51 protein-coding genes, 1 tRNA gene and 1 riboswitch are annotated in these 52,715 nt (G+C 68.8%); of the genes, 31 read left to right on the top strand and 21 right to left on the bottom strand.

Annotation, left to right across the window (positions count from 1 at the left end; genetic code table 11):
• A partial coding sequence (locus tag KBY86_RS13555) for a KdsC family phosphatase (protein WP_399221585.1) occupies positions 1-354 on the bottom strand: 354 nt, incomplete at its 3' end.
• Entirely contained in the window at positions 351-1,199 is an 849-nt protein-coding gene (gene kdsA / locus KBY86_RS13560) for a 3-deoxy-8-phosphooctulonate synthase (protein ID WP_255100603.1), read from the bottom strand. The genes kdsA and KBY86_RS13555, both read right to left, overlap by 4 nt.
• Positions 1,200-1,225: 26 nt before the next feature.
• Between kdsA and KBY86_RS13565 the strand changes: the two genes are divergently transcribed.
• The 3 genes from KBY86_RS13565 to kdsB are packed head-to-tail and all read left to right on the top strand — an operon-like array spanning position 1,226 to position 3,289.
• Entirely contained in the window at positions 1,226-1,936 is a 711-nt protein-coding gene (locus KBY86_RS13565) for a glycosyltransferase (protein WP_255141510.1), read from the top strand.
• A complete protein-coding gene (locus KBY86_RS13570) occupies positions 1,927-2,397 on the top strand; it encodes a diadenosine tetraphosphate hydrolase (RefSeq protein WP_399221587.1) in 471 nt (156 codons plus the stop codon). Before KBY86_RS13565 ends, KBY86_RS13570 begins: the two co-directional genes overlap by 10 nt.
• Before the next feature lie 28 nt (positions 2,398-2,425).
• On the top strand, positions 2,426-3,289 hold the full coding sequence (kdsB, locus tag KBY86_RS13575) for a 3-deoxy-manno-octulosonate cytidylyltransferase (protein ID WP_255141512.1): 864 nt from the start codon (positions 2,426-2,428) through the stop codon (positions 3,287-3,289).
• A 42-nt stretch (positions 3,290-3,331) separates the two neighbouring features.
• Here kdsB and KBY86_RS13580 read toward each other — a convergent pair whose 3' ends face one another.
• Complete coding sequence (locus tag KBY86_RS13580) at positions 3,332-4,330, bottom strand: SIS domain-containing protein (protein WP_255141514.1); 999 nt, start codon at positions 4,328-4,330, stop codon at positions 3,332-3,334.
• Positions 4,331-4,397: 67 nt separating this feature from the next.
• Complete coding sequence (gene smpB / locus KBY86_RS13585) at positions 4,398-4,895, bottom strand: SsrA-binding protein SmpB (RefSeq protein WP_094513691.1); 498 nt, start codon at positions 4,893-4,895, stop codon at positions 4,398-4,400.
• A 59-nt stretch (positions 4,896-4,954) separates the two neighbouring features.
• On the opposite strand from smpB, the gene ruvB reads away from it, so the two are divergent.
• The 12 genes from ruvB (at position 4,955) to KBY86_RS13645 (ending at position 16,667) form a co-directional block, all read left to right on the top strand.
• Complete coding sequence (gene ruvB / locus KBY86_RS13590) at positions 4,955-6,115, top strand: Holliday junction branch migration DNA helicase RuvB (protein ID WP_255141516.1); 1,161 nt, start codon at positions 4,955-4,957, stop codon at positions 6,113-6,115.
• Positions 6,115-6,861 carry a tetratricopeptide repeat protein gene (locus KBY86_RS13595; protein ID WP_255141517.1) on the top strand — a complete coding sequence of 249 codons (747 nt, stop codon included), beginning with the start codon at positions 6,115-6,117 and terminating at the stop codon, positions 6,859-6,861. The genes ruvB and KBY86_RS13595 overlap by 1 nt, the downstream gene beginning before the upstream one ends.
• 98 nt (positions 6,862-6,959) lie before the next feature.
• On the top strand, positions 6,960-8,096 hold the full coding sequence (locus KBY86_RS13600; RefSeq protein WP_255141544.1) for an amidohydrolase: 1,137 nt from the start codon (positions 6,960-6,962) through the stop codon (positions 8,094-8,096).
• On the top strand, positions 8,093-8,326 hold the full coding sequence (locus KBY86_RS13605) for a DUF3188 domain-containing protein (protein WP_255100608.1): 234 nt from the start codon (positions 8,093-8,095) through the stop codon (positions 8,324-8,326). The genes KBY86_RS13600 and KBY86_RS13605 overlap by 4 nt, the downstream gene beginning before the upstream one ends.
• A 12-nt stretch (positions 8,327-8,338) precedes the next feature.
• Positions 8,339-8,959 (top strand): HEAT repeat domain-containing protein, encoded by a 621-nt coding sequence (locus KBY86_RS13610; RefSeq protein WP_255141519.1) that lies wholly within the window; start codon positions 8,339-8,341, stop codon positions 8,957-8,959.
• Positions 8,960-9,009: 50 nt separating this feature from the next.
• A riboswitch (TPP riboswitch) is annotated at positions 9,010-9,135 on the top strand.
• A gap of 93 nt (positions 9,136-9,228) precedes the next feature.
• Entirely contained in the window at positions 9,229-10,614 is a 1,386-nt protein-coding gene (gene thiC, locus KBY86_RS13615) for a phosphomethylpyrimidine synthase ThiC (RefSeq protein WP_094513674.1), read from the top strand.
• A 2-nt stretch (positions 10,615-10,616) separates the two neighbouring features.
• Positions 10,617-11,111: a cupin domain-containing protein gene (locus tag KBY86_RS13620; RefSeq protein WP_255141520.1), complete on the top strand. Its 495-nt coding sequence runs from the start codon at positions 10,617-10,619 to the stop codon at positions 11,109-11,111.
• A gap of 463 nt (positions 11,112-11,574) precedes the next feature.
• Positions 11,575-12,597, top strand: coding sequence for an acetylserotonin O-methyltransferase (locus tag KBY86_RS13625; protein WP_255141522.1), 1,023 nt, complete (start codon positions 11,575-11,577; stop codon positions 12,595-12,597).
• A 162-nt stretch (positions 12,598-12,759) separates the two neighbouring features.
• Positions 12,760-13,809 (top strand): ABC transporter ATP-binding protein, encoded by a 1,050-nt coding sequence (locus tag KBY86_RS13630; protein ID WP_255141523.1) that lies wholly within the window; start codon positions 12,760-12,762, stop codon positions 13,807-13,809.
• Positions 13,806-15,017 carry a PotD/PotF family extracellular solute-binding protein gene (locus tag KBY86_RS13635; protein ID WP_255141524.1) on the top strand — a complete coding sequence of 404 codons (1,212 nt, stop codon included), beginning with the start codon at positions 13,806-13,808 and terminating at the stop codon, positions 15,015-15,017. The genes KBY86_RS13630 and KBY86_RS13635 overlap by 4 nt, the downstream gene beginning before the upstream one ends.
• Complete coding sequence (locus KBY86_RS13640; protein ID WP_255141525.1) at positions 14,995-15,891, top strand: ABC transporter permease; 897 nt, start codon at positions 14,995-14,997, stop codon at positions 15,889-15,891. The genes KBY86_RS13635 and KBY86_RS13640 overlap by 23 nt, the downstream gene beginning before the upstream one ends.
• Positions 15,888-16,667 carry an ABC transporter permease gene (locus KBY86_RS13645; RefSeq protein ID WP_255141527.1) on the top strand — a complete coding sequence of 260 codons (780 nt, stop codon included), beginning with the start codon at positions 15,888-15,890 and terminating at the stop codon, positions 16,665-16,667. Before KBY86_RS13640 ends, KBY86_RS13645 begins: the two co-directional genes overlap by 4 nt.
• 60 nt (positions 16,668-16,727) lie before the next feature.
• On the opposite strand, the gene KBY86_RS13650 is transcribed toward KBY86_RS13645, so the two are convergent.
• The 4 genes from KBY86_RS13650 to acpP are packed head-to-tail and all read right to left on the bottom strand — an operon-like array spanning position 16,728 to position 21,078.
• The gene (locus tag KBY86_RS13650; protein WP_255141546.1) at positions 16,728-17,489 is read right to left on the bottom strand and encodes a putative 2OG-Fe(II) oxygenase; all 762 of its coding nucleotides are present in this window, start codon (positions 17,487-17,489) and stop codon (positions 16,728-16,730) included.
• A gap of 17 nt (positions 17,490-17,506) precedes the next feature.
• Positions 17,507-19,522, bottom strand: a complete 2,016-nt coding sequence (gene tkt, locus KBY86_RS13655; protein ID WP_255100615.1) for a transketolase — start codon at positions 19,520-19,522, stop codon at positions 17,507-17,509.
• A 57-nt stretch (positions 19,523-19,579) separates the two neighbouring features.
• A complete protein-coding gene (fabF, locus tag KBY86_RS13660; RefSeq protein WP_255141528.1) occupies positions 19,580-20,827 on the bottom strand; it encodes a beta-ketoacyl-ACP synthase II in 1,248 nt (415 codons plus the stop codon).
• An 8-nt stretch (positions 20,828-20,835) separates the two neighbouring features.
• Positions 20,836-21,078, bottom strand: coding sequence for an acyl carrier protein (acpP, locus tag KBY86_RS13665; RefSeq protein ID WP_094513653.1), 243 nt, complete (start codon positions 21,076-21,078; stop codon positions 20,836-20,838).
• Positions 21,079-21,225: 147 nt separating this feature from the next.
• Between acpP and psaC the strand changes: the two genes are divergently transcribed.
• From psaC to KBY86_RS13685, 4 genes are all read left to right on the top strand, one after another.
• The gene (gene psaC, locus KBY86_RS13670; RefSeq protein ID WP_094513650.1) at positions 21,226-21,471 is read left to right on the top strand and encodes a photosystem I iron-sulfur center protein PsaC; all 246 of its coding nucleotides are present in this window, start codon (positions 21,226-21,228) and stop codon (positions 21,469-21,471) included.
• A gap of 215 nt (positions 21,472-21,686) precedes the next feature.
• Entirely contained in the window at positions 21,687-23,624 is a 1,938-nt protein-coding gene (glmS, locus tag KBY86_RS13675) for a glutamine--fructose-6-phosphate transaminase (isomerizing) (protein ID WP_255141529.1), read from the top strand.
• Between the two features lie 38 nt (positions 23,625-23,662).
• Positions 23,663-24,955 carry a hemolysin family protein gene (locus KBY86_RS13680; RefSeq protein WP_255100722.1) on the top strand — a complete coding sequence of 431 codons (1,293 nt, stop codon included), beginning with the start codon at positions 23,663-23,665 and terminating at the stop codon, positions 24,953-24,955.
• Between the two features lie 54 nt (positions 24,956-25,009).
• Positions 25,010-26,017: a Gfo/Idh/MocA family protein gene (locus tag KBY86_RS13685; protein WP_094513644.1), complete on the top strand. Its 1,008-nt coding sequence runs from the start codon at positions 25,010-25,012 to the stop codon at positions 26,015-26,017.
• On the opposite strand, the gene KBY86_RS13690 is transcribed toward KBY86_RS13685, so the two are convergent.
• On the bottom strand, positions 25,978-29,217 hold the full coding sequence (locus KBY86_RS13690) for a glycoside hydrolase family 15 protein (RefSeq protein ID WP_255141547.1): 3,240 nt from the start codon (positions 29,215-29,217) through the stop codon (positions 25,978-25,980). The two genes, KBY86_RS13685 and KBY86_RS13690, sit on opposite strands and share 40 nt — an antisense overlap.
• Positions 29,218-29,390: 173 nt before the next feature.
• Between KBY86_RS13690 and KBY86_RS13695 the strand changes: the two genes are divergently transcribed.
• Positions 29,391-30,125 (top strand): WecB/TagA/CpsF family glycosyltransferase, encoded by a 735-nt coding sequence (locus tag KBY86_RS13695; protein ID WP_255141530.1) that lies wholly within the window; start codon positions 29,391-29,393, stop codon positions 30,123-30,125.
• A 111-nt stretch (positions 30,126-30,236) separates the two neighbouring features.
• Here KBY86_RS13695 and KBY86_RS13700 read toward each other — a convergent pair whose 3' ends face one another.
• Positions 30,237-30,401 carry a photosystem II reaction center protein K gene (locus tag KBY86_RS13700; RefSeq protein ID WP_094513972.1) on the bottom strand — a complete coding sequence of 55 codons (165 nt, stop codon included), beginning with the start codon at positions 30,399-30,401 and terminating at the stop codon, positions 30,237-30,239.
• Between the two features lie 44 nt (positions 30,402-30,445).
• The gene (gene tgt, locus KBY86_RS13705) at positions 30,446-31,549 is read right to left on the bottom strand and encodes a tRNA guanosine(34) transglycosylase Tgt (protein ID WP_399221597.1); all 1,104 of its coding nucleotides are present in this window, start codon (positions 31,547-31,549) and stop codon (positions 30,446-30,448) included.
• Between the two features lie 119 nt (positions 31,550-31,668).
• On the opposite strand from tgt, the gene KBY86_RS13710 reads away from it, so the two are divergent.
• The gene (locus KBY86_RS13710; RefSeq protein WP_255141532.1) at positions 31,669-32,460 is read left to right on the top strand and encodes an adenosylcobinamide-GDP ribazoletransferase; all 792 of its coding nucleotides are present in this window, start codon (positions 31,669-31,671) and stop codon (positions 32,458-32,460) included.
• Here KBY86_RS13710 and KBY86_RS13715 read toward each other — a convergent pair.
• Positions 32,432-33,598, bottom strand: coding sequence for a sensor histidine kinase KdpD (locus KBY86_RS13715; protein ID WP_094513963.1), 1,167 nt, complete (start codon positions 33,596-33,598; stop codon positions 32,432-32,434). The genes KBY86_RS13710 and KBY86_RS13715 overlap by 29 nt on opposite strands.
• A 395-nt stretch (positions 33,599-33,993) precedes the next feature.
• Between KBY86_RS13715 and KBY86_RS13720 the strand changes: the two genes are divergently transcribed.
• Positions 33,994-34,365 carry a DUF3155 domain-containing protein gene (locus KBY86_RS13720; protein ID WP_094513636.1) on the top strand — a complete coding sequence of 124 codons (372 nt, stop codon included), beginning with the start codon at positions 33,994-33,996 and terminating at the stop codon, positions 34,363-34,365.
• A gap of 81 nt (positions 34,366-34,446) precedes the next feature.
• Here KBY86_RS13720 and KBY86_RS13725 read toward each other — a convergent pair whose 3' ends face one another.
• Positions 34,447-35,055: an alpha/beta hydrolase gene (locus tag KBY86_RS13725; protein WP_255100620.1), complete on the bottom strand. Its 609-nt coding sequence runs from the start codon at positions 35,053-35,055 to the stop codon at positions 34,447-34,449.
• A gap of 68 nt (positions 35,056-35,123) precedes the next feature.
• Here KBY86_RS13725 and purH point away from each other — a divergent pair, with 68 nt between their 5' ends.
• Both purH and KBY86_RS13735 read left to right on the top strand, forming a co-directional pair.
• Positions 35,124-36,689, top strand: a complete 1,566-nt coding sequence (gene purH / locus KBY86_RS13730) for a bifunctional phosphoribosylaminoimidazolecarboxamide formyltransferase/IMP cyclohydrolase (RefSeq protein ID WP_255141533.1) — start codon at positions 35,124-35,126, stop codon at positions 36,687-36,689.
• A gap of 55 nt (positions 36,690-36,744) precedes the next feature.
• Positions 36,745-37,203 (top strand): DUF4079 domain-containing protein, encoded by a 459-nt coding sequence (locus KBY86_RS13735; protein ID WP_094513628.1) that lies wholly within the window; start codon positions 36,745-36,747, stop codon positions 37,201-37,203.
• Positions 37,204-37,273: 70 nt separating this feature from the next.
• Here the strand turns inward: KBY86_RS13735 and KBY86_RS13740 are convergent, their stop codons facing one another.
• From KBY86_RS13740 to sfsA, 4 genes are all read right to left on the bottom strand, one after another.
• A complete protein-coding gene (locus KBY86_RS13740) occupies positions 37,274-37,891 on the bottom strand; it encodes a DUF1997 domain-containing protein (protein WP_255100724.1) in 618 nt (205 codons plus the stop codon).
• Positions 37,892-38,141: 250 nt separating this feature from the next.
• On the bottom strand, positions 38,142-39,338 hold the full coding sequence (locus tag KBY86_RS13745; RefSeq protein ID WP_255100623.1) for a 4-hydroxy-3-methylbut-2-enyl diphosphate reductase: 1,197 nt from the start codon (positions 39,336-39,338) through the stop codon (positions 38,142-38,144).
• A gap of 123 nt (positions 39,339-39,461) precedes the next feature.
• Positions 39,462-40,922: an ammonium transporter gene (locus tag KBY86_RS13750; RefSeq protein WP_255141536.1), complete on the bottom strand. Its 1,461-nt coding sequence runs from the start codon at positions 40,920-40,922 to the stop codon at positions 39,462-39,464.
• Positions 40,923-41,035: 113 nt separating this feature from the next.
• Positions 41,036-41,851: a DNA/RNA nuclease SfsA gene (sfsA, locus tag KBY86_RS13755; protein WP_255141537.1), complete on the bottom strand. Its 816-nt coding sequence runs from the start codon at positions 41,849-41,851 to the stop codon at positions 41,036-41,038.
• Between the two features lie 58 nt (positions 41,852-41,909).
• Here sfsA and murJ point away from each other — a divergent pair, with 58 nt between their 5' ends.
• Positions 41,910-43,523 (top strand): murein biosynthesis integral membrane protein MurJ, encoded by a 1,614-nt coding sequence (gene murJ, locus KBY86_RS13760; protein WP_255141548.1) that lies wholly within the window; start codon positions 41,910-41,912, stop codon positions 43,521-43,523.
• Here the strand turns inward: murJ and KBY86_RS13765 are convergent.
• The 3 genes from KBY86_RS13765 to KBY86_RS13775 form a co-directional block, all read right to left on the bottom strand.
• Positions 43,507-43,773, bottom strand: a complete 267-nt coding sequence (locus KBY86_RS13765) for a cytochrome-c oxidase (protein WP_255100627.1) — start codon at positions 43,771-43,773, stop codon at positions 43,507-43,509. The two genes, murJ and KBY86_RS13765, sit on opposite strands and share 17 nt — an antisense overlap.
• A gap of 66 nt (positions 43,774-43,839) precedes the next feature.
• The gene (locus KBY86_RS13770; protein WP_255141539.1) at positions 43,840-44,130 is read right to left on the bottom strand and encodes a DUF3181 family protein; all 291 of its coding nucleotides are present in this window, start codon (positions 44,128-44,130) and stop codon (positions 43,840-43,842) included.
• A 25-nt stretch (positions 44,131-44,155) separates the two neighbouring features.
• The gene (locus tag KBY86_RS13775; protein ID WP_094513610.1) at positions 44,156-44,407 is read right to left on the bottom strand and encodes a hypothetical protein; all 252 of its coding nucleotides are present in this window, start codon (positions 44,405-44,407) and stop codon (positions 44,156-44,158) included.
• A gap of 104 nt (positions 44,408-44,511) precedes the next feature.
• Here KBY86_RS13775 and KBY86_RS13780 point away from each other — a divergent pair.
• From KBY86_RS13780 to KBY86_RS13805, 6 genes are all read left to right on the top strand, one after another.
• A tRNA-Arg gene (locus tag KBY86_RS13780) sits at positions 44,512-44,585 on the top strand.
• 129 nt (positions 44,586-44,714) lie between these two features.
• The gene (gene glyA / locus KBY86_RS13785; RefSeq protein ID WP_094513607.1) at positions 44,715-46,004 is read left to right on the top strand and encodes a serine hydroxymethyltransferase; all 1,290 of its coding nucleotides are present in this window, start codon (positions 44,715-44,717) and stop codon (positions 46,002-46,004) included.
• Between the two features lie 147 nt (positions 46,005-46,151).
• Positions 46,152-47,273 (top strand): MraY family glycosyltransferase, encoded by a 1,122-nt coding sequence (locus KBY86_RS13790; protein WP_255100628.1) that lies wholly within the window; start codon positions 46,152-46,154, stop codon positions 47,271-47,273.
• Between the two features lie 45 nt (positions 47,274-47,318).
• Positions 47,319-48,647 carry a competence/damage-inducible protein A gene (locus tag KBY86_RS13795; protein WP_255141541.1) on the top strand — a complete coding sequence of 443 codons (1,329 nt, stop codon included), beginning with the start codon at positions 47,319-47,321 and terminating at the stop codon, positions 48,645-48,647.
• Between the two features lie 57 nt (positions 48,648-48,704).
• Complete coding sequence (gene leuC / locus KBY86_RS13800) at positions 48,705-50,162, top strand: 3-isopropylmalate dehydratase large subunit (RefSeq protein ID WP_255141549.1); 1,458 nt, start codon at positions 48,705-48,707, stop codon at positions 50,160-50,162.
• Positions 50,163-50,166: 4 nt separating this feature from the next.
• Positions 50,167-50,817, top strand: coding sequence for a 3-isopropylmalate dehydratase small subunit 2 (locus KBY86_RS13805; protein WP_255100631.1), 651 nt, complete (start codon positions 50,167-50,169; stop codon positions 50,815-50,817).
• A 21-nt stretch (positions 50,818-50,838) separates the two neighbouring features.
• On the opposite strand, the gene KBY86_RS13810 is transcribed toward KBY86_RS13805, so the two are convergent.
• The coding region (locus tag KBY86_RS13810; RefSeq protein WP_255141542.1) for a DUF3769 domain-containing protein at positions 50,839-52,715 on the bottom strand (1,877 nt) is incomplete at its 5' end.

Consider the following 52,715-nt stretch of genomic DNA (forward strand, 5'->3'; position numbering starts at 1 on the left):
GGCGCCGGGGGTCATCCACCGCTGCCGCTGCAGTGCCGCCAGGGCGGCCGGTTTGTCCTTCACGCCGGTGAGGCAGTGCTGCACGCCCAGGTAGCGGGCCCGCTGCTCGGTGGCCCCGCTCTTGCCGCCGCTGAGCAGGGCCACCTCCAGCCCGGCCTGCTGCAGCAGGCGGATGCCCAGCCCGTCGCGCACATCGAAGCGTTTGATCACCTCACCGCTCTCGGTGGTCCAGAGGCCGCCATCGGTGAGCACCCCGTCCACATCCAGCACCAGCAGCTTCAGCTGCCGCAGCCGATCGCGGCAGCGCCGCGCCGCCAGCCGGCTGCGGCCGCAGGCCAGCCAGCCGCCATTCACAGCGTGCTGACCGCTTCAGGGCGCTGCTGCAGCGGGGCGCGGATCGCCAGCAACTGCTCCAGCAGGGGTTCGAGCCGATGCAGCGGCACCATGTTGGGCCCGTCGCTGAGGGCGTTCTCCGGGTCGGGATGCACCTCCATGAACAGGCCGTCCACCCCCACGGCCACGGCGGCGCGCGCCAGCGGCGCCACGTATTCACGCTGGCCACCGCTGCTGCTGCCACGACCACCGGGCTGCTGCACCGAGTGGGTGGCATCGAAGATCACCGGGCAGCCGAGCGCCCGCAGCTGGGGCAGGCCGCGGTAGTCCACCACCAGGGTGTTGTATCCGAAGCTGGAGCCCCGCTCGGTGAGCCAAAGCTTCTCCACGCCGGCCTCGCGCAGTTTGGTCACCACCTGCGCCATGTCCCAGGGGGCGAGGAACTGGCCTTTCTTCACGTTGATCGTCTTGCCGGTGCCGCGAACGGCATCAGCGGCGGCCAGCAGCAGATCGGTCTGACGGCAGAGGAAGGCGGGAATCTGCAGCACGTCCACCACGGCGGCCACTGGAGCAGCCTGCTGGCTTTCGTGAATGTCGGTGAGCAGAGGCAGCCCGGTGCGGCGCTTCACCTCCGCCAGCACCTCCAGGCCCTCGGCCACGCCGGGGCCGCGGAAGGAGCCGCCGGAGCTGCGGTTGGCCTTGTCGAAGCTGGCCTTGAACACATAGGTGATGCCGAGCCGCTCGGTGATGGCCTTGACCCGCTCGGCCACCTCGAACACAAGTTCCGGGCTTTCGATCACACAGGGGCCGGCGATCAGGATGAAACTCACGGTCCACCGCGTGCAGGTGCCCTCAGCATGGCTCACGGGAGCCGGGACATATGCTCACCCCAATGAGTAGGCCCATCCCCATTTTCATCGGTGTCGATCCGCGCGAGCGGGCGGCCACCAATGTGTTGATCGACAGTCTGTATCAGACCAGCACACAAACGCTGGCGATCACACCACTCGAGACGCCGCAGCTGGAGTGCCAGGGGTTGTACTGGCGCCAGCGGGATCCCAGGCAAAGCACGGCCTTTTCGTTCACCCGCTTCCTCGTGCCGCAGCTGTGCGGCTATCAGGGCTGGGCGATTTTCATGGACTGCGACATGTTGTGTCTCAGTGACATCACTGAACTCTGGGCCCTGCGGGATGATCGCTTCGCGGTGATGTGCGTGCAGCACGATCACGTTCCTGGCGAAACCGTGAAGTTTCTCGGTGAGCGGCAATCGGCCTATCCGAAGAAAAACTGGAGTTCGTTGATGCTGTTCAACACCAGCCGCTGCACCGCGCTCACCCCCGAGTACGTCAACACCGCCTCCGGCCTCGATCTGCACCGCTTCCACTGGTTGGCGGGGGATCACGAGATCGGCGCCCTGCCCGACCGCTGGAACCATCTCGTCGATGTGCAGGCGCCGCCGCCGCTGGCACCGGAGGCGGGCGGTGCCGCCCTGCTGCACTGGACGCTGGGCGGCCCCTGGTTCCGTGAATGCCGCACGATGGGCGGGCCCCTGGCCGCCCGCTGGTATGCCGCCCGCGACGACGCCATGCGTCTGTGGGATTGAGCGAAGCGGCCGCCGGTTGTGGCGTCTGCCGTCTGCACGCCGAGCCCGAGGCGATCGCCCGGTACGAGATCCTGCGCCAGCCCCTGTGGCTGCTGCGGCATCACCCCACACCGGCGCCGCTGCCGGGCTGGCTGCTGCTCGATGCGGTCCGCCACCTCGATGGCCCGGCCGCCTTCACCGCCGCGGAGGCGGCGGGCTTCGGGCCGATGTTGCAGCGCTGCAGTGCCCTGGTGCGCCAGCTCACCGGCTGCGAGCGCGTCTATGTGATCGCTTTCGGGGAGGGGGCCCGGCACCTGCACGCGCACCTGATCCCCCGCCATGCCGCCGACCCCGACACCGCCGCCTGGCGGGTGGCGGATGTGTACCGGCAGATGGAGGCCGGCGCCCGGCCAGCGGCGGCGCCCGAGCGGGTGGAAGCGCTGGTGCGGCAGGCCCGCAGCCTCACGGCGCTGTGGGAATAGGCTCCCGCCACCAGGGTCTTGGCAGCAGATGACGGGCAGTGGCTTGAGCGATCGGCAGCACGGTGGTGGCGCCTCGGCGCCTGAGCCTGCCGCCCTCGCCAGCCCACCGGCGCTGGCCTGCGTGGTGGCCGTGCCGGCGCGGCTGGAGTCGTCCCGCCTGCCCAACAAGGTGATGGCCGACATCGGCGGCCAGCCGATGCTGCAGCGGGTGCTGCTGCGTTGCCGCCTGGCGCAGCGGCCTGCTGCGGTGGTGCTCTGCACCGACAGCGAGGTGCTGCGGGCGGCGGCCGAGGGCTGGGGATTTCCGGTGCTGATGACCAGCGCCAGCTGCAGCTCCGGCAGCGAGCGGCTCGCCTCGGTGGTGGAGGCCCTGATTGCCCGGGCTGGGGCCACGGGTGGCGCCTTGGCCGCGGCCCGCAGCGTGATCATCAATGTGCAGGGGGATCAGCCGTTCATTGATCCGGCCGTGATCGATGCGATGGCACTGGAGTTTGAGCGGCGCACGCCCACGCCGGAGGTGCTCACCCCGATCTACCGAATGCCGCCGGAGAAGATCCACGACCCCAATGTGGTCAAGACGCTGCTGGCGGCCGACGGCCGCGCGCTCTACTTCTCCCGCTCCGCCATCCCGCACGTACGCGGTGAGGATCCGCAGCACTGGCACGCCCATGCGCCCTACTGGGGCCATGTAGGCATCTACGGCTACCGCGCCGACGTGCTGGCCCGCTGGAATGGCTTGCCCCACTCACCGCTGGAGCACACCGAGAAGCTGGAGCAGCTGCGGCTGATCGAGGCGGGCCTCACGGTGGGCACCTTCTCGGTGGAGGGTGATTTCCTCTCGGTCGACACCGCCGCCCAGCTGGAGCAGGCCCGCCGCCTGGCTGCCGCCTGAGCGGGCCCCGCCCACTCTGCAGGACGCCATGCGGCCACACCTTCAGCTCAAGCTGGGGCTCAGCCCCGCCTGGATCAGGTCGTGGAGTCGCAGCAGGCCCAGCATGGTTCCCGCGTCGTCGAGCACGGGCAGCACGCCGATCGGCTTGCGGCTGTTGCGCTCCATGCGTTCCAACGCTTCCACTGCCAGCATGCCCGGCCCCACCGTGATCGGATCGGCCGTCATCAGCTGACTGGCGCACAGCTCAGCCCAGCCGGACGCGGCGTTCTGCTCCAGGGCCCGGCGCAGGTCGCCGTCGGTGATCAGGCCCGCCAGCTGCTGCGGCGCGCCGCTGCGGCGCACCCAGCAGGCCCCGGCACCATCGCGCGTGAGCAGGGCGATCACGGCGCTGAGGCTGTCGCTTTCCTCCAGCGGATGCAGCTGGGTGGTGGGCAGCATCAGATCGGCCACTGTGAGCGTGAGCTGTTTGCCGAGCGCACCGGCCGGATGGTTGAGGGCGAAGTCGGCCGGGGAGATGCCGCGCCGCTCCATCCATACGGCGGCCAGGGCATCGCCGATCGCCATCGCCACCGCCGTGCTGGCGGTGGGGGCCAGATTGAGCGGGCAGACCTCCCGGTCCACCGAGGCATCGAGCACGACATCGCAGCCGCGGGCCAGGCTCGACTGCAGTTTTCCCACCAGGGCGATGCGGCCGGTGCCACGCCGGCGCAGGTGGGGAAGGATTTCGAGCAGTTCGCCGGTTTCGCCGCTGTTGGAGAGCAGCAGCACCACGTCCTGCGGGGCCACCACACCCAGGTCTCCGTGCAGGGCATCGAGCGGGTTGAGGTACAGCGACATCAGCCCGATCGAGGAGAAGGTGGCCGCGATCTTGCGGGCCACGATGCCGCTCTTGCCTACCCCCGTGATCACGAGCTTGGCCCGTTGGTCGGCGCAGCGGTCCAGCATCGCCAGGGCTGCATCCACCTGGCGGCTTTCGATCCGGCCTGCGGCAGCGGCGATCGCGGCGGCCTCTTCCTGCAGGCAGCGGGTCAATGCCGACATGGCAGCTGCTGGCGATGGGGCGTGGCGACTGTATGGCGTGCCACCGGGCCGGGGGCGGTGGCCGGGTTCAGCCGCGGGTCAAGGCCGCGCGCACTTCCCTGTCGGCGTCCTTGCGGCGCTCCTCCTGGCGTTTGTCGTGCAGCTTGCGGCCCTTGGCCAGGCCGAGCGTGAGCTTGATCCATGAGCCCTTGAGGTGCAGGTTCAGGGGGATGAGCGTCAGCCCCTTCTGATCGATGGCGATGCGCAGCCTGTCGATCTCGCGGCGGTGGGCCAGCAGCTTGCGGGTGCGCAGCGGCTCGTGGTTGAAATAGGCGCCGGCGTGGCTGTGGGGCGAGATATGCACGTTGTGCAGCTGCAGTTCCCCTTGGCGGATCAGGCAGAAGCCATCGCGCAGGTTGGCCTTGCCGGCCCGGATCGACTTCACCTCGGTGCCCACCAGCTCCAGACCGGTTTCCAGCGTTTCGAGAATCTCGTACTGGTGACGGGCGAAGCGGTTGTCGGCCAGCAGGCGGTTGGCCGCATCACGGGCTGCCCGCGCGGCTTTCTTTCCCGCTGCCTTCGCCATTGCCACCCCCGGCCTCAGGCTCGACCCTAAGCAGGCCCGGTCCTCCCTACGCTCCTGCCATGGCGATCGTGTCCTCCGGCCCGTCCGATCGAGCCTCTGGCAAGGGCTCCAGTCGCCTGGGCTCCAGACGCCTGGTGGATGCGCAGCCCCATCCGTATGACAGCGCCCTGGACCCCGCCGCAGGCCTCGACAGGGCTGACGCCGGCGACCCAGCCGATTCAGCCGGCGCCGCTGAGCTGAGCGGCACAGCCGAAGCCCCGCGGCTGCTGCGCGAGGACACGCTCCGCCCGCGCCGGCTCGGCGAGTACATCGGCCAGCGGGAGCTCAAGCAGGTGCTCGCGATCGCGGTGGAGGCCACACGCAACCGCGGCGATGCGCTCGATCACGTTCTCCTCTATGGCCCCCCCGGCCTCGGCAAGACCACCATGGCCCTGGTGCTGGCCGAGGAGCTGGGCGTGCGCTGCCGCATCACCAGTGCGCCGGCGCTGGAACGCCCGCGCGACATCGTCGGGCTGCTGATGAACCTGCAGCCGCGCGACCTGCTGTTCATCGATGAGATCCACCGGCTCAACCGGGTGGCGGAAGAACTGCTCTACCCGGCGATGGAGGACTGCCGGCTGGATCTCACCGTGGGCAAGGGCACCACGGCCCGCACCCGCGCCGTGCCGCTGGCGCCGTTCACGCTGGTGGGGGCCACCACCCGGGCAGGAGCGTTGAGTTCACCGCTGCGGGATCGCTTCGGGCTGATCCAGCGGCTGGAGTTCTACGACCTGCCCGATCTGCAGGCGATCGTGGAGCGGGCCGCCGGCCTGCTGAAGCTCGAGCTCGCCGGCGATGCTGCGATCGAGGTGGCCCGCCGCTGCCGCGGCACCCCCCGGATCGCCAACCGCCTGCTGCGTCGTATCCGGGATGTGGCGAGCGTGCGCGGCCACGCCTGCATCGATGCGGCGCTGGTGGCTGAAGCCCTCAGCCTGCACCGCGTGGATGCCCGTGGCCTCGATGCCAGCGACCGGCGGTTGCTGCAGCTGCTGCTGGAGGGCTACGGCGGTGGCCCGGTGGGTCTCGAGACCCTGGCCGCCGGGTTGGGCGAAGACCCGGTCACGCTGGAAACGGTGGTGGAGCCCTTCCTGCTGCAGCTGGGCTTCCTGCAGCGCACCCCGCGCGGCCGCATCGCCACCGCCGCCGCCCGTGAACACCTCGCCTGGCCGGAGGCGGCCTGATGCTCGCCACCCTGCTGGCGGTGTTGCTGGCCGCGCAAATGAGCGTGCCCCAGCTGTTTGATGCGGCCCTGAGCGCCAGCCGCGAGGGGCGCTTCGGTGAGGCCCTGCCCCTGTGGGATCAGGTGGTGGAGCAGCTGCCCGGTGATGCCTCCGCCTGGAGCAACCGCGGCAACGTGCGGCTGGCGATGGGGGATCCGCAGGGCGCGATCAGCGACCAGAACCGCGCGATCGCGCTCGAACCCGCCAGCGCCGACCCCTACCTGAACCGGGGCATCGCCGAGGAGTCCCTGCAGCAGTGGGACCTGGCCGCCGCCGACTACGAGGCGATCCTGCAGAACGATCCGGCCGATGCGGCGGCGCTCTACAACCTCGGCAATGTCCGCGGCTCCCAGGGGCATTGGGACCAGGCGCGCCGCTGCTTCGAAGCGGCCGATCTGGCCCGGCCGGGCTTTGCGATGGCCCGCTCCAGCGCCGCCCTGGCGGCCTTCCAGCAGGGGGATGGGGCGGCGGCTGAGCGGGAACTGCGCCTGCTGATTCGCCGCTACCCGCTGTTCGCCGATGCCCGCGCCGGCCTCACGGCTGTGCTGTGGCAACGCGGCGCATCGGGGGAGGCGGAGAGCAACTGGGCGGCGGCCTCCGGCCTCGACCCCCGCTACCGGCAGCCAGAATGGCTCCTGCAGATACGGCGCTGGCCTCCCCTGCCGGTGCACGCTCTTCAGGATTTTCTGCAACTGGCCCGTCGATGAGCCCTGCCGCGTCAACGCGTCCGTCCCTGTCCAGCCTGCCGGTCGCGCCGCTGACGCTCTGGCAGCAGTTTGAGCTGGAGGCGGCCCTCCAGCAGGCGATGCCGGAGTTGATCGGGCTGCGCCGCCACATCCATGCCCATCCGGAGCTGAGCGGGGCCGAACACCAGACCGCCGCCCTGGTGGCCGGGGAGCTGCGCCTGCTGGGGTGGAACGTGCGCGAAGGGGTGGGCCGTACCGGCGTGGTCGCGGAGCTTGGCCCTGAAGCGGCGCCACTGCTGGCTCTGCGGGTCGACATGGACGCGCTGCCGGTGGAGGAGCGCACGGGCCTGCCCTTCGCCTCCTGCCATCAGGGGCTGATGCATGCCTGTGGGCACGACATGCACACCGCGATCGGCCTGGGGGTGGCGCGGCTGCTGGCGCCCCTCGCCCCGCGGCTCACGGCCCGGGTGCGGCTGCTGTTTCAGCCGGCCGAGGAAATCGCCCAGGGGGCGGCCTGGATGCTGGCCGACGGCGCCATGGAGGGGGTGCAGGCCCTGTTCGGCGTGCATGTGTTTCCGAGTCTGCCGGTGGGCAGCATCGGCGTGCGCAGCGGCAGCCTCACGGCCGCGGCGGGCGAGCTGGAAGTGGAGGTGCTCGGCGAAGGCGGCCACGGCGCCCGCCCGCACCAGTCCACCGATGCGATCTGGATCGCGGCCCGGGTGGTGAGCGGTCTGCAGGAGGCGATCAGCCGGCGGCTGGATGCGCTGCAGCCGGTGGTGGTGAGCTTCGGCAGGATCGAGGGGGGCAAGGCCTTCAATGTGATCGCCGACCATGTGCGCCTGCTGGGCACGGTGCGCTGCCTCGACACCGAGGTGCACGCCGAACTGCCCGGCTGGATCGAGGACACGGTGCATGCCATCTGCCGCGGCTACGGCGGCGAGGCGCGGGTGCGCTACCGCTGCATCTCGCCGCCGGTGCACAACGACCCGGCGCTCACCGAGCTGGTGGAGGAGGCGGCCCTGGCGCTGCTCGATCGTCCGCAGGTGCGGCGGCTGGAGCAGCCGTCCCTGGGGGCGGAGGATTTCGCCGAGCTGCTCACCGCTGCGCCGGGCACCATGTTCCGGCTGGGGGTGGCCGGGCCCGAGGGTTGCGCGGCCCTCCACAATGGCGGCTTCGACCCTGACGAAGGGGCGATCGCCGTCGGCGTGCAGGTGCTCACGCTCAGCCTGCTGCTCTGGATGGAGCGCCGGGTGTGAGCGCCCGCGACCGCACCCTCCGCGCGCTGCTGGCGCTGTCGGCGCCGCTGCTGATCCTGCTGGCGCTGATCAGCATCGTGTCGCGTCAGGGAATCCAGCGGGTGCAGGGTCTGCCGGCGCTGCTGATCGGCAGCGGCCTGCTGGTGAGCAGCAGCCTGCGCCGCCGTCGTCGCCGCCGGGTGGTGCGGGAATGCCTCCGGCAGGTGCAGTCATTTCCTCCCCCTCCGTGACAGGGTGGAGCCATGGCCGATTCCTCTTCCGACAGCAAGCCGCCGCTGGATGCGGACGCCCTGCGCGCCGCCATCGCCTCCGGTGATCCGGTGCAGGCGATGCCGGCCCTGGCGGGGCTGCGGGGCGTGGAAAGCGAGGTGGCGATCCCGCTGCTGCTGCTCGGCCTGGAGCAGGAACCCTTCATCGTGCGCTCGCTCAGCTGCGCCGGCCTGGGCGTGAAGCGCAGTGCGGCGGGCTGGGAGGCGCTGCAGCGGGCCCTGCGCCACGACGACGACGCCAACGTGCGGGCGGAGGCCGCCAACGCCCTGGCCAGCTATGGCGCCGAGCAGGCCTGGCCGCTGCTGCGCGAGGCCTTCGCCGCCGACGACCAGTGGCTGGTGCGCTGCAGCATCCTCTCGGCCCTGGCCGAGCAGGCGTTGATGGGCTTTGAACCGCTGCTTGAGCTGGCGCGCATGGCGATCGCCGATCCCGACAGCTCGGTGCGGGTGGGTGGCGCCGAAATCCTCGGCCGGCTGGCGCATGAAGCGGCGCCGGCGGAGGGTGCCGAAGCGGTGCGGGCGCTGTTGCGCGGTCTGCAGAACGACCCCGACCACCGGGTGGTGGCGGCCGCCCTCAACGGACTGCAGCCCTGAATGGGTTCTGTGCTGAACTCCGGCATTCACAGGCACCCTTGCTAGCTTTGGTCGGTCACTAGGGGTGCCGCCCCGAGCCTGCTTCCCACCGGAAGTGCGCCTGGGCCTCGGCTGAGATCACACCCTCCGAACCTGATCCGGGTCATGCCGGCGCAGGGAAGTGTCCCGAATGCAACCGCGGTCCGATCGGCCCCGGTGGCGCCCGGTTCCGGAGTTGTGTCCTCGCTTCCCAGCGACCCGGTCCGAACGCCCCATTTCTCGAGTCGATCATGCGCAGCGCCTGGATTGAGAAGCGTCGCGGCGACGCCAACGTGTCGCAGATGCATTACGCCCGCCAGGGTGTGATCACCGAGGAGATGGCCTACGTGGCCAAGCGGGAGAACCTGCCCGAATCACTGGTGATGGAGGAGGTGGCCCGGGGCCGCATGATCATCCCCGCCAACATCAACCACACCAATCTCGAGCCGATGGCGATCGGCATCGCCTCCAGGTGCAAGGTGAACGCCAACATCGGCGCTTCTCCCAATGCCTCCGACCTCGAGGAAGAGGTGGCAAAACTGCGGCTGGCGGTGAAGTACGGCGCCGACACGGTGATGGATCTCTCCACCGGCGGCGTCAATCTCGATGAGGTGCGCACGGCGATCATCAACGCCTCCACTGTGCCGATCGGCACCGTGCCGGTATATCAGGCGCTCGAAAGCGTGCACGGCTCGATCGAGAAGCTTGATGCCGATGATTTCCTGCACATCATCGAGAAGCACTGCCAGCAGGGCGTCGATTACCAGACCATCCACGCCGGTCTGCTGATCGAGCACCTGCCGCTGGTGAAGGGCCGCCTCACGGGGATCGTGAGCCGCGGCGGCGGCATCCTGGCCCAGTGGATGCTTTACCACCACAAGCAGAACCCGCTGTTCACCCGCTTCGACGACATCATCGAGATCTTCAAGCGTTACGACTGCAGTTTTTCGTTGGGCGATTCGTTGCGGCCGGGCTGTCAGCACGATGCCTCCGATGCCGCCCAGCTGGCGGAGCTGAAAACCCTCGGCCAGCTCACCCGCCGCGCCTGGGAGCACGACATCCAGGTGATGGTGGAGGGCCCCGGCCACGTGCCGATGGACCAGATCGAGTTCAACGTCAAGAAGCAGATGGAGGAGTGCAGCGAAGCGCCCTTCTATGTGCTCGGCCCGCTGGTGACGGACATTGCCCCTGGCTACGACCACATCACCAGCGCGATCGGTGCCGCCCTGGCCGGCTGGCACGGCACGGCCATGCTCTGCTACGTCACCCCGAAGGAGCACCTGGGCCTGCCCAATGCCGAGGATGTGCGTGAGGGCCTGATCGCCTACAAGATCGCCGCCCACGCCGCCGACATCGCCCGCCACCGCCCCGGCGCCCGCGATCGCGACGACGAACTCAGCCGTGCCCGCTACGCCTTCGACTGGAACCGTCAGTTTGAGCTCTCGCTCGATCCCGAGCGCGCCCGCGAGTACCACGACGAAACCCTGCCGGCCGACATCTACAAGCAGGCGGAGTTCTGCTCAATGTGCGGTCCCAAGCACTGCCCGATGCAGACCAAGATCACCGATGAGGATCTCGCCGGCCTCGAAGACGTGCTGAAGGCCCAGGCGGCTGCCGGCCAGCCGGTAGGGGTCTGAAGTTGCCCGGCCACGGCCCGAAAGGGGCCCAGCCACCCAGCGCCGAGCAGGTGGTTGCCTGGCTCGGGCTGGAGCCCCATCGCACCTGCGGCAGGGTGGCCGAGAGCTTCGTGGCCCGGGAGATTCCAGGCGGCACCCTCTACTTTCTTGCCAGCCCGGAGCGGGGCATCCAGCTGCACCGCATCTGCCACGACCAGGTGTATCACCACCACCTGGGAGACCCGCTGCACGTGCTGCTGGTGTCGCCCGAAGGCCATGCCTCAATCGCGCAGGTCGGCAGTGACCTGGCGTCTGGTCAGCGGCCCCAGCTGGCCATTCCAGGCGGCACATTCCATGCCGGACGGGTGGCCCCCGGAGGCTCCTTTGGCTACGCGCTGCTGGGCACGGCCGTGTGGGGCCGGGTGATGCCGGAGGAGGTTGAGCGGATGGAGCTGGAGGTCCTCGGGCAATCCTTCCCCCAGGCGGCGTCATTGCTCAAGGTGTTCGCCTCCACCTGAAGAGACATCCAGCTGTTTGTCTCCAGCTGAAGGGACACCCAGGTGGTCGCCTCCGCCTGCACGGCTTCAAGCCATTCGCCTCCGCCGGCAGGTGCGGCTGCTGCCCTGCTGCTGCTGTCGCTCCGGCTGGAGTTTTAAGGCGCGCACGTGCTGGCGCCGCTGATTGGCCACTGTTCCTGCCCATCAGCGTGGTTATAGGAGTCCCAGCTGGTCATGGAACCCGCACGGCCTCGGGCGTGGCGGGTTGGGTGCCACCTGGGCCACGCCCGGCCCCCTCGGCCACGGCCGGCAGGGTGATTCAGCCAAGGCGCGATTCAGCCACAGACCCTTCCTCTTTTAGGCTCCAGTGCCCCTGCCGCCGTCAGGGAGGCTGCGGTAGCGCCGGGCTTGCACCGCGGCGAACCGCTGTCAGAGGCGTCAACCCTCAACCACGGCCGCTGCTGCGACCCCCCTTCAACATCTGGTGACCCGCGTGCCTGAGCAACCCACTCCGGACAAGATCCTGCAGACCGGCCTGGCGTTCTGGGCCTCGAAAACATTGCTCAGCGCCATCGAGATCGGTGTGTTCCGTGCGCTGGCGGATGGTCCGGAACCTTTCGAAGGTCTCAGCGAGCGCCTTGGTCTGCATCCGCGTGCGGCGCGCGACTTTCTCGATGCGCTGGTGGCCCTCGGCTTCCTCAGCCGTGGCCCGGCCGGCTATGCCAATGCTCCGGACAGCGATCTCTTCCTCGATCCCAACAAGCCCACCTACCTGGGCGGCATTCTTGAGATGGCGAACCATCGCCTCTATCCCTTCTGGGGTCACCTCACCGAAGCGTTGCGCACGGGCGCGCCGCAGAACGAGTTGCGCAACGGCGGCACGGGGCTGTTTGAAACGCTCTACAGCGACCCGGCCCGGCTGAAGGAATTCCTCTCCTCCATGACCGGCATCAGCCGGGGGGCCAACATGGCGATCGCCCGCCACTACCCCTGGCAGACCGCACGCACATTCGTGGATGTGGGCACGGCACAGGGGGATCTCGCTACCCAGATCGCCCTCGCCAACCCACACCTGCGGGGCATCGGCTTTGATCTGCCGCAGGTGGCGCCGCTGTTCGAGGAGTATGTCGCCGCGGCTGGAGTGGCAGATCGCCTCAGCTTCCAGCCGGGTGACTTCTTTCAGCAGGCCTTGCCTCAGGCCGATGTGGTGCTGATGGGGCACATCCTGCACGACTGGGATCTCGCCACCAAGAAGATGCTGATCTCCAAGGCCTACGACGCACTCCCGCCCGGCGGTGCCCTGATCGTCTACGAGGCCATCATCGACGACGACCGCTCGCAGAATGCCTTCGGTCTGATGATGAGCCTCAACATGCTCATCGAAACACCCGGCGGCTTCGATTACACCGGCGCCGATTGCGCCGGCTGGATGCGGGAGGCGGGCTTCTCCAGCAGCCGGGTGGAACCCCTCGTAGGGCCTGATTCGATGGTGGTGGCGATCAAGTAGGCCACCTAGGGCCCCAGGCCTGCCATGGCCTGTCGCGCCTGTCTGAACGGCTGGCTCCGCTGCCCCATGCCGGCGCCATCTGTTCAACTGCTGATGCCAGCTGCTGGTGGACATCACAGCGGGCCGGACATTGCTAAAAGGGGGCCCATTCGCGCTTCCTCTGTGCTCACGCAGCCCGTCCTGGAGAGCGGCCGCGTCGCGGCCCTCCCCGCCGAGGCGATCGCGCTGCGCCATGTGAGCCATCGCTACGGCGATCAGGCCGCCCTCGACAACCTCAGCCTGTCGATCGCTGCCGGCGAGTTCTTCTCCCTGCTGGGCCCCTCCGGCTGCGGCAAGACCACCACCCTGCGCCTGATCGCCGGTTTCGAGCGCCCCCAGGCGGGCCGGATCCTGCTGCAAGGCCAGGACCTCACCCAGGCGCCGCCTCACCGGCGGCCGGTGAATCTGGTCTTCCAGAACTACGCCCTGTTCCCGCACCTCAGCGTCTGGGACAACGTGGCTTTCGGGCCCCGTTCGCTGCGCCGGCCGGAGCCGGAGATCCGCCGCCGGGTGGGCGAAGCGCTTGAGGTGGTGCGGCTCACGGAGCTGGCCCGGCGCCGGCCTCACCAGCTCTCCGGCGGCCAGCAGCAGCGGGTGGCGCTGGCGCGGGCGCTGGTGAACGCCCCGGCTGCCCTGCTGCTGGACGAACCGCTGGCGGCACTCGATCCCGATCTGCGCCGCACCATGCGCTCCGAGCTCAAGCGCATCCAGCGGGAGGTGGGCATCACCTTCCTGCTGGTCACCCACGACCGGGAAGAAGCCCTCAGCCTGAGCGACCGGCTGGCGGTGCTGCACCGCGGCCGGCTCGAGCAGGTGGGCACGCCGCGGGAGCTCTATGAACGCCCCACCAGCGCCGTGGTGGCCACCTTCCTGGGCGCCGCCAACCTGCTGCCCACCGGTGCCGGGGAGGGTGTGCGGCTGCTGCGGCCCGAGCGCCTGCGGCTCAGCGCCTCCCCGCCGGGGGAAGGGGAGCGGGGACTGCGGGCGCGGGTGCGCGAACTCGCCTTTCAGGGAGCCACCGTGGAGGTGCGTCTGCGCTGTGCCGATGATCTGCCGCTGATCGCGATCGATACCAGCGCCGGTCTGCCGGACGATCTCTCCATCGGCACCGAGCTCTGGTGCCGGTGGAACCCCGCCGACAGCCACGCCCTCCAGCCGCCCAGCCGCCCATGACCCGTCCGTTCACCCCCTCCCGCTCCGGCTCCGCCCCATCCCCCCGCAGCCGCCGGGTCTTTCTGCGCCAGCTGGGGCTGGCGGCTGCGGGGGTGGCGCTCACACCGCCGCTGCTGCAGGCCTGTGGCGGTGGGGGTGGCGGCGGCACCGGCGGCCAGAGCGAGGGCGGCGACGGCGGCGGCAAGGACAGGGAGCTGGTGATCTCCAACTTCCCCCTCTATATCGATGTGGACGCCCCTGGCGCCCCCGGCAGTGTGGCGCGCTTCCAGAAGGACACCGGCATCCAGGTGCGCTACGTCGAGGACGTGAATGATGTGCGCCAGTTCTTCGCCCGCATCCAGCCCCAGCTGGCTGCCGGCCGGCCGCTCGCCCAGGACCTGATCGTGCTCACCGGCTGGATGGCCGAACGGCTGATCCGGCTGGGCTGGATGGAACCGCTGCCGCTGGCGGAGGTGCCCAACGCCCGCAATCTTGTCCCCTCCCTGCGCAAGCCTTCCTGGGATCCGGAGCAGCGCTTCAGCCTGCCCTGGCAGTCGGGGATCGCTGGCATTGCTTACAACATCAAGGCCACGGGCCGGGAACTGCGCGGCATCGATGATCTGTTCGATCCAGCGCTCAAGGGCCGCGTGTCGGCGCTGCTGGAGATGCGCGACACCATGGGCCTGCTGATGCTGGCCGACGGCCAGGACATCACCCGCCCCACCTGGGCCGCAGCCCAGCCCTCCTTCGACCGGTTGGAGCAGGCCCGCAAGGACGGCCAGATCCGTCGCTTCACCGGCAACGACTACCAGACCGATCTGCTGGCCGGAAACCTGGCCGCCTGCATCGGCTGGTCGGGGGATGTGGCGCAGCTCTCCATGGAGCAGCCCGACCTGCGCTTCCTGGTGCCGGACAGCGGCGGTGTGCTCTGGGCCGACGTGATGCTGATGCCCAAGGGCGCCCGCCACCCGCAGGAGGTGGCCCGCTGGCTCAACTGGGTCTACGAGCCGGTGGAAGCGGCACGCATCGCCGCTGCGGTGCAGTACATCTCCCCGGTGGAAGGGGTGCGCGAGGTGCTGGCGAAGGATCCCGCCACCGCCCCGTTGGCAAACAACCCGCTGATGTTCCCGGATGCGGCCATGCAGAAGAAGCTGCATGTCTTCGGGCCGCTCAGCGATCAGGAGGAAGCCCGCTGGGAGGAACGCTTTGCCCGTATCACTGAGGGCTGAACTCCGGCGCCACTGGCCGTGGCTGCTGCTGACCCCGGGCCTGCTGTGGCTGCTGGCCCTGTATGTGCTGCCTCTGCTCGGTCTGGTGCCCCTGTCGTTGTCGGAGCCGCTCAGCCGCTTCGGCCTCGACACGGTGTTCACCGGCCGGGTGGCGAACTATCTGGAGGTGCTGCAGGCCTACGGCCCGATCCTGGTGCGTTCCTTCAGCTACGCACTGGTGGCCACGGCCGTGGGCCTGGTGTTGGCCTATCCGCTGGCCTTCGCGATCCGCTTCCATGGCGGCCGCTGGCAACCGCTGCTGATCGGCCTCGTGGTGCTGCCCTCGCTCACGTCCTTTCTGGTGCGGGCGATTGCCTGGACCAGCCTGCTCGGGGACAACGGTCCGGTGCTCGGCGCGCTGGACACCCTTGGGCTCACCGAGCTGCTCAATGGGCTGGGGGTGCTGCGTGAAGGACGGCTGTTGAACACGCCCACTTCGGTGATCCTGGGCCTCACCAATGGGGTGCTGCCGTTTCTGGTGCTGCCGCTGGTGGTGGCGATGGAGCGGATCGATCCCCGCCTGCTGGAGGCCGCCGCTGATCTGCATGCCGGTCCGCTGCGCTCCTTCGTTCGGGTGGTGTGGCCCCTGTCGCTGCCGGGGCTGGGAGCCGGCCTGCTGCTGAGCCTGATCCCGGCGGCCGGTGATGTCGTGAATCCGCTGTTCCTCGGCGGACCCAATGAGCGGATGATCGCCAACACGATCGACAACCTGCTGCTGGTGCAACTGCAGGCGCCCCGGGCTGCGGCCCTGACGCTCATGCTGATGGCGCTGATCTCGGTGGCAGTGGTGCTGCAGCTGCGCAGCCGTGGCGTGGAGGATCTGCCGCTGCCATGAACCGAACCGGTGCGCTGCTGCTGGGTGTATGGAGTGCGCTGGCCTATGGCCTGCTGTATGCGCCGGTGGTCGTCACCGTGCTGTTCAGCTTCAACGCCCCCCGCGGGCGCTTCAACCTGCTGTGGCAGGGCTTCACCCTGGAGAACTGGCGGCATCCGCTGCGTAACGTCGCCCTCACCCAGGCCTTCCTCACCAGCTTCGGCCTTGCCCTGGCGGCTGCGCTGCTGGCGGTGCTGCTGGGCGGGCTGATGGCCCTGGCGCTCAGCCGCGCCCGCCTGCGGGCGGGGCGCTGGATCGAGCTGCTGCTGGCCCTGCCGCTCACCAACCCGGAGATCGTGCTGGCCACGGCCCTGTTCACCCTGTTCGTGCGCGTCGATCTGCCCCGTGGACCGCTCACCTTGTTGCTGTCCCACAGCCTGTTCTGCCTCAGCTACGCGGCGCTCACCCTCAAGGCACGGCTGGCAGGGTTCGACCCAACGCTTGAGCTCGCTGCGCAGGACCTGGGCGCTCCACCGCTGGCGGCCTTCCGCCGGGTCACCCTGCCGCTGCTGGCGCCTGGCCTGCTGGCGGCCACCCTGCTCTCCTTTTCCCTCTCCTTCGACGACTACGTGATCAGCAGCTTCACCGCCGGCGAGATCGTCACCCTGCCGCTCTACCTGGCCGGTGCCTTTCAGCGCGAGATCTCGCCCCAGATCCAGGTGCTCTCCACCATGGTGCTGCTCGTCAGCGCCGTGCTGCTGGTGCTCGCCTCACCGCCCCGCCAGCGCCGCGGTTAGCTCGGCGACAGGCCTGGCCGCGCAAGACCTTGGGTCAGCTGCCCGCCGCCCCCGCTCCGCTCAGGCAAAGCCGCCGGGCCGCTTCCGGGTGGAGGACAGCGACACGTTGCCGCTGGCCGGGGGCGGCACTGGCATGGCCGGGCCCACCTCCAGGCGGCCGCGGGGCACGGCCGCAGCGGTCGGGACTCCTTGCCCCCCTGGCGGCGTGGGAACCGCCTGCACGTTGAAGGCCAGCGACCAGCGCTCGCCTTCGCCACGGAAGGGCGGCACGGAATGGGGCTGCCAGGCGGGGAACACATAGAAGGTGCCCGGCACGGGCTGCACGTAGTGCGCCATACCGGTACGGAAGCTCTGGATGTGCCACTCCTCCGGGCCGTGGAAGCAGAGCTGGCCGTCGAAGCTGGTGCCGTTGATCTGCGGTGGCACCTTCAGGAACAGCACGCCGGAAAACGAGCCGCCATGGGTGTGCACCGGGTTGTAGTCACCGGCCTGCTGGCTGTTGAGCCAGATGTCGATCATCTGCAGGCCGTAGCGGCCCGGATGCCAGGGGCCGCGACCCTGGGGCGGTTGCCGCTCCATCACGTGGCGCAGCCAGCGCTCGCAGGCCGGCAGCACCACCTCGCTGCACAGGGCCGTGATCTCCGGAAACTGCGGACCCAGTTCGCGCTGCTGCTGCAACTGGCCGGCGAGCTTCGCGGAGGCATCGCTGGTGAGGCCGGTATCGGCCAGCACCCGCTCCGCCAGGGAAAGGAGAGGCTCCAGCGTGCCGACCGGCAACGTGCCCGTGAGCACGTAACGCGGAAACAGCTCGAGCATCTCCATCGGCATGGCGGAACGGCTCAGCCCAGGGCCTTCGCCTTCGCCACCACGTTGTCGACCGTGAAGCCGAACTTCTCGAGGCACACACCGCCAGGGGCGGAGGCACCGAAGCGATCGATCGACACGGTGTCACCGTCGAAGCCGGAGTACTTGTGCCAGCCGAACGAGCTGGAGGCCTCCACCACGAGGCGCTTGCGCACCGCCGCGGGCAGCACCGCTTCGCGGTAGCTGGCGTCCTGCTCCTCGAACAGCTCCACACAGGGCATCGACACCACGCGCACCTGCTTCCCATCCGCGCTCAGTTGCTCGGCGGCCTTGACGCAGAGGTCGAGCTCGGTACCGGAGCCGATCAGGATCAGATCGGGGGTGCCGTCGCAGTCGATCAGCACGTAGCCGCCCTTGGCCACCTGATCGATCGACGAGTTGGCCTGGTTCACCATCGCCTGGCGGCTGAGGGCCAGCACGGTGGGGCGCTTGCGGTTGCTGATCGCCACCTTGTAGGCGCCGCTGGTTTCGTTGCCATCGCCGGGACGCATCACCAGCAGGTTGGGGATCGAACGCAGCGAGGCAAGGGTTTCCACCGGTTGATGGGTGGGGCCGTCTTCGCCGAGGCCGATGGAATCGTGGGTGAGCACGTAGATCACGCCCAGCTCGCTGAGGGCCGACAGGCGCATGGCGCCCACCATGTAGCCCGCGAACACCAGGAAGGTGCCGCCGTAGGGCACCAGGCCGCTGCCGTGATAAGCCAGGCCGTTGAGGATCGAGGCCATGGCGTGCTCACGCACGCCGAAGTGCAGGTAGCGATTGGCTTCGCCGCCTTTCTGGAAGCTGGCCTCGCCCTTGATGTCGGTGAGGTTGGAGTGGGTGAGGTCGGCGGAGCCGCCGATCAGCTCCGGCAGGCTGGGTCCCACGGCGTTGAGCACGTTGTAGGAGTGCTGGCGGGTGGCCAGGCCTTTGTCTGCGGGGGTGAAGGTGGGCAGCTTGGCTTCCCAGCCCTCGGGCAGCTCGCCACGCAGCTGGCGCTCGAATTCAGCTGCCTCGGTGGGGTACTGGGAGCGGTAGGTCTCCAGGTCGGCGTTCCACTGCGCTTCGGCGGCGGCACCGCGGCTGAGGGCCTGGCGCCAGTGGTCGTAGGCCTCCTGGGGCACTTCGAACGGTCCATACGACCAGCCAAGGGCCTTGCGGGTGAGCTCGGCTTCGTCAGCGCCGAGGGCGGCGCCGTGCACACCGGCGGTGTTGGCTTTGTTGGGGGAGCCGTAGCCGATGGTGGTGGTGACCTTGATCAGGCTGGGCTTGTCGGTGACCGCCTTGGCCTCCTCGATCGCCTTGGTGATCGCCGCCACATCGGTGTTGCCATCGGGCACATGCAGCACGTGCCAGCCATAGGCCTCGTACCGCTTCATCACGTCTTCGGTGAACGACACCGCGGTGTTGCCGTCGATCGTGATGTGGTTGTCGTCGTAGAGGGCGATCAGCTTGCCCAGGCCCAGGTGGCCCGCCAGGGAGGCGGCTTCGCTGGCCACCCCTTCCTGATTGCAGCCGTCGCCCATGATCACGTAGGTGTAGTGATCAACCAGCTCAACGCCGGGCTTGTTGAACCGCGCTGCCATGTGGGCTTCGGCGATCGCCAGGCCCACGGCGTTGGCGATGCCCTGGCCGAGAGGGCCGGTGGTGACTTCGACACCGGCGGTTTCAAAGGTTTCCGGGTGGCCGGGGGTCTTGGAGCCCCACTGGCGGAACTGCTTGATGTCCTCCAGCCCCACGCTGTCGTAGCCGGTGAGGTGCAGCAGCGAATAGAGCAGCATGCAGCCGTGGCCGGCCGAGAGCACGAAGCGGTCGCGGTTGAACCAGCCGGGGTTGCTGGGGTTGTGCTTCAGGACCCTGTCCCACAGCGCATAGGCCATCGGCGCTGCGCCCATCGGCAGGCCCGGGTGACCGGAATTCGCCTTGTTGACGGCATCGATCGCCAGGAAGCGGATGCTGTTGATGCAGAGGGTGTCGATGGACAAGGTGTCCACTGAAGGGGCAGCGACCATGGCGAAGAGGAGGGGGGTGGTGTGAGGGCTTCCTGAAGGACGGCTGAACGGGGGCGTTCAGGGCTTCCTGCGGAATGCGAGGCAGACGTTGTGACCACCAAACCCGAAGGAGTTCGAGAGCACGACGTTCAGTTTCTGTTCCCGCGCCTGGTTCGGCACGACATCCAGATCACAAGCCGGATCCGGATTCTGGAAGTTGATCGTAGGGGGTATGAGGTTGTGCTCCATCGCCTTGACCACGGCGACGGCTTCGATGCCGCCGCTGCCGCCGAGCAGGTGGCCGGTCATGGATTTGGTGGAGCTGATCGGTGTGCGCAGCGCGTGCGGACCGAGCGCGGCCTTGATGGCGGCCGTTTCGTTGCTGTCGTTGGCCTGGGTGCTGGTGCCGTGCGCATTCACGTAATCCACAGCTTCGGCGTCGAGGCGGGCATCACGCAGGGCCAGCCGCATCGCTTCGGCACCACCCACCCCACCGGGTGTGGGGGAGGTGATGTGGTGGGCATCGCAGGTCATGCCGTAGCCGACGATCTCCGCCAGCACCTCGGCGCCGCGCCGGGTGGCGTGATCCAGGCTTTCCAGCACCAGAATCCCGGCCCCTTCGCCGATCACGAAGCCGTTGCGCTCCGCATCGAAGGGGCGACTGGCGGTGGCGGGGTCGTCGTTGCGGAACGACAGTGCCTTGGCACTGGCGAAACCCGCCACTCCGAGTGGAGTGATCGCCGATTCGGCGCCGCCGCACACCATGGCGTCGGCCAGGCCCATCTGGATCAGGCGGAAGGCGTCGCCGATGGCGTTGGAGCCGGCGGCACAGGCGGTGGCCACGGCGCTGCTCGGACCCTTGGCCCCCAGGGCGATGGCGGCCAGGCCGGCGGCCATGTTGGGAATCATCATCGGCACGCAGAACGGGCTGACCCGGTCCGGCCCGCGGTCGGCCAGCACATGGGCCTGGCTCTCCATCATCAGCAGTCCGCCCACACCAGAGCCGATCGACACACCCACCCGGTCGGCGTTGGTGCCGTCGATCGTGAGACCGGCATCCAGCACGGCTTGCTTGGCGGCCACCACGCCGAACTTGCAGAAGCGATCCCAGCGCTTGGCTTCCTTGCGGTCGATCATGCCGACGGGATCGAAATCCTTCACTTCCGCCGCAAAACGGCAGGCATGGCGCGAGGCGTCGAACAGGGTGATCGCGGCCACGCCATTGCGCCCCGAGGCCAGGCCTTCCCAGTAATCGGTAACGGTGTTGCCGATCGGTGTGACCGCGCCCAGGCCTGTGACCACGACGCGGTGGAGTCCCTCCACCATCAACACCCTCAGGCCTGCTTATCCAGGATGTAAGTCACGGCATCACCCACGGTGGTGATGCCTTCAGCGGCCTCGTCGGGGATCTCGATATCGAAGGCTTCTTCCAGGGCCATCACCAGCTCCACCGTGTCGAGAGAGTCGGCGCCGAGGTCGTTCTGGAAGTTCGATTCGGGCTTGACCTCAGCGGCATCCACGCTGAGTTGCTCGGCAACGATCGAACGCACTTTCTCGAAGATCGCTTCCTGTGACATGGCCGCTTAGAGGGAGGCCGCATCCTACGGGTCGCCCCGGACGGGCCCCCGAGCCATATGAAAAAGAATGACGGCCTCGGGCCGGCCCAGCCTTGGCTTCGGTCGCCTTGGGTACCTTGGCCGCACGCCGTTCGCCTCCGGTCGGGCATGTCCCACTCCGTCAAGATCTACGACACCTGCATCGGTTGCACCCAGTGCGTCCGTGCCTGCCCTCTCGATGTGCTGGAGATGGTGCCCTGGGATGGCTGCAAGGCCGGCCAGATCGCTTCTTCCCCTCGCACCGAAGACTGCATCGGTTGCAAGCGTTGTGAAACCGCCTGCCCCACCGACTTCCTCAGCGTCCGCGTCTACCTGGGCGACGAGACCAGCCGCAGCATGGGTCTGGCCTACTGAAGTCAGGCGCAGCCTTCTGCAGCGCTTCCAGCCCGGCGCACGCCGGGCTTTTGCATGTCGGGCCCTGCCCGCTGTGCGTGCCAGCCGCAAGAAGCTTCAGCCTGGGTGCCGGCGGCCCTGCACCTGGCACCTGTCAGCTCGCAGCAGCTGGCACCTGGCACTGTTGCCAGGCAGCGGCGATCCTGTAGAACCACCCCAATTCCGGCCCATCGCCCATGTGCGGCATCGTTGCGGTGATCGGCTCCAGGGAGGCCGCCCCTCTCTTGATGGAAGGCCTCCGTCAGCTCGAGTACCGCGGCTACGACTCCGCCGGTCTGGCCACCGTGTCGATGGCTGCCGGGGCCGCCGCCCCCTCGGCTGACCCGGCCGGCACCCACCAGCTCGTCTGCCTGCGGGCCGAGGGCAAGCTGGTGAACCTGGCCCAGCGGCTGGAGCGGCAGGGCGCCCCCGGCAACTGCGGCATCGGCCACACCCGCTGGGCCACCCACGGCAAGCCCGAGGAGCGCAACGCCCACCCCCACCTCGATGGCAGCGGCCAGCTGGCGGTGGTCCAGAACGGCATCATCGAAAATCACCGGCAACTGCGCGAGGAGCTGCAGGCCCAGGGCGTCCACTTCCGCTCCGACACCGACACGGAGGTGATCCCGCACCTGATCGCGCGGGAGCTGGCGGCGCGGCTGGACGCGGGGGCGATCCCGAGCGGCGCCCTTCTGCTCGAAGCGCTGCAGCAGGTGTTGCCCCTGCTGCATGGCGCCTACGCCATCGCGGTGCTGTGGGCCCAGACGCCCGGCGCCCTGGTGGTGGCCCGCCGTCAGGCACCCCTGCTGATCGGTCTTGGCGAAGGGGAGTTCCTCTGTGCCAGCGACACGCCCGCCCTGGCCGGCTTCACCCGCACGATCCTGCCGCTGGAGGACGGCGAGCTGGCCCTGCTCACGCCCCTCGGCATCGAGCTTTATGACGCCGCCGGTGCCCGGGTGCAGCGCCTGCCGCGCCTGCTCACCGGCACCGAGCACGTGGCGGATAAGCGCAGCTTCCGCCACTTCATGCTCAAGGAGATCCATGAGCAGTCGGAAACGGCGGCCTTGTGGGTGGCGCGTCACCTGCCCGAGCCGAACGGCGGCCCGGCCGGACCCTCCCTGGTGGCCCTGCCCCTGGAAGACGGGGTGTTCGAGCAGGTGGAGCGGATTCAGATCCTCGCCTGCGGCACCAGCCGCCATGCCTCGATGGTGGGCGCTTACCTGCTGGAGCAGCTGGCCGGCCTGCCCACCTCGGTGTTTTACGCCAGCGAGTTCCGCTACGCACCGCCGCCGCTGGTGCCCCATACCCTCACGATCGGGGTCACCCAGTCGGGCGAAACCGCTGACACCCTCGCCGCCTTGCTGATGGAGCGTGAGCGGCGCGACCTGATCCCCGATCCCGCCTACGCCCCGAAGTTGCTGGGCATCACCAACCGGGCGGAGAGCTCGCTCGGACGCCTTGTTCCCCACCTGCTCGACATCGGCGCCGGCATCGAGGTGGGGGTGGCCGCCACCAAGACCTTCATGGGCCAGCTGCTGGCCTTCTATGGCCTGGCCCTGTCGTTCGCCGAGCGGCGCTCCAGCCGCAGCCCGGCCCAGCTGCAGGCCCTGGTGAGCGGCCTGCGGGCCCTGCCGGCCCAGCTCCAGCAGCTGGTGGAAACGCACGACCGCCAGTGCGCCGAGCTGGCCCATCTGTTCGCCGATACCCAGGACGTGATTTTCCTGGGCCGGGGCATCAACTACCCGATCGCCCTGGAGGGGGCCCTCAAGCTCAAGGAGATCAGCTACATCCACGCCGAGGGCTACCCGGCCGGCGAGATGAAGCACGGGCCGATCGCCCTGCTCGATGCGCGTGTGCCGGTGGTGTCGATCGCCATGCCTGGTGTGGTGTTCGACAAGGTGCTCTCCAACGCCCAGGAGGCCAAGGCGCGTGACGCCCGTCTGATCGGCGTGGCGCCGGAAGGCCCCGACACCGGACTCTTCGATGTGCTGCTGCCGGTGCCGGCCGTCGACGAGCTGCTCTCGCCCCTGCTCACCGTGATCCCGATGCAGTTGCTCAGCTATCACATCGCGGCCCATCGCGGCCTCGACGTCGATCAGCCCCGCAACCTGGCCAAGAGCGTCACTGTGGAGTGACCCTTCCCTTCGCCCCTGACGCTCCGATCGTGCTGGTCCTGCGCCTGAGTCTCCTGCTGGTGGCCCTGGTGGCCCTGCTGGGCTTCTTCGCCGCCGCCGAATTCGCCCTGATCCGCCTGCGCCCCAGCCGGGTGCAGGTGCTCGCCAGCGGGGGCACGCCGGGCGCCAAGGCGGTGGAGCGGTTGCAGAAGCGGCTGCGCCGCACGTTGCTGGCCACCCAGCTGGGCGCCACGCTGGCGGTGGTGGCGCTGGGCTGGTCGGGGCGCGGCCTGGCGGCCAGCCTCGATCCCGAGGGTGAGAGCCCCTGGATTGACCTGCTGGTGTTCGCCGTGATCGTGAGCCTGGCCACCCTGCTGGGCGGCCTGATCCCGAAGGCCTGGGTGCTGCATCGCCCGGAGGCCTCCGCCCTGCGGCTGGCGCCGGTGCTGGAGTCGGTGAGCCGCACCCTGGCGCCACTGCTCACGGCGTTCGAGCGCGTCACCGTCACGCTGTTGCGCCTGCTGGGGCTGCCCCGCAACTGGGATGCGCTGGTGCCGGCACTGTCAGCCGGAGAGCTGGAAACCCTGATCGAATCGAACAGCGTCACGGGCCTGATGCCGGATGAGCGCAACATCCTCGAAGGGGTGTTCTCCCTGCGGGACACGCAGGTGCGTGAGGTGATGGTGCCCCGCTCCGGCATGGTCACCCTGCCGCTTGATGCCTGCTTCGCCGAACTGATGGATGCGGTCCATCAGACCCATCACGCCCGCTTCCCGGTGATCGGTCAGTCGTTGGACGACGTGCGCGGCATGCTCGACCTGCGCCGCCTCGCCGAACCGATCGCCCGCGGCCAGTTGCAGGGGGACACCCCATTGGCCCCCTTCATCTCACCGGTGGCTCGCGTGCAGGAAACCGCCTCGCTGGCGGAGCTGCTGCCGCTGATCCGCAGCGGCCAGCCGCTGCTGGTGGTGGTTGATGAGCACGGGGGCACCGAGGGGCTGGTCACGGTGGCCGATCTCACCGGCGAGATCGTCGGCGAGGAAGACGATCAGCACGAGGGTGGCGACGATCTTCAGCAGCTGCCGGACGACAGCTGGCTGGTGGCCGGCGAGCTGGAAATCTTCGAGCTGAACCGGCAGCTGGGCCTGCGTCTGCCCGAAGCCGATGGCCACCACACCCTGGCCGGCTTCCTGCTGGAGCGGCTGCAGCACATCCCGGCGCCCGGAGAGAGCCTGCGCTGGAAGGGCCACCACTTCGAGATCACCGCCATGGACGGCCCCCGCATTGAGCGGGTTCACATCACCTGCCGGTCTGCCGATGAACGGGGCCCCGCAGCGCAGGGTGATCGTTGATAATGCCGTCTCAGGAACGAGGTCTGGGCCGTTGACGCGTGAGCATGTGACGCGATGACGACGGATCCCATCACGCCGGTGAAGGTAGGGGTCATTGGCATCGGCAACATGGGTTGGCACCACGCCCGGGTGCTGAGCCTCCTGCGCGATGCGGAGCTGGTGGGGGTGGCCGACCCCGACGCCCAGCGCGGCCGCCTGGCGGTCGAGCAGTTCGGCTGCCGCTGGTTCCCCGACTACGGCCCCCTGCTGAGTGAGGTGGAGGCGGTCTGCATCGCCGTTCCTACCCTCCTGCACCACCGGGTCGGCATGGCCTGCCTGCAGGCCGGCCTGCACGTGCTGATCGAGAAGCCGATCGCCGCCACCCAGGAGGAGGCCAGCGCCCTGATTCAAGCCGCCGAAGCCAGCGCCCGCCAGCTGCAGGTGGGCCACATCGAGCGCTTCAACCCCGCCTTCCGCGAACTGCGCAAGGTGGTGGCCAATGAGGAAGTGGTGGTGCTGGAAGCCCGCCGCCATAGCCCCCATGCCGATCGGGCCAACGATGTGTCGGTGGTGCTCGATCTGATGATCCACGACATCGACCTGGTGCTGGAGCTCGCCCAGGCGCCGGTGGTGCGGCTGGCGGCGGCCGGCGGGCGCAGCGGCGAAGGCCCGATCGACTACGTCAACGCCACGCTCGGCTTCGAGAACGGCGTGGTGGCGAGCCTCACGGCCAGCAAGATGGCCCACCGCAAGATCCGCAGCCTCAGCGCTCACTGCCGCGCCAGCCTGGTGGAAACCGACTTCCTCAACCGCAGCCTGCACATCCACCGCCGCGCCCACGAGTGGGTGTCGGCCGATCACGGCGAATTGCTCTACCGCAACGATGGCTTCATCGAGGAGGTGAGCACCACCTCGATCGAGCCGCTCTACGCCGAGCTGGAGCACTTCCTGCAGTGCGTGCGTGGCCGGGAAACCCCGGCGGTGGATGGCCAGCAGGCCTCCCGCGCCCTGCTGCTGGCCAACCTGATCGAGCGGGCGGTGGATCAGCCGGCGCTCTGCATGGCCCTCGACGCGCCCATCTGAGCCGGGGCCGGTGCCCGGGGGATCACCGCCAGGTCGCGCAGGGCCAGCATCTGCCAGCGGCGGCAGGTGGCCGGTGAGGAGCGGTAGAAGAGATCCCAGGCCGACGCCTTCTGCTGTGGGTAGCTCTCGATCGGCTGGTGCGGATGGGTCTGGGCCCAGCCGGCCCGCACCGCGTAGCCGATCACCACATCGAGGGCCAGGTAGTCGTCGAAGCGCACCTGGGGGTTGGCCCCCACGAAGGCCACCAGCGACAGCAGTGTTTCCGTGCAGAGCTGCCGGTATTCCGGCGCTTCGATCTTGATCAGCAGGTGCTCCACCAGCGCGGCGAAGTTGCGTTCGCCCCGGGTCTTCTCCGACAGCAGCGGTTCGCTCTCGAGGCGGTTGCGGCGCTCCAGCTTGTCGCCGATCACCAGGCCGCGGCAATGGTGCAGCAGGTCCCAGATGCCGGCGTAAAAATCGCGCGGGACCCGCTGCAGGGCCCCCAGCCGCTGGCGGTGCTGCAGCCAGCTGGTGCCGCCGGGGGGGAGATCTTCCATCGGATCCGGCACTTCCCACTGCACCCGCCCCTGCAGGTGGAGCTGCTCCTTGGCCAGCAGCGCCTCGCGGGCGTGATCCACGTCGGCGAGCACGGCCCGCAACCGCCGCCGGATGGCATGGGGCGGGAGGCTGCAGAGCGTTTCGAAGGCTTCGTCGGGGGTGAGATCCTGCTCGGCGGCCAGCTCGCCGGTGAGCAGCAGCAGCAGCTGGCCCAGCTGCAGGGTGAGGCTGCCCTGCAGCAGTTTCGGCTCCAGCCGCGCCAGGCCATCGAGGGCAAGCAGCAGCTCCTGCTGCAGCATCCATTCACGGCCGTCCTCGCCGCTGAAGCGCTGGATCATTGCCGCGATCGCCACGCTGCCCTGCGGTTCGGTGATCAGCGAGTCGCGGGTGTAGTTGCGGCCCACCACCAGCTGCTTCTGGTGCACCAGCAGATCGGTGAGCGCATCCTCCAGCTGGGGGTGCACCAGTTGCATCAGCCCGCCGCAGCGTCGCACCACGTTCCAGTCGCCCGTCATCAGTCCGCGGCGGTACACCTCCTCCACCAGACCCCGCAGGGTCACCGGTCCGCTGCTGAACGGCCCCTGCAGGATGGCGTTGGGGCCGAGCCGCCGCACCAGCTGCTCCAGCACCTCGGCCTGTTCGGGCAGGGAGGTGCTGCTCCAGAGCCGGTCCGCGAGGACCGGCAGGGGCGCGTCATCCAGTTCCTGCTCCTGCTGGATCGTGAGCGGTTGCTGGCTGGTGCTCTGCTGAAGGAGTGGGGGGCGGCTGTTGGCCGCCGGCGCGGTGGCGGCCGGCAGCGGCGGCAGCGTTTCCCAGCCGGCCAGCTCGGTGAAGGCTTCGAGGCGGTCGAGCCGCACCGGTACCCCCTCCACCAGCCCTTCCTGCAGCCTTTCACCCAGCCGCAGCAAGGCACCGGGATCCCTGCCGAAGGGCACCACGGCGAGGGGAATCACCAGCAGCGGCAGCCCCGGCCCGCGCCACTGGCGCATCAGCACCCGCAGCTCGCTCACCACCGTGTCGGCGAGCTGTTCAGGGTCGTCGGCCAGGTAGAAGGTGCCCTCCTCCAGCACGGCGGGCAGGAAGGCGATGGGGTCCTCGCCGTCGGCGCCCGGGCAGCGGTAGAGACGCGCCGTGGCCATGGTTTCCATCCGCACGGGCGGGTGGCCGCTGAGACCAAGCCGGGCGTTGGCGCCCACCTGGGCCTTGCGCCGTGCTAGCTGCTGGGAGCTGGCGATGCGCACGGCGCCATCCGGCCGGCTCACCGGCAGGCCTTTCTGCTCCAGGGCGTCGGCGATCTCGGCTGTGGCCGGCGCCAGGGCCACCAGCACCTGCTCCGCCCCCAGCGGCCGTGGCAGCCGCCGCCCGCAGGGGTCGATGTCCTCGGGCTCGATGAGGCCGTGCAGCAGCAGATCCCCCAGCCAGGTGAGGCTCTGGGTCCACAGCAGCGGCACGTTCGCGTTTGGCACCCGGGCCTGGCTGCCGGGCTGGCGCCGCTCTGCGGCAATCGCCTCCTCCGGCACCAGGTAGAGCTCAGGCAGCAGCGGCACGCCCTCCACCAGCACGCTCACGGATTCCAGCCGCCGGCGCCAGCGCCAGGCTTCCTCCCAGCGCTGCTCGCAGCAGGCGGTGACCAGCTCGTAGCCCAGGAACAGCGGCCATTCGCACTCGATGCTCTCGAACTGCGCCAGCTCCTCCCGTTCGTAGTGGAGGCGGTTGTGGTCTTCGATCAGGGTCTGGTGGCCATCGCGGCGAAAGCGCTTGTAGCCGTAGGCGCCGCCGAGCTCGCGGCGGATCTTGGTGCGGGTGCGCTCCACCAGCTCTTGCGTGTCCACCGCCCAGGCCGGGTAGCCGATCACCGCCAGGCAGGCGCTGTCCACCTCCTTGCTGGCCGATTCCCGGGGCAGCAGAGCCTGCAGGGCCCGCCGCAGCCGCACGATCGCGTCGTGGGGAATGTGAAGACGGCAGTGGCCGTCGCCATGGGGGCCGTAGAGATCCAGCCCTTCGAGCGCCTCGAGCGCCGCCTTCACCAGGCCGATCGAACTGGCATTCCGCTCCGGTTCGCCGTGGTTGCCTTTGTCACCCCGCTCCCAGATGCCGTAATCGGCCACCCGGTAGGCGCGGGCCACGTAGTACACGAGGTTCTGCAGGAAATCCCGCTCGTGATGGCTGCGCACCACCACCAGCCCCGCCCGGGTGAGCTGCGCCAGCTGCAGCAGGTAGAGCGCCGTGGCATCGAGCTGCAGGTGGCCCCAGCCGTCATCCGGCACCACTGGATCGCCGCTGGAGGTCTCGAACTTGGCGTGAATGGCATCGAGGCGGTCGAGGCTGCGCTTGAAGCGCTCCACCTTGTGGGCCTGGCGCATCATCGCCGTGAGCAGGCCGCGCATCAGCTGCAGCACCCGCTGTTCCAGCTCATACACGCGTGTGCCGGCTCCGTGCAGGCGCCGCTGGGCGATGGCCAGCCCCCAGACGCACTGAATCGAATACACCCCGTCCCGCACCCAGGCGTCGCCGTAGTTGCCGTGAACGGTGTGGGCGGTGCTGGCGGGCAGCAGTCCGCTGATCGGGTGCTGGCGCACCAGCACCACATGGTCGATCTGGGCGTGGAGCCGCTCGAGCAGCGCTTCGGCCTCGGACCGCTCCAGCCGCAGCGGACCCTGCATCACCGGCGCTTCAGGTGCGGGCAGGCCATGGGAGGCATCGCCGCTGCTCCAGGTGTCCGCCGCCCAGCTCTCTGTCATTCCTGCTCCGGCTCCGTGCGACGGGAATCGCGGCGCCACCGGCACCGGTACTCTCCACTCATTCTCTCCCGCGGCCCCACGGCCCTCAGGCAGCGATGGCCACACAATCCACCCCGTTGGCTGGCCGGCGTTCCCTGGTGCTCGGCCTGCCGGTGGATGTCTGCCCGGATGTGTTCGCGGCGGCGCTGGATCTCCATGGCGCCGGCGGCGGCCAGATCGTCACCCTCAATGCCGAGATGACCATGGCCGCCCTGGAGCAGCCGGAGCTGGGCGCGGTGATCCATGCCGCCGAGCTGGTGATTCCCGATGGCGCCGGCGTGGTGTGGGCCCTGCGCCGGCAGGGGCATCGGGTGCGGCGCACGCCCGGCATCGAGCTGGCGGATCGGCTGCTGCAGCAGGCCGCCGAGGCCGGCTGGCGCGTGGCCTTGGTGGGGGCCAGCCCGCAGGTGATGGCCTCACTGAGCGAGCAACTGCGCCGGCGCCTGCCCGCCCTCCAGCTGGTGATGACGATCCATGGCTACCAGGCGCCGGAAGCCTGGCCAGGCCTGGAGCACGCCCTGCAGAGCGCCCAGCTGGATCTGGTGCTGGTGGCGCTGGGGGTGCCCCGCCAGGAAACCTGGATTCAACGCGTCCACCACGGCCGCCGCGGGCTGTGGATGGGGGTGGGCGGCAGCTTTGATGTCTGGGCCGGCGTCAAAAAAAGGGCGCCCCGGTGGATGGGCGCCCTGCAATTGGAATGGTTGTTCCGGCTGATTCAGGAACCGGCCCGCTGGCAGCGGATGCTGGCCTTGCCGGCCTTTGCCTGGGCGGTGATCCGGGAACGGCGCTGAAGCACCCCGCCATCGCCACACAGCCATTTGCCACGGCGATCAGCTGCCGCTAGCGGCGGAAGACCAAGTCGGAGAGGATGCGATCAGCGGAGCGCGATCCAGACAAGGAGATCAGCGGAAGCCCACCGAGGCCTGCCACACGAAGGCCAGCAGCAGGAAGAAGAGGGGGATGATCGGCAGGATGTCCACCAGAGGACCGAACGCCTGATAGGCCTCGGGAAGCTGGGCCAGGGTGGAGCCCGGCGCGGCGTTGGCAGTCGCGAGGGCGAACAGCATGGAGAAAGGCATCGCGGGCCTTGGAAACCTGTGTGGCTCGGACGCTACCACGTGTGCGCCGCCGGAGATCCCTGCTCCCACGGAGCGAAATCCTCTGAAAAACACCCCTCGCGGATCGCTTGTGCCATGGCGCTGGTGAAGCGCAGCAGCTGGGTGAGGTTGTGGAGGCTGAGCAGGATGCGCCCCAGCAGTTCCTCGCTGCGGATCAGGTGGTGGAGGTAGGCGCGGCTGTGGTGGGCGCAGGCCGGGCAGGGGCAGCTGGGATCGAGCGGGGCGTGGTCGTGGCGGAAGCGGGCATTGCGCAGGTTCCAGCGCTCGCCTCCCACCAGTGCGGTGCCGTGCCGGCCCAGCCGGGTCGGCAGCACGCAGTCGAACAGATCAATCCCCTGCGCTACCGCGATCGCCATTTCGCGGTAGCTGCCCACTCCCATCAGATAACGCGGCCGGTCGTCCGGCAGCAGCGGCGTCACCTGGCGCACGATGCGATGCATCGCCTCCACCGGTTCGCCCACGCTCACCCCACCGATGGCGATGCCGGGCAGGCCCATCGCCGCCACCGCCCGCGCCGATTCTTCGCGCAGGTGGGCATGGGTGCCCCCCTGCACGATGCCGAACAGGGCCTGATCGGGCCGGCTGTGGTGGGCGATGCAGCGTTCCAGCCAGCGGTGCGTGCGCCGGTTGGCTTCCGCCACATCGGTTTCGCTGGCCGGATAGGGGGGGCACTGGTCGAAGGCCATGGCCACATCCGCACCGAGCGCCATCTGGATCTCCATCGACCGCTCCGGCGTGAGCGTGATGCGGGCGCCGTCACGGGGGGAGCGGAACACCACGCCGTCGTCGTTGATCGTGTTGATCGCCCCGAGGCTGAACACCTGGAAGCCACCGGAATCGGTGAGCAGCGGGCCGCTCCAGCCCATGAAGCGATGCAGGCCGCCCGCTTCCGCCACCACCTGTTCGCCTGGTTGGAGATGCAGGTGATAGGTGTTGGCCAGCACCATCTGGGCCTTGGTGGCGCGCAGTTGCTCAGGGGTGACCCCCTTCACCGTGGCCAGGGTGCCCACCGGCATGAAGCGCGGCGTGTCCACCACCCCGTGAGGGGTGTGGAAGCTGCCGCAGCGGGCATGGCTGTGGCTGCAGCGGTGGGACACCTGAAAGTGGAATGGCGCCGCGGCCTCAGGCCCGGCAGCCTCGGGGGCGGAGCGGTTCACGGCATCAGCGCGCGCACGGTCGACGAACCTAGGTGCTCCCTTCCGATGCGCTGCGGTTCGTGTCTTCCCGTCCGCCATCCCCGTCCGCCCCGCCGGCCTGGTGGCAGGAGCTCGCCGGTGCCTGGATCTTCTACAGCGTGCTGCCGGCCTGGCCGCGGGTGCAGCCTCGCTTTGAGCGCATCGCCCGCTTCGGCCCCTGGATCGGCGCCGTGCTCGGCAGCCTGCAGGGCCTGCTCTGGATCCTCAGCGATGGCGGGCTGCCGCCCGCGGCCCAGGTGGCGCTGGTGCTGGCCTGTGGCCTCAGCCTCAGCGGCGGGATTCACATTGATGGGGTGATGGACACCGCCGACGGCCTGGCGGCAGGCGAGCGGGCGCTGGAGGCGATGGACGACAGCCGGGTGGGAGCCAGTGGCGTGGTCGCGTTCGCGCAGGTGCTGCTGGTGCGCGCCGCCGCCCTGCTCACCCTTGCGGAGGTGGCCCCGGCGCCGTTGGTGGCGCTGGCCCTGATCTGGGCGGCGGTGTGGGGGCGCCTCGCCCCTTTGGTCGCCATCCAATGGTTTCCGTATCTGCGGCAGACCAGCGGCGGCAGCGCCGGCTTTCATCGCCAGCACTGGCGCGGCCTTGGCCGCGAATTGCTGCCCTCCCTGCCTCTGCTCGTGCTGCTGGCCCTGGCGTCCGGCTCGGTGGGCCTGGGCGGTCTGGGCGCGCTTGGCCTGGTGCCCGCGCTGGTGATCCCCTGGCTGCTGGGGCGCCGCCTGGGTGGGCACAGCGGCGACACCTACGGCGCCTGTGTGGAGTGGTGTGAAGCCCTGGCGCTGGCCCTCATGGCGTTGATGGTGGCGCTGGCCTGAGCCGGCCCACGGCAGGTGCGCTGCTGGCGGGCAGCTGCAGGCAGAAGGCATTGCCGGTGCCGGGCAGCGCCGGATCCAGCTCCTGCGGCGGGATGTGCAGGGTGAGATCACCACCCAGGCTGCGGGCCAGCGCCCGGGCCAGGGTGAGCCCGAGGCCCGTACCGGCTGTGCCGGCGGCCTGCGCTCCCCGCATGCCGCGCTCGAAGATCGCCTCCCGCTCGGCCGCGGCGATCGGTGCTCCACCGTCCCAGACGATCAACCGGGGCCGCTCGGCGTCGCCGGGGGCGTGGGCCACCTCCAGGCCGATCGGTGCGCCGGGCGGGCAGTAGCGAAAGGCGTTCTCCAGCAGGTTGGCAACGATCTCGGCCACCGCACCGCTGTCACCGAACCACTGGGGCAGGACCTCGCCGCCCAGCCAGCGACGGCCCTGCAGCAAAGCCGTGGCGGCGGCCCGTTTCAGCAGGGGATCAAGGCGCTCCGCCAGCGCCTGTGGCTGGCCCGAACTCAGGGAGGGCGGCAGCAGCAGGGGCTGGGGATCCTGGCTGCCGGGGCCGATCAGGGGGCGCTCGATCAGCCCATCGATCGCCTCCACGTAACGGTTGAGCTGCTGCTCTTCCGCCAGCAGGTTCTCCACCAGGGAGCGGTTGTCGGGGTCGCTCTCCAGGCGCCGCAGCAGCAGCTTGCCGAAGGTGCGCAGGGCGGCGAGCGGGTTGCGCAGCTGGTGCACCAGCAGCCGCAGATCCTCCTGGTTCCGCTTCAGCTGGCGCGTGAGCCGTTGCTCCTCCAGATCGAGGCAGAGCACTTCGGTGACCGCCTGGGCCGTGGCCTGCAGCCGGGGCGTGAGCGTGGGCGACCACGGCAGGGAGGCCGTTTCCACCCGGATGGCACCGAGCAGGAGCTGCTCGCGGCGCAGCGGCAGCCAGCGTCGCTCCGGGCAGGGCAGCTGCAGGCTGCGGTCTTCATCGACGGCAGGCAGGGCGGTGGAACGGCGTGGCCACTGGCCCACCGGCACCAGGCCCGGCTTGCCGCCCTGGCGCGTCATGGCGAGGTAGACGACCAGGGAGTGGAGGTCGGGGCGATCGGAAAACTGATCCAGCTGATGGGTCAGGAAGGCGGTGAAGCGCGCAGAAACCTCCATCAGCACTGAAACGGACGGGTTGCCGAAAGAAATTGCGATCCGATGATCCGGATTTCGGAAAAAGGCTTAAGATTTACGTATCGACCAATACTTCGCTGTCCGGGAGCGGATGGCACTGCGGAGGTATCGGCGGCAGCGGTTGCATTTCCCTTGCGACCGAGGCTACAGCAGAGGCTGAATCGTCCCTCTGCCGTTCGGCGACCCGCTCGGGTCCGCCGCGCCGTTATCCGTGTCGTGTTCGGGCGTGATCTGCCAGCAGGCCACCCCGTGCACCACCGCTCCCGCCCTGCCCTGATTGGCCGTTTGCTGCATCCATCCCGGGTGCGCATTCGCCGTGGCTCGCCTCGGCACGCCACAAAACCCATCCTCCTTTCCTCCCCCTCGGGAGTCGTTCCATGTCGAAGAAGCGCAAGCGGATCAGCCGCCGTCGTCTTGCCGGTCAGCGTGTGTTGGCCCATGTGCCCACCCACAACCTCGAAACCGGTGAGCACAAACCGGTCACGGCCGCCCGGCGCTTCATCGCCGAATCCGCGCTGGTGCCGCCGGCCCTGCTCAACGTGCGCCGCAACGAGCACACCACCGACCGCTTCTTCTGGGGTGAAAAAGGCCTGTTCAGCGCGCAGTACGCCGAGGAGAACCACTTCCTGTTTCCCTCCCTTCGCCTGATCGTCGATGAGATCGGCGAAGAAAACCTGTTTGCCGGCATCGAATCCAGCGCCGCCGACGACTGGGAGGAAATGGAAGAGTACGAATACGCCTTCGTCTGACTTTCCCCTGCGGGAAGGCCGCCCTCCAGGGGGCGGGCCTTCCCGCGATAACCGCCGCAAGGCCCCGATCCCAGGATCTGCTCAGGCCGGTGCAGCGCCGAGTTGATCCTGGAGAAACGTGCGCAGTTGCGGAAACAGCGCCGGATCGATGCTGTGCCCGCCGCTGAAACCCAACAGTTCAGCCTTCCCGCCTGCGCCCTGCAGCAGCTGCTGCAGCCGCTCGCTGGCGGCAAAGGGCACCACCGGATCCTCGCGCCCATGGGTGAGCAGCACCCGGGGCAGGGGGCCACGGGGCAGCCAGTCGGGGTGGGGATAGCCACTGCAGCCGATCACGCCCGCCAGTGGCAGGGTGCTGGCCACATCCACCGCCATCGCGGCGCCCTGGGAGAAGCCCAGCAGCACCGTGTTCTCCAGCGGCACCTGCTCGCCCAGTTGCAGCAGGCGCAGCTGCAGCGCTTGCCTTGCCGCCGCCACCAGCTCGGGCCAGAGGGGATTCTGCAGGTCGTACCACTGGCGGCCCATGCCCTGTGGGTGGGGCTCGGGGGCCCGCAGCCCCACCAGGCCGATGGCAGGGCCGGCCAGCTCCTGGCCGAGATCGATCAGATCATCCGCATCGGCGCCCCAGCCGTGCAGCAGTACCAGCCGCCGCTTCGCCTCGGCCGGTCCATGGACACGCTGATCGGTAGACATCGGAGGGGTGGCGGCGGAAACAAACGGGGAGTTGCTGCGTAGGTTGTGGCAATCGCGTCTCGATCGACATGGCACCCACGGCGCTTCTGAGTGTGTCGGACAAACAGGGCGTGGTGGCGCTGGCCCACACCCTCCACCACACCCACGGCTTCCGACTGCTCTCCAGCGGCGGCACCGCCGCGGTGCTGGCGGCGGCCGGCCTGCCGGTCACCCGGGTGGCGGAGCACACCGGCTCTCCGGAGATCCTTGGCGGCCGGGTCAAGACCCTTCACCCCCGCATCCATGGCGGCATCCTGGCCCGCCGCGATGACGCGGCCCATCAGGCCGACCTCGAGGCGCAGGGCATCCCCCCGATCGATGTGGTGGTGGTGAACCTCTATCCGTTCCGCGAAACGGTGGCCGACCCAGCCGTGAGCTGGGAAACGGCCGTGGAAACGATCGACATCGGCGGCCCGGCGATGGTGCGTGCCGCCGCCAAGAACCATGCGGCCGTGACCGTACTCACCAGCCCAGCCCAGTACGAACCGTTCCTCGCCGCCCTGGCGGCCGGCGCGCTCGACGACGCGCTGCGCCAGCGTCTCGCCCTGGAGGCCTTCCGCCACACCGCCGCCTATGACGCGGCCATCAGCGCCTGGCTGGAAAGCCGCCTGGAAGCCGCTGCGCCGCCACGGCCGCTGGCCATCGAGCTGCCCCTCCAGCAGACCCTGCGTTACGGGGAGAACCCCCATCAGCAGGCGTCCTGGTTCTCCGCCCCCGCCGCCGGCTGGGGCGCGGCCCGCCAGCTGCAGGGCAAGGAGCTGAGCATGAACAACCTGCTGGATCTCGAAGCCGCCCTCGCCACCGTGCGGGAGTTCGGCTACACCGACCTGGCCCAGGGCACGGCCGCTGAGACGCCGGCCGCCGTGGTGGTGAAGCACACCAACCCCTGCGGCGTGGCGGTCGCCACCGATGGGGCGATGGCCCTGCGGCGGGCCCTCGACGCTGACCGCACCTCGGCCTTCGGCGGCATCGTGGCGCTCAACACACCGGTCGATCAGGCGGCCGCCGAGCTGCTCACTGGCCTGTTCCTGGAGTGTGTGGTGGCACCGGGCTACAGCTCCGAGGCCCGCGAGCAGCTGGGCGCCAAGGCCAATCTGCGCCTGTTGGAGCTCGATGCAGCCGCGATCGCCCGGGCCCCTCGCCACCAGTGGCGCAGCGTGCTGGGTGGGCTGCTCCAGCAGGACCTCGACGATCAAGCGGTGGACGAAGCCGAGTGGCAGGTGGTGACGGGCAGGGCGCCGACGGTGGCTGAACTGGACGATCTGCGCTTCGCCTGGCGGTTGGTGCGTCATGTGCGTTCCAACGCGATTGTGGTGGCCAGCGATGGGGCCAGCCTCGGCATCGGTGCGGGCCAGATGAATCGGGTGGGATCGGCGCGTCTCGCGCTGGAGGCGGCGGCAGAGGCGGCCCGGGGGGCGGTGCTGGCCAGCGATGGCTTCTTCCCCTTCGACGACACCGTGCGCCTGGCTGCCCGCCACGGCATCACGGCGGTGATCCAGCCGGGCGGCAGCCTGCGCGATGGCGATTCGATCCGGGCCTGCGAGGAGCTCGGTCTGGCGATGGTCACCACCGGACGTCGCCACTTCCTCCACTGAACGGACGGGACGACACCGTGAGTTGTAGCTTCGCAACGTCACCGTTCTCACTGCGATGCCGGACGCCCTGGCTTTCAATCTCAACTTCCTGCATCCCCTGCTGATGTGGGCGCTGCTGGCACTCTTCGGCTACGCCCTCTATCTGGGGGTGAAGGCCAAGAAGACCCGCACCGCTGAACCGGAACAGCGCAAGGAGTTGATCAAGGGCAAGTTCGCCCAGCGCCACTTCCAGATCGGCAGCCTGGTGCTGGCCCTGATGGTGCTCGGCAGCTTCGGCGGCATGGCCGTCACCTACATCAACAACGGCAAGCTGTTCGTGGGGCCGCACCTGCTGGCGGGCATCTCCATGGTGAGCCTGATCGCCGTGGCCGCCGCCTTCGCTCCCGCCATGCAGAAGGGCAACATGCTCGCCCGTAAGGCGCATGTGGGCCTGAACATGACCGTGATGTCGCTGTTCCTGTGGCAGGCGGTCAGCGGCATGCAGATCGTTAACAAGATCTGGACGAGCCGCTGAGAGCGCACGGATTCTGAGCCCTGAGCCCCTATGGGCCACTCAGGGCCTCTCCGGCCGCAATGCCAGGCGCTCAGAAACGCGCCTGACGCCGTGGCGGGCAGGTGAGCTCATGGGTGGCGTGGAAATCCTCCTGCACCTTCCAGGTGAGCTTGCGTGAGATCTGCCGCACGATCTGGCGCAACAGGTGATCGCCGCTGGATTGCACCAGCCCTTCAGGCAGCAGGCCGATCACGGCGGGCAGCCGAATCCACACGCTCAGATCCAGGGTCCAGCGAACCATGGTGGCGAGCGCCTGATCGCCTTCGCCGCGCTCAAGCTGCAGCGAGGCGTTGAAGGCCACGTCGTAGATCTGCTGCAGGGCGGGGTCGCCTTCCGGCAGAGGGATCGTCACGATCCGGTAGACCCCTTCGCTCTGTGGCAGCAGCTCCAGCCCGATCGTGGGCTCCACTTCAAAGCCGAAGTTGCCGAAGCGGCCCAGGGTGAGCGCATAGCCGTTGTGCCCGAGCGGCAACACCTGCATCGGAGCCGCGCAGCGGCGGAACCAGCCGTCGTGATGGTCGAGGTAGGTGGCAACGGTGCGTGGCTCCGCACGCATTTCCATCAGGTCGGCGAAGACGCTCGTGTAGCACCGGATGCGTGCATCGTCCCCGTTGCGTAACTGGGAAACGGGCGCGACAGCGTCGGACAGATGGCGGGGCTGGGTGAAGGTCAAAGGATTGGACCTACCGGAGGCCGGAGTGGATGAACTGTTTCTGGTTGTCACAGGCAACCGTAAATCGCAGCGTCCGACTGATACGCAGCCGATGTGACAGCAAGCTGGGATGCCTCCGTGTCATGCAGAAGGGCACGTTCCTGGGTGCTGCCGTTCCTGGCGCTGACGCCGCTGGCACGGGTGCGGGTGGCACGGTGCAAGGCGGCAGGGAGGCCGTCAAGGGTGCTCAGGGCTCGCACAGCTCCATCAGGTGACGGATCACATCCTCCACCACCCGGTCGGGAGTGGAGGCTCCGGAGGTGATTCCCACTTTCAGCGGCCCCTCCGGCAGGAAGGGGGACACGCTCTCCAGTTCGCCGCCCAGGGGCTTGTGCTCAATCTGATTGCCGGGGCCGATCCGCTCGGGCGTGTCGATGTGGAAGGAGCGGATGCCGCGGCTGATGGCGATCTCCTGCAGGTGGGTGGTGTTCGAGGAGTTGTAGCCGCCGATCACCACCAGCAGATCCAGTGGTTCGTCCACCAGCGAGAACATGGCGTCCTGCCGCTCCTGGGTGGCGTCGCAGATCGTGTTGAAGGCCAGGAAGTGATCGTTGAGGGCGGTGGGGCCGTAGCGGGTCAGCATCGTGCGCTCAAACATGCGTCCGATGTCCTCGGTTTCGCTCTTGAGCATGGTGGTCTGGTTGGCCACCCCCACCCGATCGAGGTCGCGGTCGGGGTCGAAGCCAGGCGAGCAGGCCTTGGCGAACCGTTCCATGAAGGCCTCGCGATCGCCGCGGCCGAGGATGTAGTCGCAGACCATCTGGGCTTCGGCGGTGTCGAGCACCACCAGGTAGGTGCCGGCGAAGGAGCTGGTGGCAAGGGTTTCCTCGTGCTTCACCTTGCCGTGAATGATCGAGGTGAAGGCCTGCTTCTTGTGCTTCTCCACCGTGTTCCAGACCTTCGACACCCAGGGGCAGGTGGTGTCGACGATGTGGCAGCCCCGCTCATTGAGCAGCTGCATCTCCTGCACCGTGGCGCCGAAGGCCGGCAGGATCACCACATCGCCGGTGCCCACCTCGGAGAAATCCTTGACGCCTTCCTCCACCTGAATGAACTGCACGTTCATCTGGCGCAGGTGGTCGTTCACCGACGGGTTGTGGATGATCTCGTTGGTGATCCAGATCCGCTCGCTCGGGTAGTGACGCCGCGTTTCGTAGGCCATCGCCACCGCCCGCTCCACGCCCCAGCAGAAACCGAAGGCCTCGGCCAGCTTGATCGTGAGGCGCCCATGGCGCAGCTCATAGCCCTGCTCGCGGATCGTGGCGATCAACGCGCTCTGATAGGCCTGCTCGAGGCTGCCGGCCACCTCTTCGGCCCGGCCGAAGCCGCGGCGGTTGTAGCGCTCCGAATGGTGCAGCGAGCGCTTGAAGGCACGGGTGTCCACGGCATCGCCCCACATCGCAGACGACTCTATGGGCGGGCCCGGGCGATTGACGACAAAAAACCCACGGGGTGAGCCGTGGGCAGGGGCGCGGAAGCAAAAGGCCGCGCTTTGGTGAACCGGAGTTCAGCTGGCCGTGGAGGCGAAATCGGGATAGGCCTCCATGCCGTGCTCGCTGATGTCAAGGCCTTCGACTTCCTCAGCTTCCGTGACGCGGATGCCACCGCTGATACCGCCAAGCACGGACCAGACAATCCAGGAGGTGACGAGGGCGAAGATCACGTAGCAGACCGAGCCCAGGATCTGCAGGCCGAGGAGCCCGAAGCCACCGCCGAAGAAGAGACCTGCGTCTTTGTTGAACAGGCCAACGGCGAGGGTGCCCCAGATGCCGCAGGTGCCGTGAACGGACCAGGCGCCCACGGGATCGTCGATGCCGAGGCCGTCAATGATGCCTACCGAGTAAACAACAATCGCGCCGGCAATGAAGCCGACGATCCAGGCCCCGGCCATGCCGAAGCCGTCGCAACCCGCGGTGATCCCCACCAGGCCGGCAAGAATGCCGTTGATGGTCATGGTGAGGTCAGGCTTACCCGACTGCAGCTGGGAAACCACCGTGCCGGCGATGCCTCCGCCTGCGGCACCAAGGGTGGTGGTGACAGCGATGTAGGGAACGGCTTCGGTCATGGAAAGGACGGAGCCGGGGTTGAAGCCGTACCAGCCGATCCAGAGAATCAGGCAACCGAGGGTGGCGATGGCCAGGTTGTGGCCAGGAATGGCCTTGACCTTGCCATCAACGAACTTGCCGATCCTGGGGCCGAGGATGATCGCCCCGGTCAGACCAGCACAAGCACCAACCGTGTGGACGAGGGTGGAGCCGGCGAAGTCGATGAAACCGAGTTTGTTGAGCCAGCCTTCGGCGTTCCACTTCCAGCTTCCGGCGATCGGGTAGATGAAACCCACCAGCACCAGCGAGAAGATCACGAATTCGAAGAACTTGATGCGCTCAGCCACCAGGCCGGAAACGATCGTGGCGGAGGTGCCGGCAAAGGCCACCTGGAAGAGGAAGTCAACACTGGGAACCAGAGCGCCATCCGTGACCATCGCCGGGGTGACGGCGGGATCAAAGAACAGGCCGAGCGGACCTCCCTTGCCATAGAAGAGCCAGCCGGGCACCACGGCCGAGCCGTACATCAGCGAATACCCGATCAGCCAGTAGGCACTCGCCGCCAGGGCGAACACGATCAGGTTCTTGGCCAGGATGTTGGTGGCGTTCTTCTGGCGGCAAAGCCCGGCTTCCACCATGGCGAAACCGGCGTTCATGAAGATCACCAGGATCGAGGCGATCAGCAGCCAGAGGTTGTTGATCAGGAAGGCAGGGGTGAGCTCAGGCAGCTCAGCGGCGTGAGCCGAAAGGTTGAACACACCAAGACCGAAGAGCGCCAGCGGAACGCAGGCCATCCAGGTGAGGGTGCGGGAACTGCTCATGCCACTGATGCGACGCAGCAGCAGTGGGGGAGCTTCGAGCAGGCTCGCCTCCGACAGGCGCTTGGGGCGCCGTTGTCGAGGGGGTTGGGTTGCAATGGTCATGTAAGAAAAGACCAGGAGGGTTGTCGGAAGTGGATGACGCCCGGAAGCGCGTCCCTGGCCGCCAAACTTCCTTTCTGATGCGTGTTCCTGTGGTGTCGACGGCTACAAACCGATCAAAGAGAAGAGGATGTGCCGTCTAAGACTTCATGCGTCAACACCGGTGTGGTGCCCTGCCATGTGACCGTGTCCTCCCGGAAGTCGTAGCGGCAGGGCAGCACCTCCACCCCGGCTGCCACTGCCGTGCGGAAGAGTTCCCCATAGCGGGGATCGGCGGAGTCGCCTGGTGCGAAGCGGTCCACGTCTCCACGGCTCAGGCAGGGAACCAGCACCGCACGGGCCTCGGGCAGCAGGTCGGTGAGTTCCTCCAGGTGCTTCTGGCCCCGTTCGGTGACCGTGTCGGGAAAGAGCGCCAGGGAGCCGCGGCTCCAGGTGGTGTTCTTGATTTCCACATAAATCTGGCGGGGATCGGCCGCTCCCTCGGCGGGCGTGAGCAGCAGATCGATGCGGCTGCGCCGCCCGCGGCCATAGGGAACCTCCGCGCGGATGGCCCCGATCGGCCCCAGCCAGGGCTCCAGCAGACCAGCTTCAATCGTGGCGCGCACCAGCCGGTTCGGCAAGGCGGTGTTGATGCCCACCCAGCAGAGGGAGCCGTCGGCGCTGGGCACTTCCGCCTGCTCCCACGTCCAGGCCAGCTTGCGCTCGGGCCGGGGATCGTGGCGCAGCCGCACGCGGCCGCCGGGAATCAGCACCCCGGTCATCGGGCCGGTGTTGGCGCAGTGGGCCGTCACCACCGCGCCATCACTGAGCTCCACATCGGCCAGGAAGCGCTTGTAGCGCCGTAGCAGCAGCCCCTCCACCAAGGGCTCGAAGCGCAGCACGGTGGCGGCCGCTTGGGGGGCGGATGCCGCGTCTCTGGGGGCTGGTGGCATGGGGTGGGGGGACGCGGTGGAGAATCAGCCGAACGAATGGGCCTGCGGTCGATACCGGATGGTGAAATCGCTGCGGCGCATCGCCTTGATCGTGGGCCTTGCCACCGCGTTGAGCAAGGTGGCAGGTCTGCTGCGCCAGCTGGTGATCGCCGCCGCCTTCGGCGTGGGGGCCGCCTACGACGCCTACAACTACGCCTACGTGTTGCCGGGATTTCTGCTGATCCTGCTGGGAGGGATCAACGGGCCATTTCACAGCGCCATGGTGAGCGTGCTGGCCCGGCGGCCGCGCCAGGAGGGGGCCCACGTGCTGGCGGCGATCAACACGCTCGTGGGAGTGGGTCTGCTGGGCGTGACCGTGCTGCTGGTGCTGGCTGCCGATCCGCTGATCAGCCTGGTGGGCCCGGGCCTGGAGGGTGAGCGCCACGCGATCGCCGTGCTCCAGTTGCGCTGGATGGCGCCGATGGCTCTGTTCGCTGGCTTGATTGGCCTGGGTTTCGGGGCTCTCAACGCCGCCGATGTCTTCTGGCTGCCCTCGGTGAGCCCACTTGTTTCCAGCGTGGCGATGATCGGCGGCATCGGCGCGCTCTGGTGGCTGGTAGGCCCGGAGATCGGCCTGCCGGCCACGGCCGTGCTCGGTGGGGTGGTGCTGGCGGGCACCACCACACTCGGAGCCGTACTGCAGTGGCTGATCCAGCTGCCGGCCCTGGCGAAGCAGGGGCTGCATCGCTTCCAGCTTGTGTGGGACTGGCACCACCCCGGTGTGCAGGAGGTGTTGCAGGTGATGGCGCCGGCCACGCTCTCCTCCGGGATGCTGCAGATCAATGTGTTCACCAGCCTGTTCTTCGCTTCGGGGATGGTGGGTGCGGCGGCCGGTCTGGGCTACGCCAACCTCCTGGTACAGACACCGCTGGGCTTGATCTCGAACGCCTTGCTGGTGCCGTTGCTGCCCGTGCTCTCCAGGCTCACAGAACCGGCCGACCGGCCAGCCCTGGTGGGACGCATCCGTCAGGGGTTGATGCTCTCCAACGCCAGCATGTTGCCCTTGGGGGCCTTGATGGTGGGCTTGGCCGGCCCGATCGTGGCCCTGATCTACAAGCGGGGAGCCTTCGACGTGGAGGCGGCCCAGCTGGTGACCAGCCTGCTGATCGCCTATGGGGTGGGCATGCCCGCTTACCTCGGCCGCGACGTGATCGTGCGCGTCTTCTATGCCCTTGGTGATGGCACCACACCGTTCCGTTTCTCCCTGGCCGGGATCGGCTTCAACGTGGTCTTCTGCTGGTTGTTCGTCGGAGGGCCCACTCCCTGGGGCCTGCAGTTGCCGGCGATCAACTTCGGCGCTGCTGGGCTGGTGATGGCCACCGTCGCTGTCAACGTGCTCACCTGCCTGGGGTTGCTGCTCGCCCTCCAGAATCGCCTCGGCCAGCTGCCCCTGCGTCAGTGGGGCCGCGACAGCCTGCTGTTGCTGCTGGCGGCAGTGGGGGCCGGTCTTGTTGCCTGGCTGCTCTCGATCGGCGTGCCCTGGCCGGCCGGCCTGATCGGCCAGTTGCTGGAGTGCGGGCTCAGTGCTTCCCTGGCCTTCGGGGTCTACGGGCTGCTGGCCACCTCGGCCGGGGTGCCGGAAGCGCGCCAGCTCAGCCAGCAGGTGCTGCAGCGCCTCAGGCGCCGCTCTTGAGCCGCACCTGCCGTTCCTCCCGCACGTGAACGGGCACCTCGATGTGGCTGCGGCCCACCATCGTGGGCCCGTCGATCGAGAAGATGCGGGCTTCGATGCCGAACTCGCGGAAGGCGGTTTCCAGCTCCTGGATCAAGGCCTTCTCCACCTGGGCTTCGGCGTCGACCACCTTGCCGATCAGCCGCCCACCCAGACGGCCGATGCGCTGACGGACCACCTCGCGGGCGTTGGTGACCTCGATGACCAGCATCCGGCGCCTGCGGTGGCAGCAACCTTATGCGCAGCCTTGCCTTTGCGCCCGGCTTGTCGCCGAACTTCAGTGGCTGAAGCCGTCGAGCACATCTTCGAGGTCGCGCAGTTGCCCAGGGGGGATCAGCCGCGCCAGCGGCAGGCGGCTGGAGCCGCCACCGATCGGCACCTGCACCGCCTCCAGCGCCTGGCGGGCGCACACACCGGCCCCCTGGTCCAGCCGGGCGGCACATTCGATCGCCAACGGGCCATCGAGGCCCGCATCGCCCAGATAGAGGTGCCAGCCGGCGATCTGCAGGTAGAGCCGCTCGGCGAGGGCCTGGCGGAGGTCTTCGATCTCGGTGGCCGAGAGCCTCATGGCCGCAGGGGGCAAGGGGAACTGCTCATGGTGTAGCCCCATCGGAAGCGGGCGGTCGCCGGCTCAGCACCACGCACAGATGTACCAGCCACAGCCCGCCCCAGCCCAGGCTCAGCCAGCCCAGATGGTTCCAGGGGTGGCGCAGACCCTGCACCACCCAGAGCCCGCTGTTGATGGCGGCGAAGGCCATGCCGTGCAGGGTGAGGTTCACGATCCGCTCGAAGTGGCGGTAGGTGGGGTCGGTGGGATCGGCGGGGCCGTACCAGCGGATCGGCATGGTTGTTGCGCGGTGAGCCGCCGCAGGAAGCTGCCTCGATTGTGGCCCCAGGGCCTGGGCCTGTTGACGGAAGGGCCCTCCGTGCGGTGAGAATGTGTGGGCAAGCGCTTGTAGCTCAGCGGATTAGAGCATCTGACTACGGATCAGAGGGTCGGGAGTTCGAATCTCTCCAGGCGCGCTTTCACCGTTTCCCGTTTTCGTTTCCTCTCACCGCCCACCCGGGCGGTTTTTTTTGCGCATCCCTGCCAGCAGCCCTGCGGGTGGGTCGATTTCCTACGATCCGTTCCATCAGGCGACGTACCGATCAATGACGGACTCCAGCGGCGAGGCCCTCAACCATTCCCTGGCGAGCGGCGATCCCGCCATCGCCGCCCTGATCGGCAAGGAGCAGGAGCGTCAGCAGCACCATCTCGAGCTGATCGCCAGCGAGAACTTCACGTCCCGGGCCGTGATGGAAGCCCAGGGCTCGGTGCTGACCAACAAGTACGCCGAGGGCCTGCCCCACAAGCGCTACTACGGCGGCTGCGAGCACGTTGATGCGATCGAGGAGCTGGCCATCGCACGCGCCCGTCAGCTGTTCGGCGCCGACTGGGCGAACGTGCAGCCGCACAGCGGCGCCCAGGCCAACTTCGCCGTGTTCCTGGCTCTGCTGCAGCCGGGCGACACGATCCTGGGCATGGACCTCTCCCACGGCGGCCACCTCACCCACGGCTCTCCCGTGAACGTGTCGGGCAAGTGGTTCAAGGCCGTGCACTACGGCGTTTCCCCCGACACCGAACAGCTCGATTTCGCCCACATCCGCGAGCTGGCGCTCGAGCACCGGCCCAAGCTCATCATCTGCGGTTATTCCGCTTACCCCCGCACGATCGATTTCGCCGCTTTCCGCGCCATCGCCGATGAGGTGGGCGCCTATCTGCTGGCCGACATGGCCCACATCGCCGGTCTGGTGGCCGCAGGTGTGCACCCCAGCCCTGTCCCCCACTGCCATGTGGTCACCACCACCACCCACAAGACCCTGCGCGGTCCTCGCGGTGGCCTGATCCTCACCGGTGATGCCGCCTTCGGTCGGCAGTTCGACAAGGCCGTGTTCCCCGGCAGCCAGGGCGGCCCCCTGGAGCATGTGGTGGCCGCCAAGGCCGTGGCCTTCGGCGAAGCCCTCCAGCCGGCCTTCCGCGCCTACAGCCAGCAGGTGGTGGTCAATGCCAAGGCGATGGCGGCCCGGTTGATGGAACGCGGCATCCGGGTGGTGTCGGGAGGCACCGACAACCACCTGGTGCTGCTCGATCTGCGCTCGGTGGGCCTCACCGGCAAGGTCGCCGACCTGCTGGTGAGCGATGTGAACATCACCGCCAACAAGAACACGGTGCCGTTCGACCCCGAATCGCCTTTCGTCACCAGCGGCCTGCGCGTTGGCAGCGCCGCGCTCACCACCCGTGGCTTCGATGCCGAGGCGTTCGTGGAAGTGGCCGATGTGATCGCGGATCGCCTGCTCCATCCCGAGGACGCCGTGGTGGAACTGCGCTGCCGCGAGCGGGTCCGGGCGCTGTGCTCGCGTTTCCCCCTGTACGGCCCGGTCCGCGTGGCCCAGCCGGTCTGAGCTGCCCCTCCTCCCTAAGCTGCTCGCCAGGACAACCAGGCCCATGGCTCACCCTGTGATGAACCATCCCGCCTTGGCCTGTGCGCTGTCGGCGTTCCATCCCCCCAGCCACGCCCTGAGCCTTCAGCTGAGAAGCCTTTCGCAGTCGTGAGTCTTCTCCGCAACCCGGTCATCGCGGCCTTCGTCACCTTCGGTGTCGCGTCCCTGCTTACGGCGTTGGTGGTGCCGCTGGTGCGACGGCTCGGGTTGCGGCTGGGTCTGTTCGACCCGCCCGATTCACGCAAGCAGCACAGCATCCCGATGGTGCGGCTGGGCGGGGTGGGCATGGTGCTCGGGTTCTCGCTGGCGCTCACCTGCATCTGGGCGCTGGGGGGCTTCGGCACCCTCTCGCCCGCGAAAGACCAGCTGATCTGGACGACGCTGGCGGGCTCGCTCTGTTTCTTCGTGATCGGCCTGGCAGACGACCTGTTCGCCCTGCCGCCCCTGCCCCGGCTGGCGGGTCAGGTGGCCGTGGCCATGGTGGTCTGGAGCCAGGGCGTGCGCATCGGCGCGATCGATCTGCCGTTCGGCCTGTTCGGCCAGCCGCCGGCGAGCCTCGTGCTTCCCGATGCGCTGAGCCTGCTGGCCACGCTGATCTGGCTGGTGGGCATCACCAATGCGATCAACTGGATCGACGGCCTCGACGGGCTGGCCGCGGGCGTGGGCGGCATTGCCGCGATCGGTCTGCTGTCGGTGAGTTTCAGCCTGCAGCAGAGCGCCGCCGGGCTGCTGGCCGCCGCGCTGGCGGGGGCCTGCTTCGGTTTTCTGCGCCACAACTTCAACCCCGCCCGCATCTTCATGGGCGATGGCGGCTCCTACTTCCTCGGCTTCGCTCTGGCGGCGATCAGCATCGTGGGGCCGGCCAAGGGGCTCACCACCGTGAGCCTGCTGTTTCCGCTGCTGATCCTGTCGCTGCCCCTGGCGGACATGTCGGCGGTGATCATGGGCCGGCTCAGCGAGGGCCATTCCCCCTTCTATCCCGACCGGCGCCACCTGCACCACCGCTTGCTGCGGGCCGGCTTCAGCCATCGCCGCACGGTGCTGCTGATCTATGCCTTCACCCAATGGCTGGCCACCCTGGCGCTGGTGGCCGCCAACGTGGAGATGCGCTTCCTCTGGCTGGCGATCGCCACCGCCATCCTGATCGGCGCCGTGATGGGGTCGCGCAGCCACCTCGCGACCCAGCTGCCCGCTCCCCCCTGCGACGGCGGCGGCAACCGACCCAGCTGAGCGCCGGCGCCGCCAGCCTGGGTTGGCCGGGATGATGCTGAACCGATGAGCTCTCAGCCAGTGGGCGGTGCGCAGATGGGCGAAGGTGACAGGGCCGCGGCCGAGGTGCTCTGCATCGGCACCGAGCTGCTGCTCGGCAACATCCTCAACAGCAACGCCCGCTGGCTGGCCGAAGAGTTCGCTGCCCTCGGCCTTCCGCATTTCCGCCAGACCGTGGTGGGGGACAACCGCGAGCGGCTGATCGAGGTGGTGAGGGAGGCCGCGGCCCGCAGCCGTCTGCTGATCTGCACCGGTGGCCTCGGCCCCACCCCCGACGACCTCACCACCGAGGCGATCGCCGCCGCTTTCGGCACGCCGCTGGTGGAGGTGCCGCAGGTGTGGGAAGACATCCAGGCCAAGCTGGCCGGCCGGGGTCGGCCGCTGGCCGCCAGCAACCGCCGCCAGGCGCTGCTGCCCGAGGGCGCCCGCGTGGTGCCGAACCCCACCGGCACCGCGCCGGGGATGCTCTGGAGTCCGCCGGCCACCTCCCTGCCAGACGGCCACATCCAGCCGGGTTTCACCGTGCTCACCTTCCCGGGGGTGCCGAGCGAACTGAGGCCGATGTGGCAGCAGAGCGCCGTGCCCTGGCTGCGGGAGCAGGGGTTGGCGGGGGCCTGTTTCCAGAGCCGGCTGCTGCGTTTCTGGGGCATCGGCGAATCCACACTGGCCGAGCAGGTGGCCGACCTGCTGGCCCTCGAGAACCCGACTGTGGCCCCCTATGCCGGCACCGGTGAGGTGAAGCTGCGCCTCACGGCCCGGGCCGCCAGCACCGCCGAGGCGGCGGCGTTGCTCGCGCCGCTGGAGGCGGAGCTGCGCGCCCGCACCGGCACTCTCTGCTTCGGCGCCGACGAGGAATCGCTGGCTTCTGTGGTGCTGGCGTTGCTGCGGGCCCGCGGGGAAACCCTGGCGGTGGCGGAGAGCTGCACCGGCGGCGGCATCGGCGCTGCTCTGGCGGCCGTGCCCGGCGCCTCCGACGTGTTCCTCGGTGGGGTGATCGCTTACGCCAACACGATCAAGGAGCAGCTGCTCGGGGTGACCGCCGCCGCCCTTGAGCGCCATGGCGCGGTGAGCGATCCGGTGGCCCTGGCCATGGCGGAAGGGGTGCGCCGCAGCACCGGCGCCACCTGGGCGGTGTCGGTGACCGGCATCGCCGGCCCGGGCGGTGGCAGCGACGAGAAGCCGGTGGGCCTGGTGCACATCGGCCTGGCGGGCCCGCAGGGCAGCCGCAGTGAGGCGGTGCGTTTCGGCAGCTCCCGGGGCCGCGCCTGGATCCAGGCCGTCACCGCCGGGGAGGCGCTCAACCGCCTGCGGCTGCAGCTCATCGCGCCCGCCTGATTCCGACCGCCCGCACGGCTCGGTTTTAGGGTGTCGTCAGACCCCTGGGGACAAACGGTGAGCGCCGGCACCCTCTACGACAAAGTGTGGGATCTCCACCGCGTGGCGGAACTGCCGGGTGGCTCCACCCAGTTGTTCATCGGCCTTCATCTGATCCATGAGGTCACCAGCCCGCAGGCGTTCGCCGCCCTGAGGGATCTCGGCCTGGGGGTGCGCCACCCGGAGCGCACCGTCGCCACGGTGGACCACATCGTGCCCACCACCTCCCAGGCCCGCCCCTTCGCCGATCCCCTGGCCGAGGAGATGCTGGTGAATCTGGAGCGCAACTGCGCCGCCCACGGCATTCCCCTGCACGGGATCGGCAGCGGCCGGCAGGGAATCGTGCACGTGATCGCCCCTGAGCTTGGCCTCACCCAGCCCGGCATGACCGTGGCCTGCGGCGATTCCCACACCTCCACCCACGGCGCCTTCGGGGCGATCGCCTTCGGCATCGGCACCAGCCAGGTGCGCGACGTGCTCGCCACCCAGAGCCTGGCGTTGAACAAGCTGCGGGTGCGCCGCATCTGGGTGGATGGAGCCCTTCCCTCCGGCGTTTATGCCAAGGATCTGATCCTGCACGTGATCCGGGTGCTGGGGGTCAAGGGAGGCGTCGGTCATGCCTATGAGTTCGCCGGCCCCGCCGTGGCGGCTCTGTCGATGGAGGAGCGCATGACCCTCTGCAACATGGCGATCGAGGGCGGCGCCCGCTGCGGCTACGTCAATCCCGATGCCACCACCTTCGCCTACCTGGAGGGGCGGCCGATGGCCCCCTCTGGCGCTGCCTGGGAGCGGGCGGTGGCCTGGTGGTCGAGCCTGGCCAGCGATGCCGACGCCAGCTACGACGATGAGGTGCGCTTCGATGCCTCCACGCTGTCGCCCACGGTCACCTGGGGCATCACCCCGGCCCAGGGCATCGGCGTGGATGAAGCGGTGCCCACCCCTGAGCAGCTCGATCCACAGGAGCGGCCCATCGCCGAGGAGGCCTACCGCTACATGAACCTCAGCCCCGGCGCAGCGATCGCCGGTCTGCCGGTGGATGTCTGCTTCATCGGCAGCTGCACCAACGGCCGGCTCAGCGACCTGCGTGCCGCCGCCCTGGTGGCCCGTGGCCGCCACGTGGCCGATGGCATCCGGGCGTTCGTGGTGCCGGGTTCCGAGCAGGTGGCCCGCGCCGCCGAAGCTGAAGGCCTCGACCAGCTGTTCCGCGCGGCTGGGTTCGAGTGGCGCGAACCCGGCTGCTCAATGTGCCTGGCGATGAACCCCGACCGCCTGGAAGGGCGCCAGATCAGCGCCAGTTCCAGCAACCGCAACTTCAAGGGCCGGCAGGGGTCCGCCAGTGGCCGCACCCTGCTGATGAGCCCGGCGATGGTGGCCGCCGCCGCCGTCCGCGGCCACGTCACCGATGTGCGCGAACTGCTCGCCGAAGCCGGCCCCAGCACCACCACCGCCTCCCGCCAGCCTTCTCTCACCGCCTGACGCCGTGATCGCTTCCCCTTCCCTGCCCCCCCTCACCGATGCGGTGAGCGCCAGCAGCTTCCCGATCGGCCCGATCCCCAGAGTCGAAGGCCGTGCGTTGGTGCTCGCCGGCGACGACATCGACACCGACCGGATCATCCCGGCCCGCTTCCTCAAGTGCGTCACCTTCGAAGGCCTGGGGGAACAGGTGTTCGCTGACGACCGCAGTGAGCTGGGCGGCAGCCATCCCTTCGACCGCCCCGAGCACAGCGGTGCCCGGCTGCTGCTGGTGAACCGCAACTTCGGCTGCGGGTCGAGCCGGGAGCATGCGCCGCAGGCGCTGATGCGCTGGGGCATCCGGGCGGTGATCGGCGAGAGCTTCGCTGAGATCTTCCACGGCAATGGCCTGGCGCTCGGTTTGCCTTGTCTCACCAGCGGCCACGAGCAGATGCTGGCCATCCAGGCCCATGCCAGCGCCCACCCTTCCGCCTCCTTCCTGCTGGATGTGCAGGCCGCCGAGCTGCGTTGCGGCGATCAGGTGTGGGCCCTTGAGCTGGCGCCCGGGCCGCGGCAGATGCTCACCACCGGCCAGTGGGACGCCACCGGCCAGCTGCTCGCCAACGACGACGCGCTGGTGGCCACTGTTGCCCGTCTGCCTTACCTGAACGGGTTCTGAGCAGCAGGGGCGCCTGCTCGCTCAGAACAGGCCATCGCCGGTCTGTCCGCGCATGCGCTGCTCATACGGCACGAAGGGCACGCCGGTGCCCTTGAAGCCGAAATCGTTCAGCCGCACGCGCACGCCACCGATCCCTTCATAGGGGCTGTAGTAGACGCTGAAGGCGTAGGAGCGGCGCTGCCAGCGCAGCTCCACGTACGAACCGGTGATCTCGCCGTAGTTGGGTGAGCTGGCATCCACGTTCAGGCCGATGCCGCCATTGAGCACCAGGGGGCCCACCAGCTGCTGGGTGAGGCCGATGCCCACGGTGCCCAGATCCACGGCGGCATCGAAGGCAAACGGGCTGAGGCCATCACGCAAGCTGATGCCACCGGTGATGGTGAGCTGGGTGTAATCGAGGAAGGACCTGCTGAAGTGGCCCAGGGTGAGCGTGGGCCCGCCGGAGAGCGAGAACACGTTCTGGCGGGTGCCATCTCCGAAGTAGGCCAGGCTGGCAGAGATGTTGGTGTTGAAGGTGAGCCCCGGCACGATCGGCACCGGCGAATAGCGCAGTGCCCCTTCCGGGGTGGAGGGCAACGGCTTGCCTCGCCAGAGGGTGAGGGAGCTGTTGATGGCGCCGAAGGCATTCCCGCGCCACAGCTGGGCAAAGTTCTGCGATTCGCCGCCGTTCTCGAAGAACTCGTTGCTCTGATAGTTGCCAATACCCAGACGCCAGAAGTAGCTGTTGCTGAAGTTGCCAACAGGCGGCAGCTCGCCACGCTGTTCGATCGAGGTGCCGTAGGCGGAATAGACGTCCTGCTCGCCGAGCGTTCCGTTCCAGATGCGGAAGCGATAGGCGCCGAAGATGCGCGACTTCACAGTGCCCAGCAGCGGCAACTTGAGCGGGCGCACCAGTTCGCCCCAGCTCCGGGTGCCGTTGGCGAAGTTGGCGGGTTCGAAGGTGGAGATGTCGAGGTTGAGGTCGGCGTCGAAGCCGAACAGCGGCGCCTGCAGGCGCGCTTCAAGGCCGAACAGATCGCCGAGGGTGCTCGGTTGCGACTGAGGATCCGCTCCGGCGGATTGTCCGGGCAGTGGATAGCTGCTGGTGGTGCCCTCGTAGGCCCGCTGCAGCAGGAACTGGGGCTCGAGTTGCAGGGTGCCGCGCTGGCCGATGCCGATCGGCTTGAGGCGGCGGCCCACGTAGAAGCCGTCGCGGTCTTCGTTGTCGACGCCCAGCACCCAGCGGTTCTGCACCTCCTGCTCCTTGCGGATGCGGGTGCGGCTGGTGACATTGATCGGCAGGCGATCTTCCAGGATCAGCCGGTTGCGACGGGAGGTGATCACCGTGTCGCCGTTCTTGTCCTGCACGGCCAGCACGTCGTCGGCATCCATCCACGACTGGGCGGGCGTGAATGGATCGTTGGTGAAGCTGGCCCGATCGGCCCGCCAGCCTTCGGCGGTGAGCACGGCGCGGGCGGCTTGAAAGCGCAGCCGGGTGAGGGTGCCGTCGACCAGTTTCGGGTTGCGGTTGCTCTCCAGCTGCCGCACCTGGGGCGGCCTGGCGGGCCCGAAGTCGTTGTTGGTGTTATCCCCGTCATCGGTATTGGCGTTGCCGCCACCTGGAACGCCGAAGCGGCGTTCGGAGGCCAGGCCGGCGCGCACCTGCACATCGCTGATGCGTTGATCGGTGAGGGCGGCGATCGCCTTGCGGCGTTCCGCCTCCTGGGCGCGCAGGGCGCGGAAGCTGGGCCGCTCAGTCGTCTGGTCGGCGCTGGTGGTACCCGCGTTGGTGCCAGTGCCGGTGCCGTTCGCTGCACCGGCACCGGTGCCGGCCGGGGGCCGAGCGGGGGGCGGGGGCTCGGCGGGGGCGGTGCCGCCCATCGCGACCTGCTCCAGCGCTTCGGCCAGCGAGCGGGGCC

Origin of the sequence: Synechococcus sp. Lug-A (assembly GCF_024345655.1) — a bacterium.
Lineage (GTDB): Bacteria > Cyanobacteriota > Cyanobacteriia > PCC-6307 > Cyanobiaceae > MW101C3.

Coding starts and splice junctions, on each gene's coding strand:
- KBY86_RS13565 (WP_255141510.1), top strand. CDS start 1,226: ATGAGTAGGCCCATCCCCATTTTCATCGGTGTCGATCCGCGCGAGCGG.
- kdsB (WP_255141512.1), top strand. CDS start 2,426: ATGACGGGCAGTGGCTTGAGCGATCGGCAGCACGGTGGTGGCGCCTCG.
- KBY86_RS13580 (WP_255141514.1), bottom strand. CDS start 4,330: ATGTCGGCATTGACCCGCTGCCTGCAGGAAGAGGCCGCCGCGATCGCC.
- smpB (WP_094513691.1), bottom strand. CDS start 4,895: ATGGCGAAGGCAGCGGGAAAGAAAGCCGCGCGGGCAGCCCGTGATGCG.
- ruvB (WP_255141516.1), top strand. CDS start 4,955: ATGGCGATCGTGTCCTCCGGCCCGTCCGATCGAGCCTCTGGCAAGGGC.
- KBY86_RS13595 (WP_255141517.1), top strand. CDS start 6,115: ATGCTCGCCACCCTGCTGGCGGTGTTGCTGGCCGCGCAAATGAGCGTG.
- KBY86_RS13600 (WP_255141544.1), top strand. CDS start 6,960: ATGCCGGAGTTGATCGGGCTGCGCCGCCACATCCATGCCCATCCGGAG.
- KBY86_RS13610 (WP_255141519.1), top strand. CDS start 8,339: ATGGCCGATTCCTCTTCCGACAGCAAGCCGCCGCTGGATGCGGACGCC.
- thiC (WP_094513674.1), top strand. CDS start 9,229: ATGCGCAGCGCCTGGATTGAGAAGCGTCGCGGCGACGCCAACGTGTCG.
- KBY86_RS13635 (WP_255141524.1), top strand. CDS start 13,806: ATGACCCGTCCGTTCACCCCCTCCCGCTCCGGCTCCGCCCCATCCCCC.
- KBY86_RS13645 (WP_255141527.1), top strand. CDS start 15,888: ATGAACCGAACCGGTGCGCTGCTGCTGGGTGTATGGAGTGCGCTGGCC.
- KBY86_RS13650 (WP_255141546.1), bottom strand. CDS start 17,489: ATGGAGATGCTCGAGCTGTTTCCGCGTTACGTGCTCACGGGCACGTTG.
- tkt (WP_255100615.1), bottom strand. CDS start 19,522: ATGGTCGCTGCCCCTTCAGTGGACACCTTGTCCATCGACACCCTCTGC.
- fabF (WP_255141528.1), bottom strand. CDS start 20,827: ATGGTGGAGGGACTCCACCGCGTCGTGGTCACAGGCCTGGGCGCGGTC.
- acpP (WP_094513653.1), bottom strand. CDS start 21,078: ATGTCACAGGAAGCGATCTTCGAGAAAGTGCGTTCGATCGTTGCCGAG.
- psaC (WP_094513650.1), top strand. CDS start 21,226: ATGTCCCACTCCGTCAAGATCTACGACACCTGCATCGGTTGCACCCAG.
- glmS (WP_255141529.1), top strand. CDS start 21,687: ATGTGCGGCATCGTTGCGGTGATCGGCTCCAGGGAGGCCGCCCCTCTC.
- KBY86_RS13685 (WP_094513644.1), top strand. CDS start 25,010: ATGACGACGGATCCCATCACGCCGGTGAAGGTAGGGGTCATTGGCATC.
- KBY86_RS13690 (WP_255141547.1), bottom strand. CDS start 29,217: ATGCAGGGTCCGCTGCGGCTGGAGCGGTCCGAGGCCGAAGCGCTGCTC.
- KBY86_RS13695 (WP_255141530.1), top strand. CDS start 29,391: ATGGCCACACAATCCACCCCGTTGGCTGGCCGGCGTTCCCTGGTGCTC.
- KBY86_RS13700 (WP_094513972.1), bottom strand. CDS start 30,401: ATGCTGTTCGCCCTCGCGACTGCCAACGCCGCGCCGGGCTCCACCCTG.
- KBY86_RS13715 (WP_094513963.1), bottom strand. CDS start 33,598: ATGGAGGTTTCTGCGCGCTTCACCGCCTTCCTGACCCATCAGCTGGAT.
- KBY86_RS13720 (WP_094513636.1), top strand. CDS start 33,994: ATGTCGAAGAAGCGCAAGCGGATCAGCCGCCGTCGTCTTGCCGGTCAG.
- KBY86_RS13725 (WP_255100620.1), bottom strand. CDS start 35,055: ATGTCTACCGATCAGCGTGTCCATGGACCGGCCGAGGCGAAGCGGCGG.
- purH (WP_255141533.1), top strand. CDS start 35,124: ATGGCACCCACGGCGCTTCTGAGTGTGTCGGACAAACAGGGCGTGGTG.
- KBY86_RS13735 (WP_094513628.1), top strand. CDS start 36,745: ATGCCGGACGCCCTGGCTTTCAATCTCAACTTCCTGCATCCCCTGCTG.
- KBY86_RS13750 (WP_255141536.1), bottom strand. CDS start 40,922: ATGACCATTGCAACCCAACCCCCTCGACAACGGCGCCCCAAGCGCCTG.
- sfsA (WP_255141537.1), bottom strand. CDS start 41,851: ATGCCACCAGCCCCCAGAGACGCGGCATCCGCCCCCCAAGCGGCCGCC.
- murJ (WP_255141548.1), top strand. CDS start 41,910: ATGGTGAAATCGCTGCGGCGCATCGCCTTGATCGTGGGCCTTGCCACC.
- KBY86_RS13765 (WP_255100627.1), bottom strand. CDS start 43,773: ATGCTGGTCATCGAGGTCACCAACGCCCGCGAGGTGGTCCGTCAGCGC.
- KBY86_RS13770 (WP_255141539.1), bottom strand. CDS start 44,130: ATGAGGCTCTCGGCCACCGAGATCGAAGACCTCCGCCAGGCCCTCGCC.
- KBY86_RS13775 (WP_094513610.1), bottom strand. CDS start 44,407: ATGCCGATCCGCTGGTACGGCCCCGCCGATCCCACCGACCCCACCTAC.
- glyA (WP_094513607.1), top strand. CDS start 44,715: ATGACGGACTCCAGCGGCGAGGCCCTCAACCATTCCCTGGCGAGCGGC.
- KBY86_RS13795 (WP_255141541.1), top strand. CDS start 47,319: ATGAGCTCTCAGCCAGTGGGCGGTGCGCAGATGGGCGAAGGTGACAGG.